Annotated in this window: 46 protein-coding genes, 3 tRNA genes and 1 other RNA gene; 44 read left to right on the forward strand and 6 right to left on the reverse strand. The window is 48.4% G+C overall.

Annotated features, from left to right (window positions below; translation table 11 throughout):
- Window positions 1-50: 50 nt before the first annotated feature.
- The 27 genes from HP552_RS03775 (at window position 51) to HP552_RS03905 (ending at window position 29322) form a co-directional block, all read left to right on the forward strand.
- Window positions 51-136: transfer RNA gene (locus HP552_RS03775), tRNA-Tyr, on the forward strand.
- A gap of 7 nt (window positions 137-143) precedes the next feature.
- Window positions 144-216, forward strand: a tRNA-Lys gene (locus HP552_RS03780).
- Between the two features lie 159 nt (window positions 217-375).
- Window positions 376-1569 carry a PucR family transcriptional regulator gene (locus tag HP552_RS03785; RefSeq protein WP_175394303.1) on the forward strand — a complete coding sequence of 398 codons (1194 nt, stop codon included), beginning with the start codon at window positions 376-378 and terminating at the stop codon, window positions 1567-1569.
- 103 nt (window positions 1570-1672) lie between these two features.
- Window positions 1673-2797, forward strand: coding sequence for an ABC transporter ATP-binding protein (locus HP552_RS03790; RefSeq protein WP_062326717.1), 1125 nt, complete (start codon window positions 1673-1675; stop codon window positions 2795-2797).
- Window positions 2798-3083: 286 nt separating this feature from the next.
- On the forward strand, window positions 3084-4022 hold the full coding sequence (gene hprK, locus HP552_RS03795; protein ID WP_175394304.1) for an HPr(Ser) kinase/phosphatase: 939 nt from the start codon (window positions 3084-3086) through the stop codon (window positions 4020-4022).
- A 143-nt stretch (window positions 4023-4165) separates the two neighbouring features.
- Complete coding sequence (lgt, locus tag HP552_RS03800) at window positions 4166-5203, forward strand: prolipoprotein diacylglyceryl transferase (protein ID WP_175394305.1); 1038 nt, start codon at window positions 4166-4168, stop codon at window positions 5201-5203.
- 6 nt (window positions 5204-5209) lie between these two features.
- On the forward strand, window positions 5210-5866 hold the full coding sequence (ppaX, locus tag HP552_RS03805; protein WP_175394306.1) for a pyrophosphatase PpaX: 657 nt from the start codon (window positions 5210-5212) through the stop codon (window positions 5864-5866).
- On the forward strand, window positions 5863-6396 hold the full coding sequence (locus HP552_RS03810; RefSeq protein WP_175394307.1) for an acyltransferase: 534 nt from the start codon (window positions 5863-5865) through the stop codon (window positions 6394-6396). The genes ppaX and HP552_RS03810 overlap by 4 nt, the downstream gene beginning before the upstream one ends.
- A 464-nt stretch (window positions 6397-6860) precedes the next feature.
- Window positions 6861-8087 carry an ATP phosphoribosyltransferase regulatory subunit gene (locus HP552_RS03815; RefSeq protein ID WP_246310746.1) on the forward strand — a complete coding sequence of 409 codons (1227 nt, stop codon included), beginning with the start codon at window positions 6861-6863 and terminating at the stop codon, window positions 8085-8087.
- Window position 8088: 1 nt separating this feature from the next.
- Window positions 8089-8748 (forward strand): ATP phosphoribosyltransferase, encoded by a 660-nt coding sequence (gene hisG, locus HP552_RS03820; RefSeq protein ID WP_175394308.1) that lies wholly within the window; start codon window positions 8089-8091, stop codon window positions 8746-8748.
- A 77-nt stretch (window positions 8749-8825) separates the two neighbouring features.
- Entirely contained in the window at window positions 8826-10130 is a 1305-nt protein-coding gene (hisD, locus tag HP552_RS03825; protein WP_175394309.1) for a histidinol dehydrogenase, read from the forward strand.
- Window positions 10123-10752, forward strand: a complete 630-nt coding sequence (gene hisB, locus HP552_RS03830) for an imidazoleglycerol-phosphate dehydratase HisB (protein ID WP_217506307.1) — start codon at window positions 10123-10125, stop codon at window positions 10750-10752. Before hisD ends, hisB begins: the two co-directional genes overlap by 8 nt.
- A 3-nt stretch (window positions 10753-10755) precedes the next feature.
- Window positions 10756-11382: an imidazole glycerol phosphate synthase subunit HisH gene (gene hisH / locus HP552_RS03835; RefSeq protein ID WP_175394310.1), complete on the forward strand. Its 627-nt coding sequence runs from the start codon at window positions 10756-10758 to the stop codon at window positions 11380-11382.
- Window positions 11383-11522: 140 nt separating this feature from the next.
- Window positions 11523-12257, forward strand: coding sequence for a 1-(5-phosphoribosyl)-5-[(5-phosphoribosylamino)methylideneamino]imidazole-4-carboxamide isomerase (gene hisA, locus HP552_RS03840; protein ID WP_175394311.1), 735 nt, complete (start codon window positions 11523-11525; stop codon window positions 12255-12257).
- A 27-nt stretch (window positions 12258-12284) separates the two neighbouring features.
- On the forward strand, window positions 12285-13046 hold the full coding sequence (gene hisF, locus HP552_RS03845; protein ID WP_175394312.1) for an imidazole glycerol phosphate synthase subunit HisF: 762 nt from the start codon (window positions 12285-12287) through the stop codon (window positions 13044-13046).
- Window positions 13039-13767, forward strand: a complete 729-nt coding sequence (gene hisIE, locus HP552_RS03850; protein ID WP_175394313.1) for a bifunctional phosphoribosyl-AMP cyclohydrolase/phosphoribosyl-ATP diphosphatase HisIE — start codon at window positions 13039-13041, stop codon at window positions 13765-13767. The genes hisF and hisIE overlap by 8 nt, the downstream gene beginning before the upstream one ends.
- An 11-nt stretch (window positions 13768-13778) precedes the next feature.
- Complete coding sequence (gene hisJ, locus HP552_RS03855) at window positions 13779-14603, forward strand: histidinol-phosphatase HisJ (protein WP_175394314.1); 825 nt, start codon at window positions 13779-13781, stop codon at window positions 14601-14603.
- An 82-nt stretch (window positions 14604-14685) separates the two neighbouring features.
- Window positions 14686-15633 carry a ribose-phosphate diphosphokinase gene (locus HP552_RS03860; protein WP_175394315.1) on the forward strand — a complete coding sequence of 316 codons (948 nt, stop codon included), beginning with the start codon at window positions 14686-14688 and terminating at the stop codon, window positions 15631-15633.
- Between the two features lie 258 nt (window positions 15634-15891).
- Window positions 15892-18141 carry a helix-turn-helix domain-containing protein gene (locus tag HP552_RS03865; protein ID WP_175394316.1) on the forward strand — a complete coding sequence of 750 codons (2250 nt, stop codon included), beginning with the start codon at window positions 15892-15894 and terminating at the stop codon, window positions 18139-18141.
- Window positions 18142-18597: 456 nt separating this feature from the next.
- Window positions 18598-20202 carry an extracellular solute-binding protein gene (locus HP552_RS03870; RefSeq protein WP_175394317.1) on the forward strand — a complete coding sequence of 535 codons (1605 nt, stop codon included), beginning with the start codon at window positions 18598-18600 and terminating at the stop codon, window positions 20200-20202.
- A 116-nt stretch (window positions 20203-20318) separates the two neighbouring features.
- On the forward strand, window positions 20319-21215 hold the full coding sequence (locus HP552_RS03875) for an ABC transporter permease (protein ID WP_175394318.1): 897 nt from the start codon (window positions 20319-20321) through the stop codon (window positions 21213-21215).
- A gap of 69 nt (window positions 21216-21284) precedes the next feature.
- Complete coding sequence (locus tag HP552_RS03880) at window positions 21285-22157, forward strand: carbohydrate ABC transporter permease (protein WP_175394319.1); 873 nt, start codon at window positions 21285-21287, stop codon at window positions 22155-22157.
- Between the two features lie 54 nt (window positions 22158-22211).
- Window positions 22212-23171, forward strand: coding sequence for a sugar phosphate isomerase/epimerase family protein (locus HP552_RS03885; RefSeq protein ID WP_175394320.1), 960 nt, complete (start codon window positions 22212-22214; stop codon window positions 23169-23171).
- A 98-nt stretch (window positions 23172-23269) separates the two neighbouring features.
- Window positions 23270-25027: a prenyltransferase/squalene oxidase repeat-containing protein gene (locus HP552_RS03890; RefSeq protein ID WP_175394340.1), complete on the forward strand. Its 1758-nt coding sequence runs from the start codon at window positions 23270-23272 to the stop codon at window positions 25025-25027.
- 199 nt (window positions 25028-25226) lie between these two features.
- Window positions 25227-26960 (forward strand): tetratricopeptide repeat protein, encoded by a 1734-nt coding sequence (locus HP552_RS03895; RefSeq protein WP_175394321.1) that lies wholly within the window; start codon window positions 25227-25229, stop codon window positions 26958-26960.
- Window positions 26961-27169: 209 nt separating this feature from the next.
- Window positions 27170-28129, forward strand: a complete 960-nt coding sequence (trxB, locus tag HP552_RS03900) for a thioredoxin-disulfide reductase (RefSeq protein WP_175394322.1) — start codon at window positions 27170-27172, stop codon at window positions 28127-28129.
- Window positions 28130-28386: 257 nt separating this feature from the next.
- Window positions 28387-29322, forward strand: a complete 936-nt coding sequence (locus HP552_RS03905) for an AI-2E family transporter (RefSeq protein WP_246310747.1) — start codon at window positions 28387-28389, stop codon at window positions 29320-29322.
- Window positions 29323-29486: 164 nt separating this feature from the next.
- On the opposite strand, the gene HP552_RS03910 is transcribed toward HP552_RS03905, so the two are convergent.
- The 4 genes from HP552_RS03910 to HP552_RS03925 are packed head-to-tail and all read right to left on the reverse strand — an operon-like array spanning window position 29487 to window position 32921.
- Complete coding sequence (locus HP552_RS03910) at window positions 29487-30089, reverse strand: response regulator transcription factor (RefSeq protein WP_175394323.1); 603 nt, start codon at window positions 30087-30089, stop codon at window positions 29487-29489.
- Between the two features lie 2 nt (window positions 30090-30091).
- Window positions 30092-31219 carry a sensor histidine kinase gene (locus tag HP552_RS03915; RefSeq protein ID WP_175394324.1) on the reverse strand — a complete coding sequence of 376 codons (1128 nt, stop codon included), beginning with the start codon at window positions 31217-31219 and terminating at the stop codon, window positions 30092-30094.
- A gap of 9 nt (window positions 31220-31228) precedes the next feature.
- On the reverse strand, window positions 31229-31966 hold the full coding sequence (locus HP552_RS03920; protein WP_175394325.1) for an ABC transporter permease: 738 nt from the start codon (window positions 31964-31966) through the stop codon (window positions 31229-31231).
- A gap of 1 nt (window position 31967) precedes the next feature.
- The gene (locus tag HP552_RS03925; RefSeq protein WP_175394326.1) at window positions 31968-32921 is read right to left on the reverse strand and encodes an ABC transporter ATP-binding protein; all 954 of its coding nucleotides are present in this window, start codon (window positions 32919-32921) and stop codon (window positions 31968-31970) included.
- Between the two features lie 361 nt (window positions 32922-33282).
- Between HP552_RS03925 and HP552_RS03930 the strand changes: the two genes are divergently transcribed.
- From HP552_RS03930 to HP552_RS03960, 7 genes are all read left to right on the forward strand, one after another.
- Entirely contained in the window at window positions 33283-34233 is a 951-nt protein-coding gene (locus HP552_RS03930) for an ROK family glucokinase (protein ID WP_095293009.1), read from the forward strand.
- A 51-nt stretch (window positions 34234-34284) separates the two neighbouring features.
- On the forward strand, window positions 34285-35184 hold the full coding sequence (gene rapZ, locus HP552_RS03935) for an RNase adapter RapZ (protein WP_175394327.1): 900 nt from the start codon (window positions 34285-34287) through the stop codon (window positions 35182-35184).
- A gap of 13 nt (window positions 35185-35197) precedes the next feature.
- Complete coding sequence (gene mgfK, locus HP552_RS03940) at window positions 35198-36184, forward strand: gluconeogenesis morphogenetic factor MgfK (RefSeq protein WP_175394328.1); 987 nt, start codon at window positions 35198-35200, stop codon at window positions 36182-36184.
- 6 nt (window positions 36185-36190) lie between these two features.
- A complete protein-coding gene (gene whiA, locus HP552_RS03945) occupies window positions 36191-37129 on the forward strand; it encodes a DNA-binding protein WhiA (RefSeq protein ID WP_095293015.1) in 939 nt (312 codons plus the stop codon).
- A 138-nt stretch (window positions 37130-37267) separates the two neighbouring features.
- Entirely contained in the window at window positions 37268-37537 is a 270-nt protein-coding gene (locus HP552_RS03950) for an HPr family phosphocarrier protein (RefSeq protein ID WP_056695263.1), read from the forward strand.
- A gap of 148 nt (window positions 37538-37685) precedes the next feature.
- On the forward strand, window positions 37686-38441 hold the full coding sequence (locus tag HP552_RS03955; protein ID WP_175394329.1) for an SIMPL domain-containing protein: 756 nt from the start codon (window positions 37686-37688) through the stop codon (window positions 38439-38441).
- A gap of 308 nt (window positions 38442-38749) precedes the next feature.
- Entirely contained in the window at window positions 38750-39847 is a 1098-nt protein-coding gene (locus tag HP552_RS03960) for a PdaC/SigV domain-containing protein (RefSeq protein ID WP_175394330.1), read from the forward strand.
- 186 nt (window positions 39848-40033) lie between these two features.
- On the opposite strand, the gene clpP is transcribed toward HP552_RS03960, so the two are convergent.
- Both clpP and HP552_RS03970 read right to left on the reverse strand, forming a co-directional pair.
- Window positions 40034-40630: an ATP-dependent Clp endopeptidase proteolytic subunit ClpP gene (gene clpP, locus HP552_RS03965; RefSeq protein WP_072735760.1), complete on the reverse strand. Its 597-nt coding sequence runs from the start codon at window positions 40628-40630 to the stop codon at window positions 40034-40036.
- Window positions 40631-40806: 176 nt separating this feature from the next.
- Window positions 40807-40881, reverse strand: a tRNA-Arg gene (locus tag HP552_RS03970).
- 440 nt (window positions 40882-41321) lie between these two features.
- Between HP552_RS03970 and HP552_RS03975 the strand changes: the two genes are divergently transcribed.
- The 10 genes from HP552_RS03975 to ssrA all read left to right on the forward strand — a co-directional run bounded on the left by HP552_RS03975 (window position 41322) and on the right by ssrA (window position 53985).
- Window positions 41322-42347 (forward strand): sugar-binding transcriptional regulator, encoded by a 1026-nt coding sequence (locus HP552_RS03975; RefSeq protein WP_175394332.1) that lies wholly within the window; start codon window positions 41322-41324, stop codon window positions 42345-42347.
- A 105-nt stretch (window positions 42348-42452) separates the two neighbouring features.
- Window positions 42453-43460: a type I glyceraldehyde-3-phosphate dehydrogenase gene (gene gap / locus HP552_RS03980; RefSeq protein WP_175394333.1), complete on the forward strand. Its 1008-nt coding sequence runs from the start codon at window positions 42453-42455 to the stop codon at window positions 43458-43460.
- A 149-nt stretch (window positions 43461-43609) separates the two neighbouring features.
- On the forward strand, window positions 43610-44791 hold the full coding sequence (locus HP552_RS03985) for a phosphoglycerate kinase (protein ID WP_175394334.1): 1182 nt from the start codon (window positions 43610-43612) through the stop codon (window positions 44789-44791).
- A 33-nt stretch (window positions 44792-44824) separates the two neighbouring features.
- Window positions 44825-45577, forward strand: coding sequence for a triose-phosphate isomerase (gene tpiA / locus HP552_RS03990; RefSeq protein WP_175394335.1), 753 nt, complete (start codon window positions 44825-44827; stop codon window positions 45575-45577).
- Window positions 45577-47121 (forward strand): 2,3-bisphosphoglycerate-independent phosphoglycerate mutase, encoded by a 1545-nt coding sequence (gpmI, locus tag HP552_RS03995; protein ID WP_175394336.1) that lies wholly within the window; start codon window positions 45577-45579, stop codon window positions 47119-47121. Before tpiA ends, gpmI begins: the two co-directional genes overlap by 1 nt.
- 242 nt (window positions 47122-47363) lie before the next feature.
- Window positions 47364-48650: a phosphopyruvate hydratase gene (gene eno, locus HP552_RS04000; RefSeq protein WP_175394337.1), complete on the forward strand. Its 1287-nt coding sequence runs from the start codon at window positions 47364-47366 to the stop codon at window positions 48648-48650.
- Window positions 48651-48867: 217 nt separating this feature from the next.
- Window positions 48868-49101 (forward strand): preprotein translocase subunit SecG, encoded by a 234-nt coding sequence (gene secG, locus HP552_RS04005; protein ID WP_095362032.1) that lies wholly within the window; start codon window positions 48868-48870, stop codon window positions 49099-49101.
- A 536-nt stretch (window positions 49102-49637) separates the two neighbouring features.
- A complete protein-coding gene (gene rnr / locus HP552_RS04010) occupies window positions 49638-52379 on the forward strand; it encodes a ribonuclease R (RefSeq protein ID WP_175394338.1) in 2742 nt (913 codons plus the stop codon).
- Window positions 52380-52557: 178 nt separating this feature from the next.
- Window positions 52558-53040: an SsrA-binding protein SmpB gene (gene smpB / locus HP552_RS04015; protein ID WP_175394339.1), complete on the forward strand. Its 483-nt coding sequence runs from the start codon at window positions 52558-52560 to the stop codon at window positions 53038-53040.
- Window positions 53041-53622: 582 nt separating this feature from the next.
- Window positions 53623-53985: a transfer-messenger RNA gene (ssrA, locus tag HP552_RS04020) on the forward strand.
- Window positions 53986-54112 lie beyond the last annotated feature (127 nt).

Below are 54112 nucleotides of genomic sequence, written 5' to 3' on the forward strand. Positions count from 1 at the left end.
AAATCCTCGTGTCGGCGGTTCGATTCCGTCCCGAGCCACCTTTTAATCCTGGAGGATTAGCGAAGTGGCCAAACGCATCAGACTGTAAATCTGCTCCCGTACGGGTTCGGTGGTTCGAATCCATCATCCTCCACCAGTTTTATGAGTCATTAGCTCAGTTGGTAGAGCACCTGACTTTTAATCAGGGTGTCGAAGGTTCGAGCCCTTCATGACTCATCTTGTTAGAGAAGAGTGATTAATCATTAACGTGATTAATCACTCTTTTTTTGTATATATCCATTATGCCGTTGAGGACAGGTCAATGTGGATCAAAAGCGATATCGTGTAAGATATGATAAAATAGTAGAAAAAAAGCAGAGTGGTGGCGTTCATTATATGAAGCTCATACTTGGTCTTAAAGAACAAATTGAATCCATTATCGGCACGTCCTTGGACGAATATGAAATCACGGTAGACGAGTGGAATCAATCCGCAATGCAGTTGACCGGTGAGGACCGTGCTCAAAGCAAGATGATTATGGTGGAAGATGCAGAGGAAGAACAACCTGATAAGGTGATAGGCTCAGGTATACTAGCAAATGTGAACAGCTTGAAAACAGAGGAACGCATCTATTTTAGAGTTAGGATAAACGAGAATGAAGGAACTGTAGTGTGCTGGGGATGTTCTGCAGGTTCCATAACAAATGAGACCAGGCGCTTAATCGAACTGCTGATTACTAACAGTGCAGACCGGATCATTGAAGAACAGCCTGTAGTTTATGAAAATAATAGGGAGCAGCAGCTTGCTGAACTGGGCCAGTGGCTACGGAAGAAGATTGAGCATCCTTCGCAGTCAGAGGACATTCCGGCGCAATTTTCAATAAGGGAAGAACTGCAATCTGAAAAGATCCCATTTTTGCTGCAATGTGAGACACCGGATGCCCATCGTATTCGTTCGAAGGAACTGAACAAGTTATTGGGAAGTTATTTCGGCGAGGAAATTTTGCTAATTCCTCTGGGAGAACAGGACTGGCTCTTTCTGAGTGACGAGGAAATTGTTACGGGTGAAGCCGAGGAGGATACACTTGAAGCAAGAAAAGAATTATTGAATGCGTTTTGTTTGGGGTTATACGAGCTGGTAGCGAGCGAATGGGCGGGTGTGTTCCATTTATCTGCATCCATGCCATGTATTCCGGAGCACCAACTATCGACGATTACAGCGTTGCTTCATGAGAGTATTCACTTGGGTAGGGCATTTCACGTAGCGCAGCATATCCATCTTCCATGGGATTTGCACCTGGAGCGTCTGGTGGAGAGTATTCCTGAGCAGCAGCGACTTCGTTTTATCAAGGAAACGGGTAAGGATACGACGATCTTTGATGATAGTGAGACACTTGCAACGCTGGAGACCTATTTTAGTTTGGATTGTAATGTCAGTGAGACAGCAAAACGCCTTTTCATCCATCGGAATACGCTCATTTACCGTCTGGATAAGATCAAACAGGAGATCGGCTATGATGTGAGAAGCTTCGAAAGTGCTGTTCTGGTGCGGCTTTTGCTCCTTATGTACAAAGTGACGAAAAAGCTCTGATATTTTTGTGCAGTTTGCGAATAGTCAAACATCACATGGATGGGTTAATATAAAACTACAAAATGTATTCGATTACAAAATGATTTCTGAGGAGGCAACAATCATGGCTGGTGTACGTTTAGAGCATATTTTCAAAAAATACCCGGGTTCTGATAAAGCAACAGTAGTTGATATTAACCTGGACATCAAAGATAAAGAATTCTTGGTACTGGTAGGTCCGTCCGGTTGTGGTAAATCAACAACACTGCGTATGATCGCAGGCCTTGAGGAAATTTCTGAAGGTAAACTCTATATCGGTGACCGTGTCGTTAATGATGTTGCTCCTAAAGACCGCGATATTGCGATGGTATTCCAATCCTATGCCTTGTATCCGCATATGAGCGTATACCAAAACATGGCGTTTGGTTTGAAATTGCGTAAAGTGAAAAAAGACGAGATCGACAAACGTGTACGTGAAGCAGCTAAAATCCTAGATATCGAACATTTGCTTGAGCGTAAACCTAAGGCGCTGTCCGGTGGTCAACGTCAGCGTGTCGCTCTGGGACGTGCGATTGTCCGTGATCCACAAGTCTTCTTGATGGATGAGCCGCTCTCCAACTTGGATGCTAAACTTCGTGGTCAGATGCGTGCAGAGATCACTAAGCTTGCAAAACGTTTGGAAACAACTGTTATCTACGTAACGCATGACCAGATCGAAGCCATGACCATGGGTGATCGGATCGTCGTTATGAAAGATGGTATCATTCAACAAGCAGCTTCTCCGGAAGAGCTGTATAACCACCCGGCTAACCTGTTCGTAGCAGGTTTCATCGGTTCCCCGACAATGAACTTTATCTCGGGTAAATTGGCTGAGCAAGGTACTAGCCTGCATTTCGTAGCTCCTGGTGTGGACGTTGAAATCCCGCAAGGTAAAGCACAAGTGCTGAAATCAAGAGGATACATTGGCAAAGAAGTCATTCTGGGTGTTCGTCCAGAAGATATTCACGAAGAGCCAGTATTCCTGGAAGCATCCCCGAACTCCGTATTCTCTACACACGTAGACGTAACAGAGAACTTGGGTCACGAAATGCTCCTCTACTTGAGCGGTGTAGGTAACGACACTACAATCGCACGTGTAGACGGACGTTCCAACACTCGTGATGGTTCCACAGTTAAAATGGCAATCGACATGAACAAAGTTCATATCTTTGACAAAGAGACTGAAGTGAACGTTCTCCTTCAAGACTAATCATACTGGGATTCCTCGGATCCGATGGAACATCAGTTAACGCAATCATACATTGTATTCAGAGCCCCTTCCGTTGTTGCTGGAAGGGGCTTTTTTGATTCATGAACGGCCGTGGTCCGCGATTGCAATCATCCCCGAATTCATTTAAGATTATTTGAAGGTCGGTTTTACTTCATAGAATCTGTAACCTGAAATGAACAAGATGTATGCGCTAATAATGGAATGGAATTGACGCAAAAGTGCTGATGTACATAGAGAGGCAGCGAATGCTGAAAGGAAGAGACAAATGGCGAAAAAAGTGAAAGTATCTGAATTGGTGCAGCAGTTCCAGCTTGAGGTTGTGTCCGGATCTCAAGGTTTGAAGAGAGTGATTACCGTAGACGATTTGAACCGCCCTGGCCTGGAAATGGCAGGTTATTTTGAATATCATCCCAAAGAACGGGTACAGCTGCTTGGAAGAACAGAGCTGGCCTTTTTTGCAATGTTGCCTGAAGAAGAGCGTCGTGACCGGATGCAGCGTCTATGCACGGAAGAAACGCCTTGTATCTTGGTAACTCGTGGACTGGAAGTACCACAGGAACTAATCGATATCAGTGAGGAGCAGAACCTGGCGGTGCTTCGCAGCAACATGGCTACGACGATCCTGTCCAGCCGGATTACCGGTTTCCTTGAGGGTAAACTGGCGCCAACGGCAACGATTCATGGTGTACTGTGTGATGTGAATGGAGTTGGTATGCTGATTACAGGCAGCAGCGGTATTGGTAAGAGTGAAACAGCACTTGAACTGGTGAAGCGTGGACACCGCCTGATTGCCGATGATGCAGTTGAAATCCGTCAAACATCAGACTTCCAGCTGCACGGAACGGCACCTGAGCTTATCCGCCACCTGCTTGAGATTCGGGGAGTCGGGATCATCAACGTGATGACATTGTTTGGTGCAGGGGCTGTGCGTAACAATAAGCGGATTACCCTGGTCGTTCGTCTCGAGGCTTGGCAGCAAGACAAGCAATATGATCGCCTCGGTCTGGATGAGGAAACAACACGAATTATCGATACGGACGTACCTCTGGTAACCATTCCTGTTCGTCCAGGACGAAACCTGGCTGTAATTATTGAAGTGGCAGCAATGAATTATCGTCTCAAGCAAATGGGCCTTAATGCTGCTCTGCAATTCACCAACAAGCTGACAGCAACAATCTCGGAAGATATGGAAGACATGGACTAAGGAAATCTGAAGTGTGAATCAAATGTACTCAAATGCTTTAAAACATGGTCAAGACTTGGCCTGCTCTACTTCTTACGGAAAATTGGAGCAGGTCCCATTTGGTCATGCATACAGATAAGCGAATTTTATAGGAGTGTGAATGAATGGACACATTATTACTGTTGAACCCCATTGCGTTCTCCATTGGAGCGTTAAAGGTTCACTGGTATGGGCTTATTCTCGGTACAGCGGCACTAGTAGGGCTGCTGCTTGTGATCCGGGAAGGGAAAAGGTACAACATTCCGCAGGAAGTGTTTATGGACATGGTCCTGCTCGGTGTACCTTCTGCCATTATCGGAGCCCGTATATATTACGTAGCATTCCGATGGGATGATTATAAGGATAATTTCTGGGATGTCTTTAAGATATGGAATGGCGGTATTGCCATATACGGTGCGCTGATTGGTGCAATCATCTGTGCAGTCATTTTCTTCCGTCGCAAAGGATACAATTTCTGGCGTATGGCTGATATTTGTGCGCCAGGACTCATCGTTGGACAAATGATTGGGCGCTGGGGGAACTTTGTAAACCAGGAAGCCTACGGCGGGCCTGTGGAAGAGTCCTTTTTGCGGGACAAACTGCATTTGCCTGACTTTATCGTAAACCAGATGAATGTGGAAGGTGTATTCCATCATCCAGCATTTTTATATGAATCGATGTGGAGTCTTGTTGGTTTGGTCTTGTTACTGGTGTTGCGCCGGCAGAAGTTTCTGCGTGCGGGTGAACTGTTTATGTCCTACTTTATTTGGTACTCCATCGGTCGTTTCTTCATTGAAGCATTGCGTACCGACAGTCTGGGCTTCCAGGCACCGCAGTGGCTTGCGTCGCTTGTCAACGGATTATGGTCTCCAATGACAGCAATGGGTTTCGAACAGGGCTATCTGGATCCAGCTTACGGTAACGTGAGAATATCACAATTGCTTGCCATTGGCATCATTATCGCAGCTATCATATTTATTGTAGTGAGAAGAATGACAGGCCGAGCTGATGTACGTTATAGCGATCCCATTGTATCGTCCAAGGTTCCTTCCGAATCATCGGATGATATGCCGCAAGCAGGCCCGGTTGCCAACAAAGAGAGTAAGGTTAGCCCAAGTCTTTCTAAAGAGGAGACGAAGCAAGCTGAGGATAAAAAGGAGTAATGCAGCATGATCGAAACGGTATTATTTGATCTGGATGGAACCATTATTGATACAAATGAGCTGATAATCAGCTCTTTCCTGCATGTGATGGAAGGCTGGGAGCATTCTGCCCCATGGACACGTGAACAGATCATCCCGCATATGGGAGGAACACTGGAGCAGCAGATGCGTACCTTCTCCGGACAGGAGGAAGTTGCCGAGTATGTAAAAGGGTATCGTGCTTATAATGATATCCATCATGAAGCGATGGTAAGACCATTTCCGCATGTGAATGAGGTTCTTGAGGCTTTGCATCAAGCCGGAATTGTGATGGGAGTGGTAACAACCAAGATCCGTCCATCCACGCTTAAGGTGCTGGAACGTTTTGACCTGATGAAATATATGAAATCGATTGTCACGGTAACCGATGTAACGCATCCGAAACCTCATGCTGAACCTGTGCTGAAAGCGATGGAGGAGCTGGGTGCAGATCCAGCGAAAACACTGATGGTTGGTGACAGCCCGGTTGATATCCAATCTGCCAAAAATGCAGGTGCACTCGCGGCAGGCGTTGCCTGGTCCCTTAAGGGAGAAGTGGTACTGAGCGAATATGGTCCGGATTACATGCTGCACGATATGAGGGACTTGCTTACGCTGATCCGTACGGAAACGGAACGTTCATGAGAAAAGTCACCCGCTATCCGGTAGAAGGCCATAATGCACTTTGGCATATCTATAAAACGGTAAGTCCGTGGAAGGGTGTTCGTAACTTTATCTGGATCCAGTTGTCAAGGTATTGCCCGATTCTATCGGTTAAAAACTGGATCTATCGCCATATGCTTGGCATGAAGGTGGGCAAACATACCGCCTTTGGATTAATGGTTATGGTGGATGTATTTTTCCCGGAGAAGATTACGGTAGGTGAGAACTCCGTCATTGGTTACAACACAACGATTCTGGCACATGAGTATCTTATTAAAGAGTACGGATTGGGTGAGGTCATTATCGGTGAAAATGTGCTGATTGGTGCCAACACGACAATCCTGCCAGGGGTGACTATTGGGGACGGTGCTGTGGTTGCTGCAGGGGCAGTCGTTCACAAGGATGTGGCACCGGGAGCATTTGTCGGTGGAAATCCGCTTCGTGAGCTATCCCGTACGGCCGCCTCCTCTGAAATGGAGATGCTTGTGAAAACGGATGAGCGTGTCCATTAGTGTAGCAGCGGACAACGGGTAGACCCATGAAGGGGAGCACAAATAGGATAGTACAAAATGCATTTTATACAGAGGCACAATAGAACTGTGCTGTTGGTGAAGAGAAGCTGCTGAAGGCAGCTTTTTTCGTATACAGATATCGGTAGGCATGGCTTGCAGCACAAGTTAAGCTGTCTGGCGCAGCAGGCTGGCAAGGGCATGGTATTGTTGACGATGTGGAGTCATTCATGTTATCATATCCCATATCCTTTAGTTTGTTAGCACTTTACCATATGAAAGTATTTGAAGATAGTATAAATTCAGCATCAATTAATGAATCAAGAAAGGCTGCCCGGCAGCAACCGCACAGAATCCCTTTATCAAGGGTAATAGAAGATAGAAATTGGGGATTTACGATACATAAATCCTGCCTGAAATAAGCCGTGTGCCACAACCAAACTACTGACTCGGGGTGAATGATACCAATGTCCAAACCAAAAGGCTTTGAAAAACCGACAGGTTTTCGTGACTATACACCGCTTGTGGTGAACAAGCTGAGAACGATTGAACGGAACGTACTGGAATGCATGGAACGCTGGGGTTATCGCCAGATTATGACGCCAACGATTGAATATTACGATACGGTGGGTGTGGCGAGTTCGACCTCGGATCGCAAATTGTTCAAATTGCTGAATAGCCGTGGAACAACGCTTGTACTGCGATCGGATCTGACGGCGCCCATTGCGCGAGTGGTATCTTCCCTTTTAAAAGATGAACAGCTCCCGCTGCGTCTGTCCTATCATGCGAATGTGTTTCGCTCCATTGAAGAAGAAGCAGGTCGTGAGGCTGAATTTTTCCAGACAGGCGTAGAGCTGGTGGGGGATGACTCTCCAGAGGCGGATGCCGAAGTGGTTGCGCTCGCGATTGCCTCGCTGCAGGCAGCGGGAGTGTCTTCTTTTAAAATAGCGATGGGTCATATGGGTTTCCTAAACGGTTTGCTGGAAGAAGTCATTCCAGGGCAGACGGTACAACAGGCCGCACTAAAAGAAGGTTTGCTTGGACGCGACTATGTTGGCTATCGTCAATCGATCGAGGAACTTAATCTGGAGCCAAAACTGAAAGAACAACTGGAAGCCATTCTGCGTTTGCGCGGTGGCAAAGAAGTATGTGCACATGCAGCAGAACTGAGCGCAAGCGTAGAAGCAGCGCAATCGATTGCTCATTTGTGTGCTGTGTTTGAGGTACTGGAAGCATACGGTGTATCCGAACACGTACTGATAGATCTGACGATGATCGGTGATTTCTCCTATTATACAGGCATGACATTTGAAGGTTATGCGGCAGAGCTTGGATCGCCGGTATGCAGTGGGGGGCGTTACGACAATCTGCTTCAGCAGTTCGGCCGTTCCCTTCCGGCAACGGGATTTGCATTGAAAACGAACCGGATTATTGATGGCGTACATGGCATTACGATGGAAGAGAACAAGCCTGTACTTATCCAGTACAACAAGGCACGCCGAGCTGAAGCTCTGGCGGAAGCGGCCCGATTGCGCAGCAGCGGACAAAGCGTGGTGACTCAACTTTTATCAGATCATGAAATAACAGAACCTACAACAGAGGTTTTTGCATCAACAGGGGCAAGCTCAGACCGTTCAGCAAGGGACGTCTACGAGCAGGTCATCACCTATCAAGCTGAACAAGGAGGACGCTGAGATGTCGGATATTTTGAAAGTAGCCATGCCCAAGGGCCGGATCTATAAAAAAGCTTCCAAGCTCTTTCGTGAAGCGGGTCTGGATATTCCCGTTGATGTGGACGACACGCGTAAACTGGTCATTGAAGTGCCGGAAGCCGGGATGGAGTTCATCATGGCGAAGCCTGTGGACGTGCCAACGTATGTGGAGTACGGTGTGGCGGATATCGGGATTGTGGGCAAAGATGTGCTGCTTGAGGAGAACCGGGACGTATACGAACTGCTCAATCTCGGTATCGCACAGTGCCGTATGTCGGTTATTGGATTGCCGGATTGGACCCCAGGTATTCAGCAGCGTGTGGCAACGAAATATCCGAGAATTGCATCTCAATATTTCCGCGAACAAGGGCAGCAGGTGGAAGTGATTAAGCTGAACGGATCGATCGAACTCGCCCCCCTGATTGGGCTGGCTGACCGGATTGTCGATTTGGTGGAGACGGGACAGACACTGCGCGAGAATGGATTGGTTGAGATGACGGGCATTCTGGATATCACGAGCCGCCTTATTGCGAACCGGGTGAGTTATCGGATGAAAAACGGACGGATTCAGGCATTATGTGATGCGCTACAGCAGGTCATTCCATCGCCCAATGAAATCTCAGCGGGAAACCTTCAGGGATAGTTCATCGGGCAAGAGGATTAGAGGAACCGATTACGACTTATAGATGACGGGAATACAGGGCCAGGGAGGTAGAGGGCATGAAAATTGTACCTGCACGGGAATTTGATCTGAAGCGTGAAGTGGAGTATGGTACACCTGAGCAAAACGAAACGGTCCGGCGCATCGTCAGCGACATTCGGCGCGAAGGGGATGGGGCGCTGCTGCGTTACACCGAGCAGCTGGACCGCACCAAACTGACGGCCGCGGGACTACGGGTGCCGCAGGAAGAACTGCAGGCGGCTTACGCTGCTGTAGAGCCTTCCTTCGTGACGGCGATTCGACAAGCCGCCGCTAACATTCGTGCGTTCCACGAGAAACAGAAACGCAACTCGTGGATGGATTGGCAGCCGGACGGCAGTCTGCTGGGCCAGGTGATCCGACCGCTGAAGCGGGTCGGCGTATATGTACCTGGCGGCAAAGCAGCGTATCCTTCGTCAGTGCTGATGAATGTGATTCCGGCACAGGTTGCAGGAGTGCCGGAAATTGTTATGGTGACGCCGCCGTCGACCAACGGTGGCGAAGGCATTAATCCGTACATTCTCGTGGCTGCTGCGGAAGCAGGCGTGAACGAGATGTATCGGGTTGGCGGCGCACAGGCGATCGCCGCCCTCGCTTACGGCACGGAAAGCATTGCACCGGTCGACAAGATCTGTGGACCGGGCAATATTTACGTGGCGCTCGCGAAGCGAGAGGTGTACGGCGCGGTCGATATCGACAGTATCGCCGGGCCGAGTGAAATCGTGGTACTCGCCGATGAAACGGCGAACCCGGTGTATGTCGCCGCGGACCTGTTGTCGCAGGCGGAACATGACGAGATGGCATCGGCCATTCTCGTCACGACCTCGGCCGTGCTGGCGGAAGCCGTGCAGGCCGAAGTGTCGCGCCAGCTTGAGGCGCTGCCGCGGAAGGCTATCGCTGCTGCATCCGTGGAGCAGTATGGCGCGATTATTGTGGTCGATTCCATTGATGAAGGAATCGACGTGGTGAACCGGCTTGCACCAGAGCATCTGGAGATTTTGGTGCAGGAGCCGATGGCTTACGCTGGCCGGATTGAAAATGCCGGCGCGATCTTCCTTGGCCCATACAGCTCGGAGCCGGTAGGAGATTATTTTGCCGGACCGAACCACATTATTCCGACCAACGGAACAGCCCGGTTCAGTTCTCCGGTGGATGTGGATGATTTTATTAAAAAATCGAGTTTAATCTACTATAGCAAGGAAGCCCTGCTCCATAACGGAGCGGCTATCATAGAACTGGCCCGCCATGAGGGGCTTGAAGGACACGCCCGTGCAATCGCTGTACGGTTAGAACAGGAAGGAAAGGCGGAATCGGACAATGGATAAGCAGAATAATGGTGTGAAACTTGAAAATAAAGGTGCTGTGCGCCAGGCAGAGGTTGATCGCAAGACGAACGAAACGAACATTCAATTGGCGTTTGCTGTGGACGGAACCGGACAATCGACCATTGAAACGGACGTTCCTTTCCTGAACCATATGCTGGATCTGTTCACGAAGCACGGACAGTTCGATCTGAACGTACAGGCACGTGGAGACATTGATATTGACGATCATCACACCGTAGAGGATATCGGGATCTGCCTGGGTCAGACCCTTCGTGAAGCATTGGGAGACAAACGGGGTATCAAACGGTATGCCAGCGTTTTTGTACCGATGGATGAGGCACTTGCTCAAGTTGTCATCGATGTAAGCAACAGACCTCACTTCGAGTATCGTGCGGAGTATCCATCCCAGCAAGTGGGCAGCTTCTCCACGGAACTGGTTCATGAATTCCTGTGGAAACTGGCATTGGAGGCGCGGATTACGCTGCATGTCATTGTACATTACGGGCAGAACACACATCACATGATTGAAGCAATCTTCAAGGCATTGGGACGTGCACTGGATGAAGCAACGATGATTGATCCGCGTGTAACAGGTGTGCCTTCCACGAAGGGAGTGCTGTAGACGATGGCGATTGCAATTGTCGATTACGGTATGGGGAACCTGCACAGCGTCGGCAAAGCGGTCGAACGTCTTGGCTATGAAGCGCTGGTGACCGGTGACCGGGAAGCAATTTTGGGTGCAGATGGTGTCATACTGCCCGGCGTCGGTGCATTTGGTGATGCAATGGTGCATTTGCGGGAGAATGGACTGGACGCTGTAGTGAAAGAAGCGGCAGCTGGACCGAAGCCACTGCTCGGCATCTGTCTGGGCATGCAGCTTCTCTTTAGCTCCAGTGAGGAGCATGGGGAGCATACGGGGCTGGATATTTTGCCAGGAAAAGTGGTGCGTTTCGCACCAGGAGAATTGAAGGTCCCTCACATGGGGTGGAATCGGCTAGAGTTTCTTCACCCGGAAAATCCACTTTTCAGTGGGCTTGAAGCCGGCCATGTTTATTTTGTCCATTCCTATCATGCACGTACTGAAGTGGAAAGTGATCTGCTTGCCGTCACGGATTACGGCCATCCGGTTACTGCCATTGTCGGCAGAGGAACCAATTTCGGCATGCAGTTTCACCCGGAAAAGAGCGGCGAACTTGGCATGAAGCTGCTGGGTAATTTTCTTGCCCTGACGGATAAGCCTGATCAGGGGTAAGTAGAGGTTTTCTGGACAGGGATCGGCCATAGTTGAACACAGGTACGGATAGGGCAGTCTTATCCAAACCGAAACCAGTAGTTAAGCAGCAATACTCATGTAGTTGTATAAACCATTAAGAACAAATCAGGAGGCCTTGTATGTCATCTTTTATCATATATCCGGCAATTGATATCCGGGACGGCAAGTGTGTAAGACTGGTGCAGGGAGATTACAATCAGGAGACGGTATATAATGATGACCCGGTGCAAGTTGCCCTTTCTTGGGAGAAGCAAGGCGGTACATATGTTCATCTGGTCGATCTGGATGGTGCAAAAGCGGGTCACCCCGTAAATGACGAGCTGATCGGGCGCATTGCATCCGCAGTGAACGTGCCTGTTCAGGTAGGCGGGGGACTACGTACGGTAGCTGATGTAGAACGCTTGCTGGGTCTTGGGGTCAGCCGACTTATTATCGGAACGGCGGCGATTGAAGATCGAGCGTTTACCGAAGAGGTATTGGGACGTTACGGAGACAAAGTGGCGATCGGTATTGATGCCCGAAACGGTTATGTGGCTACTCGCGGATGGCTGGAAACTTCAGAGGTGCAGGCTGAAGTACTGGCGGAGGAACTCGCTGCATTTGGTGCCGAGACGTTTATCTTCACCGATATTTCCCGTGATGGCATGATGCAGGGACCGAATGTGGAAGCCATTGTTTCTCTGGCCAAGGCGAGCGGACGTAACGTTATTGCTTCCGGAGGTGTAAGTGTTATGGATGATCTGCTTCGTCTGAGCCGCCATGCGGATGATGGGATCGGAGGAGCAATCGTTGGTAAGGCGCTATATACCGGCAGCATTGATCTGTCCGAAGCGGTGCGCGCAGTTAACAAGTAAAGGAATCGGGTAGAGAGGAAGAGGCGTATGCTGGCAAAAAGAATTATCCCCTGTCTGGACGTGAAGGACGGCCGGGTTGTTAAAGGCGTTAACTTCGTGAATCTCCGCGATGCGGGTGATCCGGTTGAGCTGGCGGCACTGTATGACCGTGAGGGTGCAGACGAACTGGTATTTCTCGATATTTCGGCTTCCGTGGAAGGTCGCGAAACGATGGAGGAAGTGGTGCGGCAGACCGCTGGCGAGATCGCCATTCCCTTTACTGTAGGTGGTGGCATCTCCAAAGTCGAAGACATGAAGCGCATTCTACGTGCGGGTGCGGACAAAATTGCAGTCAACACGGCTGCGGTGCTAAACCCTCAGCTGATTGCCGATGGGGCTCGCCGCTTCGGTTCCCAGTGTATCGTGGTGGCGGTAGACGCCAAGTACAATGAAGCCTGGGGTGAGTGGGAGGTCTACACTCATGGGGGACGGAAACCTTCAGGAATCAAGGCTTTGGAATGGGTGAAACAGGCAGAAGCCCTGGGAGCAGGTGAAATTTTGCTGACCAGCATGGATGCGGACGGAACCAAAGATGGATTCGATCTGAAGCTGACTGCGGCTGTATCCGAATCGGTGCGTATTCCTGTTATTGCTTCAGGCGGCGCGGGCAAGGAATCCCATTTCTACGATGTGTTTACGGCGGGCAAAGCAGATGCCGGACTCGCGGCAACGATATTTCATTATAAAGAAATCGCCGTTCCGGCGTTAAAACAACATTTGAGAGAACAAGGGGTGGAGATCCGTGAGTAATGTAAGTAACGAGATCAGGGAGCGCTTATCCCTGGAGCAGGTTGTAGAGCACATTCGCTGGAGTGACGGGCTGGTACCTGCGATTGTGCAGGATGCCGAGACACGCCAAGTATTGATGATGGCTTACATGAATCGGGAGTCGCTAAAATTGTCCCTGGAGTCCGGAGAAACCTGGTTCTGGTCACGTTCACGTCAGGAACTGTGGCACAAAGGTGCTACCTCGGGAAATGTTCAGACAATTACTTCACTGAAATATGATTGTGATGGTGACACGCTGCTTGTGGAGGTTAAACCAAACGGGCCTGCCTGTCATACGGGAGAGGTAACTTGTTTCCACAATGAAATCGTGGGACTGCCTCAGAAATCTGTAGAACATGACGGAAAAGAAGCAAATGCAAACTCTGCAGGTTCACAAGCGGAAGGTCGCTTCGATGTGCTCGCTGAACTTGAATCCGTCATTGCTGAACGTGAACGTGAACGTCCGGAGGGCGCGTATACAACATACCTTTTTGACAAGGGCGTTGATAAAATACTGAAAAAAATCGGTGAAGAAGCGTCCGAGACCATCATCGCTGCCAAAAATAAAGATAATGACGAGCTTCGTCTGGAGGTCAGTGACCTGATGTATCACTTGCTCGTTCTGCTGCAAGAGCGCAAGCTGCCGCTGGACGACATTATGGCCGAGCTGAGCCGCCGTCATGAACGGCCTCGCCGCGATTAGGGGGTACTCCAGTGCGCATAGATTATCACACACACCATGAGCGCTGTGGTCATGCCGTGGGCAAGCTGGAGGCGTATGTGCAGCGAGGCGTGGAGATTGGACTGTCCCAGATTGGGCTGTCTGATCACATGCCTTTACTGCATGTAGACCCTGCCAGTTATTATCCCGAAATGGCGATGCCTATGGACGAGCTGCCTCGTTATGTGGAGGAGTGTTTCTCCCTGAAAGAGCGGTATCGCGGACAGATTGATGTACGTGTTGGTCTGGAGGGGGATTACATTGAAGGCTGGGAGAATGAAATCCGGTCAATCATTGAGCGTTATCCATGGGACTATGTCATCGGTTCAGTTCATTTTCTCGGGGAATGGGATATTACCGACTTCCGCCAGACCCATCACTGGGAAGGCAAAGATGTTCTGGAAGTATACCGTCAATATTATGATGCCGTAGGTAAAGCAGCTGCAACGGGCATGTATGATATTATGGGTCACACAGACGTCATCAAGCGTTTTGGTTTCGCTCCCTCACCGGAGCAGACGGAAGAGCGTATAGCACTGGAAGATGCAGCTTTGCAATCCATAGCGAAGAGCGGCTGCGCCATGGAGCTTAATGCGTCCGGATTATCGAAGCCATGCGCTGAGATGTTCCCTGGCCGCCGGATGCTCACGAAGGCCATTAAGCTGGGGATTCCTCTCACGCTTGGCTCCGATGCACATGATCCGCTGAAACTGGGTGAACATTTGCCTGAAGCCGAAAAACTCCTACATGAGCTGGGCTGTACGGAGGTTGCTGTTTTTGAAAGCCGCCGTCGCTCGTTCGTTCCTTTAAATGTATAAGACAGTGGGGTATAATGAGGTTAGGAAATAACCTTGTACAATAAGGGATTATATAGGGACATTAACCCTCGGGAGGGGCATTATGCAACAGTCGTTACGTATTTTTTCCGGTTCATCGAACCCCAAGCTGGCAGAGCAGGTATGTGATAAGCTGGGTGTACAGTTGGGCAAGATCAAGCTGTCCCGGTTCAAGAGCGGAGAAATATACGTTCATTACGAAGAAACCATCCGTAACTGCGATGTGTTTCTGGTACAGTCACTGTCTCATCCAATTAATGAGCTGTTTGTTGAGCTGCTCGTTATGATTGATGCGGCCAAAAGGGCTTCCGCCCGCACAGTAAACATTATTGTTCCCTATTACGGATATGCCCGTCAGGAGCGTAAGTCTGCACCGCGTGAGCCGATCTCGGCCAAGATGGTGGCGGATGTTTTAACCACAGCCGGCGCCAACCGGGTAGTGACGATCGATCTGCATGCGGCAGCGATTCAGGGCTTCTTCAATATTCCTGTCGATCATATGACATCGCTTGATCTGATTAGTGAATACCTGCTCAGCAAAGGTATCGAAAATCCGGTAGTTGTATCCCCGGATGCAGGACGGGCTTCCATGGCGGAGAAGCTGGCGAATCGATTGGATTCCCCTTTTGCCATTATGATCAAAAAGCGTCCGAGCCACAACGAATCCATCATTACACATGTGATTGGAGATGTAGAAGGACGGACACCGATTATCATTGAAGATTTGATTGATACCGGAACAACGATTTTGAATGTTGTTGAAGGGTTAAAGGAACGCGGTTCCAAAAATGTATATGTATGTGCAACACACGGTCTATTCTCAGATGGTGCACTGAGCAAGCTTAATCATCCATCCATTGCCGAGGTTGTTGTCACAGATTCCATTGCGCTGCCGGATGACCATCCAGAATGCTTCAAAGTGCTGCCTGTTGCCCCGATGCTGGCACGAGCGGTTCGCATTATTGTGGATGGCGGTTCCATGGCTACACTGTTTAAGGATTCGGGCATCTAAGTATGTTCATCCAGATTGGCTGGTCCGTGTTTGAGTAGTTAGCTGCTCAGCACGGTTTTTTTGTTTTTGTACCTGAATCCATTGCTGCTGTAATTCCTTACTTGGCTGTTCTGAAGCTTGTGCTATAATAACATCAAATTGTATCTATCGGAGTTATCGAGAGTGCGCCAACCCCAGAGGGATGACAGCATATAATGTGATGAACAGTAGAACCACGGCTGATGTATATTGGCATGGTGGAGTGAGGAGTGGGGTCTATTGTCCCGTACTTGGTATTATCGGTTACTATTTTCGTACTTTCCTATTTTTTTCCTTACCGTGGCCATACTCATTTTTATCGCTTTTGTTTTCATTAATGACATCTCCAGGGAGGAAACGAGAAAGGCAGACCGTATCTCCTCCAGTTATCTGGCGGACAGCCTGGACCGCACTATTCGCGATATTGAACTGTCGGTAACAGAGGCGGTACAGAGTGAACAGGCCTATAAGCTTTATTTCAATAATCAAGGACAGCCAAGCAAGGATACAGTGTATACCATTGCTCAGAGTTTGCGGGAACTAACGAATTCCTCCTCGTGGATTCAATCCATATATTTATATGACAAGAAAAATGATAGCGCTTTAACGTCAAGCGGATCAAGGGAAATAGATAGCTTTGCAGATCGGGAATGGATCAATCAAATTAGGTCTGGCTCTCTCACGCCAGGTTGGCAGCCCATCAGGGTATACGATGTTGAATCGGTTCAGCGTACCCCTATCCGTGTACTCACGGTTAACAAGGACATGCCCCTGCCTTTTGGCACCGATGGTGTGCTCGTTATTAATATCAAAATGAGCAGTATTGAGCAGAGTATCGACAGCATGGTCAATGGACAGCTTTCCTTCATGGCCGTCCTGGATCAAAAGGGTGAGACTGTATATAATGCGCATTCAGACAGTGATGGTGCTGAGGGAGGAAAACAATTAAATACTCTTTACCTCGAAAGACTTGGATGGACGCTCCATAGTGGCATTAAGGAGGGGAATCTGTTTGGCTGGGTATCGGTAATTTCCTACGTGTGGGTGTTCATCGCAGCCCTTACCGTCGTCTGCGCCATCATTTATATTGTCTATATTACACGTCGCAACTATAAACCCATTCAGATCATCATGAACCGAATTGAGGCCCATCAGATTAGGGCTTTGGAGCAATCAGGCTCACATATTGATGAAATGAAGTTGATTGATGGTGTGCTGGAAAACCTGATCAACCACATGATGGATTATGACGAGAAAAGCAGGGAAAATGCGCTGCTGCAGCGCAGCAAGCTGTTCAACGATCTGCTGCAAGGCGAGCATTTGGATCGTGCCACAGAACGATTGAAGGAGCTTTCCCCGTTAACAGACGTTGATCAATCATCACGTTTTACTGTTGTATTGGGTGAAATCAATCGTTATGAGAAGGGGTTCCAGGAACGATATACGCGAGGCGAGCAAAATACGTTAAAATTCGCACTCATGAACGTTCTGCAGGAACTTACACGCAATACAGGGATGCAGTGCTGGATGGAGTGGATGAGTGCGGATCGTATTGCAATACTTTTTCAGTCCACAACGCATAGTGAAGATATGACAAAACAGATTCGTGCAGTAGCGGAAGAATTCAGGTCCTGGGTAGAACAAAATCTCCGCATCTCCCTCAGCTTCGGGATCGGGCCGATTGCTGAGGGAATGAGGGCGATCCGGGAATCGTATACAGCTGCCGAAGCCGTAATGCAGCGCAAGCTTCTGATGAATGGGGATGTGGTTCTTGCCGGGTCTGGTGATACATCTCAGCAATTGCTGGAGACCTACACGTATTTGCAGATGATAGCCGACTTTGTGAAGCGATTTCGAATGTCGAGCGGCCAGTGGCGGGACCAACTGGAGGAGATTTTCACGGCGTTTGAGCGTAACATGCTGCCTGATGACGACATACTCTCCTTAATTGAGGCCATGCTGCAGATGCTTCGCCGCGAAGTGGCGATGATGTCGGAGGAATTACAGGAGAAATTATCAGAAGATAACATGAACAAGTGGTTAAAGTCGATGGAAGAGGCCGAGACCCTGGAGGATGTTAAAACCATCCTGTTCGATGACCTGACCGATCTGTTCAGAACCTATGTATCTGTAACCGAAACGAAGAGTTATAGGGCACTGGTCAATGAGATGAAAACGTATATTGAAGAACAATTTGCGAATCCGGATCTTTCGCTGAAGCATCTGAGCGACCGATTCCAGATTTCGGGAAAACATGCCAGTTATTTGTTCAAAACCGAGTTTAACATGAAGTTTGTAGACTTCGTAACCGAGCTGCGGATGAAGGAAGTCGAGCGGCTTCTTATCAATACCGATCTTTCACTACAGGACATTGCCTTAAAGGTCGGATATGCTAATGGAATTACGCTTGGCCGTGTATTCAAGCGGGTGGCAGGTATTACGCCAGGGGATTATCGCCGATTAAAGCGGGAGCATCCAGCGGACGAATGATGAAGTGAAAGAGATAAACAGAGATAGAGTTTATTACATCAGGATATGCACAGGGTGGAATTCGTGCAGGCGCTCTCCGCCAGGAGAGCGTCATGCAGGGAATCCGCCCTTTTGCTGTTAAAACGAACCTAATTCTGACCGAAGCTTATTACTTTGGCGGAAGAATCCTAATTATTCCTGTTTGTTGCACGATTACGAATATAGGCAGTGTGTGAAAATGGTTTATTGTGGTCCGAATGCAGGTGAGTTGGGCTGGGTCATTGCCAAATAACGATGGCTGCTCGCATTGGACAAGGGAGCCATGAAAATAGTCAGTGTACGAAAATCGTCACTAGGGATAAACCATTATCCTTATGTAAGCGTTTACGAAACGAGTTTGTTGCCAATGTCAGGAGAGGTATGGAATACTCTGGGCAGGATTTAACCATTCACACAAGGGCAAAGGAGATGACACAAATGACAGGAAAAACAACCAAAGGGAGTCTAAAGAAATGGGTAGGACTAGCGCTTACGATGGTAATGGGAGTTTCCTTGCTGGCCGGCTGTTCATCCGCATCGGAACAAGGCGGGGCAGACGGCAATGCTTCAGGCAATGGCGAGCGTGTCACCTTGAAAGTGGAAGTGTTTGATCGTGGTAACAGTCCTTCACCTTACACCATTACGAACAACTACTTATCAAAACTGGTGCAGGAGAAATTCGGTGACCCGAACAATATTGATGTACAATTCGTACCGATTCAGCGCTCGGAAGAAGTGACAAAGCTGAATGTTCTCATGGCCAGTAATACCGATGTTCCCGATATTGTTTTTGTATATGATTCAAGTGTTTTCTATCGCTATGCCCAGCAGGGAGGTCTGACGGATGTCGGCGAACTGCTGGATCAATACGGACCGAACCTCAAAAAATTTCTGGGCGAGGATACATTGAAATTTGGCCAACTGGAAGGCCAGCAATTCGCTATCCCGGGCAAACGTGCGATTACAGGCCGATACAGCTCGTACATTCGTCAGGATTGGTTGGATAAACTGGGATTGCCGCTACCTACGACGACGGATGAACTATATACAACCTTAAAAGCGTTTAAAGAGAAGGACCCTGGCCAACTTGGCAGCAAAAACATTCCAATGGGCATGGCACTGGCTCCAGCACAATTTGAAACCCTGATTTACTCTTTTATCAAGCCGGTTAGTGGCGATCTGACATATGCTCAGCGCTTTGAGCTGCCTCTGCACGAGGGCTTCAAAGATGCCATGAAGTTCTTGAATAAGCTGTACAACGAAGGTTTAATCAGCAAAGACTTCAGTCTGGATGAAGACAAAACCCAACTGGCCAAGGACGTGCAGAACGGTAACATCGGCTACTGGTCTGAAGACGTCGATGCCATCTTCTATGCGGATGGAACCCTGGACAACCTGCGCAAAAATGTGGAGGGCAGCAACCTGGTTCCGGTCGATGCATATACCAACCCCAATGTAGACAACAAACATATTAAATCCCGTTATGGATCTAACGGCATGTACATTATGATTCCGAAGAGCAGCAAGCGTGCTGTGGAAGCCGTTAAATATTTGGATTGGATGGCCTCTGACAATAATCTGGTGGATATCCTCAATGGTGTGGAAGGCGAGAACTACGAACTGGTTGACGGCATTCCGGTTGTCAAAGAGGATGCTTCGCAGGAAGCCAAGGATCGTCTTTTCAATGCAGGGGATACAGCTATTATCTCGAACGGCAAAAATGTTGGCGACCAGGCCATGAATGAAAAAGCTTGGGTCATGGGATTCCCGCAGAACAATCAGGAAATGTTGAAGCAGTCCATTGATATCGCCAATACGGACACGGTAGGACCGATCATTTTCGATAAGCCAATTGAGGCAGAAATGAAATACGGCACGGCACTCAAAGATAAACTCAATGTCATTATTGTCAAAACAGCGATGGCGAAGCCGGAAGAATTTGAAGCGGTTTATGAACGGGAAATGAGTGATTACATGTCACTTGGCGGCGAAGAGCTGAAGAAAGAACTTGAGCAGGCGGTTCAGGAGCTTGCTGCCAAATAAGTACCTTTACAACAACAAGTGATACAACGTACTGAAGTTACCGCATAATTTCTGAAGGGACGTGTGCCGTCAACTTAGGCGGCACTGCGTGTCCTCGCGGATTGGAGGAGATAGACATGACCCCATACTTGAAGAGGTACTGGCAATTGTACGCATTGATTTCTCTACCCCTAATTTACTTCGTGATCTTTCGCTATGGACCGATGTACGGTGTACAGATCGCCTTTAAGGATTTCAACCTGTTTCAGGGCATTGGCGGCAGTGAATGGATCGGTTTTGATGCTTTTCGCGAGGTATTCGCGATGCGGGATTTCTACACCACCCTGCGCAATACCTTTATGCTCAATTTCCTTGATCTGATCGTATCGTTTCCTGCTCCAATCATTTTGGCAATCATGCTTTATGAAATTCGGTTTAAATGGTTCAAAAAATTGTCGCAGACCATTCTGTACATTCCTCATTTCATTTCATGGGTGATTATCGGGGGAATCGTATACCAGCTGTTCGGTAACCAATCAGGTATGGTGAACGGTGTGCTGGAGAGCATGGGGCTAAACCCCATTCCATTTTTGACGGAGAAAAATCCATGGCTTGTAACCTACCTGTTTACCGGGGTTTGGCAAAGCGCTGGGTGGGGAACCATCCTGTATCTTGCTGCGCTGACCGGCGTGAACAAGGAACTGTTTGAAGCAGCTGAGATTGATGGAGCAACGCGTCTCAAAAAGATCTGGCATATTACCTTGCCAAGCATCAAGCCCACGATTGTAACCTTGCTTATTCTTAATCTGGGGCACATGGTCACGATTGGATTTGATCGCCCTTATATTATCGGGAACACAGCGGTGCGTGAATATTCAGATGTACTCAGCACCTTCGTATACCGGATGGGTCTGGAATCCGGACAGTACACATTGGCAACCGTGGTCGGACTGTTCCAGGCGGTTGTAGGTCTTATTTTTGTGCTAGGCTCCAACTTTATTTCGAAAAAGGTTACGGGTGAAGGGATTTTGTAGAGGAAGAGAACGTACAAAGGACAAAAACCTGCTTTTTCTGTAGACCATCAGTAAAGGAGTTGTGCGCATATGAGTGAACGCACCTCAAATCGGATTTTTGATATCGTTAATGTCTCCTTTATAACCTTGTTTGTCGTGTTCTGTCTGGCTCCTTTCCTGCACACGATTGCGATATCATTCAGCTCCAACCGTGCAATTACATCTGGAGAAGTGACCTTATTTCCTAAGGAGTTCAATTGGGATGCATACGTCAAAGTGTTTTCCGACCATTCCATGCTCTATTCCCTTGGTTACACTACACTATTGACGATTGCGACTACGGTGCTATGCATGGTGTTTACCATTGCTGCCGCATACCCGCTGACCAAGAAAAAGATGAAGGGCCGCAAGCTCTTTATGTACGTGATCATCATTACGATGTTCTTCAGCGGAGGCATCATTCCAGAGTATTTGCTGATTCGTGATCTGCACTTGCTGAATTCGGTATGGGCACTGATTTTGCCGGGACTGGTCAGTCCGTTTAACCTGATTATCCTGATCTCCTTCTTCAATGGCATTCCAGAGAGTCTGGAGGAGTCGGCAGAGATTGATGGCAGCTCGCACATTCATACATTGTTTAAAATCATACTTCCACTCTCGATGCCGGTGATGGCTACCTTGTCTCTCTTCTATGCGGTGGGTCGCTGGAATGGATTCCAGGATTCCCTAATGTATATTAACGATCCGCAGCTGTATCCACTGCAGCTCAAGCTGTTCCAAATGGTGCAGAACAATATGGTGAGCGAACTGACACAGATGGAGGGTGCCAACCGTGCGCCACTCACACCGGAAAGCCTTAAGGCTGCGACGGTTATATTTGCTACAGTACCGATCCTGCTCGTCTATCCATGGCTGCAGAAATATTTTGTCAGTGGTGCCATGCTTGGAGCAGTAAAAGGGTGATTCGAAGCCAATTAAACTTATATGTTGCAACAGTGGAAGGAGGAGTGGGCTCGTATGCAGCAAAAAGACAAGGGTGAATATTCGTTTTCGACATGCTGGAACATTAAGCGTCATCAGGTGGGAGAAGCCATGATCCGGGAAATTGCCGAGCTTGGCTTCCGCCGTGTTGAACTTAACTACAATGTAACAAAGGAAATGCTAAGGTCCATTGAGCCGATGATTGAGCGCGGGGAGATTGGCATTTCCAGTGTTCACAATACATTTCCTCATGTCGCAGATCCGGATTATGGTACAGACTCGGAGTTGCTCGGATTTGAGGATGAAACCAAACGTCAAAAGGCCATTCAGCTGCTTGTCGGTTCGGCAGAGTATGCCCACCGTTATGGTGCAGAAGCGGTTGTTGTACACCCCGGTGAGGTCCCCATCCCTGAGGAGATCAGCAAGGAGCTTGGACAGCTGTATAACGACGAGGGGAGAGATTCTTCAAAGTATCGCAGGAAATGGGAGGAATTCATGGAACGGCGGCAGGAACTCAGCTCCGGCTACGTGCAGCAGATCATCCACAGTCTGGATGAAGTATGCAATCAGGCTGCTGCTAAAGGTCTGAATGTCCAATTCGGTATCGAGACCCGCTCCAGACCTCAGCAGATTCCTACGCTGGCTGAAGCCAAGACCATTATTGAGGCTCTTCATGGAGCTCCGGTCGGCATCTGGTATGATACCGGGCATGCCATCATGATGGATCGCTTGGGTCTCTATGACAGCGTTGGTGAAATGCAAGGGCTGATGGATGAGATTGTAGGCGTTCATATTCATGAGACACTTGGCCTTTCGGACCACTGGTGTCCGTATGTACACAGTAAGGACATGAGTTTCTACGATGCCTACCTGCCCATGATCCGCCGAGCAAGGGTCAAGGTGTATGAATTGAAATCGGCCTGCACACCAGAAGAAATTCACCAGAGTCATGAACTGCTGATGAAGAAGATGGATGGGGCAAGGGAGGGAATATGATGATGGAAACAGACCGCGCGCAGGATGAGTGTGCTGCGGCTGTTTCTTTGGCGATCCAGCCCAGACACGCGCAAATACTCAGTTTGGAGGGGAAGCACATGTACAAACAACTGGTGGATAGCAATGACAAGGTGGTGGAAAGAGGCCTGTCTCGGCAGGTGCTGGATCCGAATAGCCGGTACTACGGGGGAACAATAGATCCATATACAGGTATCGCCTGGGTCAATCATACGACCGGAACACCTACGGATATGTGTTACTGGGGGGCAGCGCTTGCCAATCCAGACTCTATCTATTATCGGAATGAAGAGTTGTTAGACCGTCTTCTTTTGGCAACGGAGTTTGTGCTCCGTAATCAGCACGAAGATGGCTCCATATCACCGGGCTGGACCAACTATCACTCTCCTCCGGACACGGCATTTGTCGTTGTGGGATATGCCCAGCTGTACCAGCTGCTTCAGCACCAGGCGTGGGAGAAACTGCAGCCTGTGCTGGACAACATGCGGCTGTTCCTGGAGCGAACCGTACCAGTCATGCTAACGGGAGGGTGCCATACGCCGAACCATCGCTGGGTGTTATGTGCGGCTCTCGGATTCCTGCATCAGCTGTTTGGCCTGGAGGAAGCTGTGAAGCGTGCAGAGCAGTGGCTGGTAGAAGGAATGGATATTACCCCGGACGGGGAGTGGACTGAACGGAGCAATGGAATCTATAACGCGGTTAGCGACATCATGTTAATCCATGCGGCTCGCTTGTTGAATCGACCTGAACTTCTTGAGCCGGTTAGACTCAATTTGCGCATGATGGTATATCTCGTACATCCTACAGGCGAGATTGTTACGGATTACTCGGGTCGTCAGGATTTGGGCAGTTTTCATGATCTGTCTCCTTATTACCTGCCTTATGCCATTCTTGCCCGGGTGGACAATGATCCGCTCTTTGCCCGCATGGCGAATTGGGCGGGTAATTCATTGACAGACCCCGGTGTCTGTTCAGTGAATGCGCTCATCCGGTTATTGCTGGAGCCGGAGTTGCAGCAGGCATGCGAGGTGGAGGATGAACTGCCTGAGAAATATGAGATCATGCTGAACGAACACTTTACGCGAGCCGGCTACTTACAGCAGATGGCTTCGGCAGGCCATCATGGACACATCTCTCATAGCCGGATGCATACAGACTTTGGCGCACCTGTTGCACGTATCCGCTCTCAAAATACAAGTGTGACGATTATGACGGAAGTACCTTCCTTTTTTGCTCTTAGACATGGTGCGGTGCGTCTGCTGGCTGTTCAGCTCGCTTCCTATTTCAATCCAGGTTATGTGCCGATGCAGCAGATGGACCGATTGTCCGCAGGCGAAGGATACCGTCTGACGGGTGAGCAGAAGAAGGGGTATTATGCTCCAATTCCCGCAAGTGAGCTGCCTGAGACAGTGGGGACTGCTACCAGTCCGTGGTATGTATTGCCTCACCAGAACAGAGAACTCACCCATGAACAGACATTCCGTACGAAGGCGGAGGTTGTACAGACAGAGAAGGGGTGGAAGCTGGAACTGTCAGGCGCCGAGCCAGAGGAGATCATGATGCAGTTGTCCTTCGTATTCGGAGATGAGGGGGAGCTGTCTTCGGGCGAACTGCTGGAGACAGATGGAGGCCATTATTTGTGGAAGGGTGGCATGCTCCGTTATTCCTGTGGAGAGGACTGGATTGAGCTGACCGGAGGCGAGATGGGCCATCTGGCTGCAACGGTGCGCGAAGCGAAGCTGCCGGATAAGTGCAAGGTTGTACTGGTCAACTTCATGACACCGTTTCGAAAGACGATAAATATTACACTTTCACCGACGATGGCCATGAAGTTATGAATCGGGTGTATCACCATTTTTCGAAGAAATAGTCCATATTACATAAAAGATGCCATTTCATCCGAAAATGATGCCGGAATGGCATCTTTTTTTGTGCAATTTTTGCATAAAGCTCTTGAAACTACATGTTGAGAAGACCGCCTCCAGATGTGGTATACTGGAGAGTATGAATGAAAGCAAAGAGGAGGTGCCTTGGAAGATGAAGGGCAAGCTAGTGCGGGCAGAGGGACACCTTGCCAATATTATACCGATTCACTTGGATGCTTCTTTCTTTTTCGAGAGAGCTGTCCGCTCGCTGGACCGTAATCATGTTGACAAGGCATTAAAATATTTTCGTAAAGCTGTTGAATATGAACCGGAGAACCCGGTGAATCATTGCAATATGGCGGGTATATTATCTGAGAAGGGAGATTACGAGGCTTCCAATGCCGTTCTGGCGCATGTGCTGGATGTGGTAGATCCGTCGATGACGGAATGTTATTTCTATATGGCGAACAATTATGCGAATATGGATCGGTTTGAGGAAGCGGAGAAGGCACTTGTTACGTATTTGGAGGAGGACCCTCAGGGGCAGTTCATGACGGAAGCCGAAGAAATGATGGAACTTCTGTATTATGAGCTGGATCGGCCGGCCAAACTGAACCGGATCAAATCCCGCAAAGGTGTGGTTGAGCATGATCAGGCGAGAGAACTCCTTGAAGAAGGGAAATTCGCACAGGCGGCCGAGCTTCTGGAGGGCATGTCACCTGATTATCCTGACTATTTGGCAGCCCGGAACAATCTTGCCCTTGCCTACTACTATATGGGGCTGTTCCCCAAGGCGAGAGAGACGATTGCGGAGGTGTTAGAGCAGGAGCCGGGGAATTTGCATGCCCTGTGTAATCTTGCGATCTTTCACCAGAATGAGAATCGGGCCGATCAAGTGCTGCTTTTAATTAAAAAACTGCGTGTCATCATGCCTTTCCAGCAGGAGCAAGTGTATAAGCTGGCCACCACGATGGGGATTCTTGGTCAGCACGATTCGGCCTATGTCCATTTCCGCCGACTGCTAAAGGATGAAGAGACGGCAGCCGATCCGGCACTAGCTCATTATGCGGCTGTGGCAGCTTATAATACGGAGCGCTACGATGTTGCTGAGCGCTTGTGGCGCCATGTGTCCAAGCTTGATCCGGGGTCAGAGGTGTCCAAGTTCTATCTGTCCGGTCTTGATGCGGTTCGGCAAGGGGAACTGGAGCCAGAGAAGCTTAGCTATCACTACCATCTGCCTTTTGACGAGCAGTTCAGACAATGGGAGAACTATGGCAGTGGCATACCGGAAGAGATGAAAAATGACCCGCTCATCCGTTCATCGTTCTTTTGGGCGCTGCGCCATGGAGATCGTGCGACCAAGCTTCAGGTCATTCATGCTCTGGCGATGATCGGCGATTATGAAGTGCAGCAGGCACTGCAATCTTTTATCCAGGAGCCTGAAGAAGATCAGGATCTGATCGCTGCTGCTGAGGCCGTTTTGAACGGACTTCATATGCAAGAGCAGGATCAGCGCAAGTCCCATGATCAGCAACCGGTAGCTGGAGCGGCTGTAAAACCATTTCAGAAGGTCCAGTCAAGCACAGAACAAGCCAAGTCTGAAACCACTTCGCATTGGCAAGCTGTTGTGGAACGTGCTCTGCAGATGACTGAAGCAAAAGCGGAGCTGCAGCAGGAGATGGAGCGGATCTGGACGGACTATGTATCCAGGGTGCATCCTGAAGTGCCGGGTACCAAACAAATTGAAGGCTGGGCTGCGGGACTGGAATATTTGGCTGCCAAAATTCACAGTCGTCCCGTTACCTATCAAAGCATAGCGGAACGATACGGCATATCGGCTTCAACCGTTAGCAAATATGCACGGCAAATTGTCCGGGTATGTGGAAGCATCCCGCCAACAGTATAGTTTATTCTGGAATGACACGTACCATGTTCCTAGTTGCCCGTATAGATTAGTGATACCATGCGCTTAGAGACAGTTTGAGAAAGATCGGAATTTCATGAAGGATACAATTGCCTGAAAAACGGGTAAACTTAACGAATAGGCTTCGTCATATCACTCTAGAAGTTTTCCAGTCAACATACTCTCAACCTTATCAAGGAGGCTGTATCTATATGTCTAAATACAGAACCATTGTGATCGGAACCGGACCTGCAGGTTTGACAGCAGCAATATACCTGGCTCGTGCCAACCTGAACCCGTTGGTTATCGAAGGTCTTCAACCTGGAGGCCAGCTGACAACAACCACGGAGGTTGAAAACTTTCCAGGTTTCCCGCAGGGCATTATGGGTCCGGAATTAATGGACAACATGCGGAAGCAAGCGGAGCGTTTTGGAGCGGAATTCAAGAATGGCTGGGTGGAGGAAGTGGACTTCAGCAAGCCGCCATTTAAGGTGAAAGTCGGAGGCATTGGTGAACTTGAGGCTGAATCGATTATTATCTCTACCGGTGCTTCTGCCCGTTATCTCGGTATTCCGGGAGAGCAGGAGAATGTTGGTCGCGGGGTAAGTACATGCGCAACATGTGATGGGTTCTTTTTCCGCGGTAAGAAGATCATCGTAGTGGGTGGTGGCGATTCCGCGATGGAGGAAGCGAGCTTCCTGACCCGTTTTGCAACAGATGTTACGCTGGTTCACCGCCGGGACGAATTGCGGGCATCGAAGATCATGCAGGATCGGGCGCGCAGCAATGAGAAGGTGAAATGGGCTCTGAACCGGACACCGCTCGAGGTTGTGCCTGAAGCACTTGGAGTCAAAGGACTGAAGGTGCGCAATAACGAGACAGGCCAGGAGGAACTGCTGGAAGCGGACGGTGTATTTGTTGCCATCGGTCACACACCTAACACCGGGTTCCTAGGCAATCAGATTGCTCTGGATGATCACGGATACATCGTGGTGAAACCGGGAACGACCGAAACCAACATTCCGGGTGTATTCGCCTGTGGTGACGTTCAGGATACGAAATATCGCCAAGCCATTACTGCTGCAGGGTCTGGTTGTATGGCAGCAATGGATTGCGAGAAGTTCCTTGAGGGCAGCATTGTCCATGATTGGAGCGAAACACTGGATAAGTAAGCATGACCATGGCACTGTGATGCATAAACTGTAAATAAGAGACATCGGGAAGTCTCATCAAGTGAGAGAAGCCGGGAGGCTTCTCTTTTTTTGAAACCAAGTGGGCATGAGATCGTATACATAATGGGCATATTAGCTGCGAGGTGAAGATTTTGGGGGAAATGATAAAAGAGTGGTTACAGAGTGCAACAGTCAGACGCTTTTTGATTCTGCTGTTGTTTTGTTTGGTCCTATTCAGCATGGGGAGTATGCTGCATATGATCCTGCTGCTATTTCTGGTGACGTATGTCATGAATCGATTGCAGCAGTTTATTACGGGCAAATTAAATCGGCTATTTCCGATTAATTATAAAGTCGTCGTCATACTGCTCTATCTGATCGTGATTGCAGCCATCGTGCTGGGCATATCGAGATATTCACCAAGAATCGTCAATCAGGTTATCCAGTTAACCAATGAGATCATGACATTCTTCGATACCGCCGAGGGGGATAATCTGGCAGCCAAAGTAGCCAGCTTCCTTCAATCTTATGACATCAAAAACTATGCAAATGATGCGCTGAAATATATTTTTGCTCTGAGTAAGTGGTTGGAATTTATTCTGCTGGTCATCATTCTCAGTTTGTTCTTCCTGCTGCAGAAGCAGGAGATCGTCAAATTCACATCCAAGTTTAAAACAAGCAAGATTGGCTGGTTCTACAATGAAGTAGCATACCTCGGGGACAAATTCGTATCGTCTTTCGGTAAAGTCATTGAAGCTCAGCTGCTGATCGCCGTATTCAATACAGCCTTGACCATTCTGGGCCTATGGATACTCGGATTCCCTTATTTGTTCGCTCTGACGATTCTCGTCTTCCTGCTCAGTCTTGTACCGGTAGCGGGAGTCATTATTTCACTGGTGCCACTATGCCTGATCGGCTACCAGATGGGCGGAATACAGCTGAGCATTATCGTCATCGTCATGATTGTCATCATTCATGCACTGGAAACGTACTTCCTTAATCCAAAACTGATGGCACACAAAACCAAGCTGCCGATGTTCTACACGTTTATCGTGCTGATCCTGTCACAGCATTTCCTGGGGATCTGGGGATTGATTATCGGTATTCCGATTTTTGTCTTCCTGCTCGATATTCTGGACGTGAACAAAATGGAGAAGACCGAAGAACCCGTACGTGTGGAAACCAAGCTATAAACGATTAAGGCAACAACACATGATTTAATGGCTTTATAGCGTGAAAAAAGATAAAACGCCTCCCTTGATGGGAAGGCGTTTTTTGCTGTACATGGACCAGAGGCCGCATTTACGTGTTTGTAGTTCATTCATAGATTGCGTCTCCAGATGATGCAGATCGGATCTTACAGCCAGCCTTTCTCCTCAGCCATACTGACAGCTTCCATCCGATTTTTGGCTCCAAGCTTATTGAAGGCTTCGGACAGATAATTGCGCACCGTACCGTACGAGAGATGGAGCGAGGTGGCAATATGATTCGCGTTCATGCCGGTGGCTGCGAGCTTGAGCACTTCTTTCTCCCGTTCGGTTAACGGATTCATCTCCTTGGCCGCACCAAAGACCAGTTCAGGGGAGACTTCCCGTCCACCCTTCATGACACGGCGAATGGCTTCCGCCAAACGATCACTTGGCTCATCTTTAAGCAGATAACCCTGCACACCGGCTTGGATTGCTCGTTCCAGAAAGCCAGGACGGGCAAATGTGGTAAGGATGATAATGCGGCATCTGAGGCCGAGCTGCTGTATGCGTTCTGCGACCTCCAGACCTGTCATCACAGGCATTTCAATATCCATCAGGCACAGGTCAGGCTGAAGAGAAGATATCTGCTGTAATGCCTCCTCCCCGTTTCCTGCTTCACCAATGACTTCAAAATCATCTTCAAGATCGAGCAAGGAAGCGAGGGCGCCGCGCAGCATGCGTTGGTCTTCGGCAATCATTATACGAATCATTGTTACACTCCTCCTTGGGGTTCACTGACAATGAGCGGGAAGGAAAAGACAAGATGGGTTCCTCCTGAATCAGAGGAAATCCGGAGGGAGCCGTCGATTAGTCCCAGGCGTTCAGACATGCCTTTCAGCCCGTTGCCGTAACGCTTGTCCGACGTCATGCCTTGGCCGTTATCCCTTACCGATATTTGTACCCCGTCATGTGTTCGCACCAGCTGAATAACACTCTGAGTGGCGCTGCTATGTTTTACAACATTCGTTACCGCTTCAAGCAGGCAGAGACTGGCCATATTCTGGGTCAGGTCCGGGACATCACCATAAGACCCCAGGTCGCCTGTCAGTTGAAGCTCAATGTCAGCACTCTTCAGCATTTCATGGGCATCGGCCAGCGCTTCAGCTAAGCTGATCGCCCGCATGTCCGAGACGAGCTGCCTTACTTCGCGCAGCGCTGCTCGAGAGGTACGTTCGATCTCACGCGCTTCCTGTATGGCTCGTTCCGGATTCTTCGCAATTAATTTGGTGACGAGTTCGCTCTTGAGCGTGATCAATGAGAGTGTGTGTCCCATCGTATCATGCAGATCCCGGGCGATGCGCATGCGTTCTTCGCGTTTGATCAGCTCCTTGATATGTTGGTTGGCCTCGTCGAGCTTGGCTTCCAGCTGCTGGCGGTCCAGCATGGTTTTTATTCCATAAGGGGACACAAGCATAATCAGATAAAACGGGGCAAAGAACAGGAGCTGTTCCGCTGTAAAATGCCCTATGTTAACTGCAATGGGAATCGTCTGAATGATGGCGAAAAACAGCAGAAACATTCGGAATATGTGCCTCTCGGTATACCACCCGATAAAGTTCGCTGTGAAAAATCCAAGAAAGAACATGTTCGGATCGATCAAGAGGCTCAGGACCAGTACAGCAACCATCTGCAGACCGAGCCAATAGGAAAAGACCGCCGTTCCGGACGTCATATACAGCTGTCGGTAGGTCAGGATAAATACAACAAATACCGTGACACCAATGTACTGCTCAAGCCCACGAGCGTTCCACAGGTAATAAATCGGCATGGCAAGATAGATCATCCAGATATATGGATAAATACCGTATCGCTTAGGAAATATCTCAAAACGCTGAAGCATATGTGAAGACTACGCCTCCTTTTGTTTACTGCGGATATATGTGGATAGTAACATAAATGCCCCCAGATATGCTGCCAAAAGAAGAATATCACGCAGCTCAGGAACACCTCCTATGATGATGACCCATGCACCATTCCCGTAACTGTGGGAAGGGAGCCAGGTGCCAATCTGTGCAAGCCAGCTTGGCATGACATCGAGCGGCATCCACATCCCTCCGAGCAAGGCGAGCGAAAGATAAAGGGCGTTGCTCAGCCCGCTAGCGGTATCCACCCGGCGGAAGGTGCCAATGCACGTACCGAGTGCAAGAAAGGGCAGAGAGCCGGCCAAGATCCACAGAGCAGAGTCAATCCATTGGGATGCTGTTAGGGAGACGCCGTTGATCAGATAACCCGATGCAAAAATGATGATAATGGAGCATAGATGTATAGCTGTCTGACCAATCATTTTGCCGCCAAAGTAAATGGAGTCGGGGAGCGGAGTGACTCGCAGATAGGTGACCCAGCCGTGCACTCTTTCCTGAACAAGGCGGATGCCGAGGGTCATGATGGATGAACCCATAACACTGAAGCAGGTCATGGACATCAGGTAGTGTGCGTTCCACTCCTTCGCATCTACTGCATTTGTGGTAAAGATGCGGGTATAGAGCACGTAAAAGACCACAGGCATCAGCAATGACCAGAATACAAAGTAAACATTGCGGGCCATGCGAAGCATTTCGACACGGGATTGGGCAAGCAGCATGGACATATTAGTGTTCCTCCTTCATGGTTTCAAGCAAGGTTGCGTAGGCATCGTCCAGTTGTCCGGTTTCAATACGGAATTCCCGAACAGGGAGTTGACGCGTAATGATGAGACGAATCAGCGAGTCCGTATTTTCTGTATGGAGAACACAGCGATTTTTGCGGTATTCCATTCGATCCACCCCAGGCAGCTCTTCAATCTGTGCAAGGATGCCAGAACGTAAGTCCTTGTTGGGTTCGGATCCAGCTTCAGACAGATCATCCGAGAATGAAAAGGATAGCGTCCGTTTCGCAATTCCACCCTTGATGCTATCCGGCGTCCCATCTGCAACAATGGAACCACCGTTGAACAAAATGATTCGATCCGCAGCTTCATCGGCCTCCTGGAGGTAGTGTGTCGTAAAGAGTACCGTCTTGCCCTGCTCTGCAAGCTGACGAATCTGCGCCCAGAAATATCTTCGGGTCTCGGAATCCAGTCCGACCGTTGGTTCATCGAAAAACAGGACATCCGGATCACCCGCCATGGCAAGGGCAAAGTTCAGACTGCGCTTCTGTCCTCCGGAAAGCTTCTCTGCTCTCTTGTTCAAATCAGCAGGTTCCAGACCCGTCAATGCTTCGATCTGGTCTGCATCAAGTGGGGCAGGGTAATAGCTGCGCACCAAGCGGATCATCTCCCGTACAGTAAGACCATCCATAACACTCACATCCTGAAGCATGACACCGATTCGCTCGCGAACCTGTTTATGGTCTGGGGGCATTCCCAGAACAGTCACTTTGCCCGAAGAGGGTCTGGACAGACCGAGCATCATTTTTATGGTTGTTGTTTTGCCTGCACCGTTTGGGCCGAGGATGGCAACAATGGAACCGCGGTCAATCTTCAGAGAGATGTTGTTAACGGCCAGCTTGCTGCCGAACTGCTTGTTAACCTGTTCAAGCTGTATAATTGTTGAATTCAAGTTCATATGTATTCACGTCCCTTGTCTGTTCTCTAAGATAATTTCATCTTACCGAACGAACTGCGACGGGATTAGTAAGAGTTGTCATGACTTTCAGGTGACAACTGTCATCTTTTACGCATGGAACGAGTGATCATGAAATATCATGAGTTGAGGCTTCCCTTTCTACCAGGGAAGCTTGGAAGCCTGCGTTTTACTAGAAGACAGGAGAGGTTGTATACGGATTCATGATGTTGATGTGATACGGTTCACAATCGCGGCGAAGCGTTCTGTATCAATGGTCTTATCGTCTTGACCCAGGCGTATCCTTCAATTATAGTTGGTACGTAGGATTAACTATTTTAGATAGATAAAGGTGGCTTGCGGCATGTCTGAGAAAATCTACGTTGGGGTCGATCTCGGCGGAACAGCAATCAAGGTCGGTATATGCAATGAACAAGGTCAGCTTATGCATACGTATGAAGGACCGACAGAAGTGGATAAGGGCGTAGACACGGTCATCGCCAACATCGAGAAGTACGTCCGTCATATCGTTGCCGAATCGCCGTATAGCTGGGAACAGCTTGAAGGTGTAGGGGCTGGGGTGGCCGGGTTCACGAATGTACGCGAGGGAATTATCGTTCTCGCTCCTAACATCGGATTTCGGAATGTAGCCATTCGTTCCATACTGGAAGAACGTCTGGGCAAGCCCGTCAAAATAGATAACGATGCTAACGTTGCTGCGCTGGGTGAAGCTTGGGCTGGTGCCGGTAAGGGCGTGGACAACTGTGTATGCTACACGCTGGGCACAGGTGTTGGCGGAGGTTTGATACTGAATGGCAAGATATATCAGGGATTCTCGGGTATGGCCGGAGAACTTGGTCATGTCAGCGTTGTACCTGATCTGGAAGCCATCCAGTGTGGTTGTGGTAAAATGGGATGTGTCGAAACGGTATCATCTGCAACGGGCATTATCCGTATGGCAAAAGATGCGGTAGAACGCGGAGATCATACGTCACTGGCTCTCGTGGACAAAATTGCAGCCAAGGAAGTATTCGATGCAGCCAAAGCTGGCGATGAAGTTGCCCTGCGCATCGTGAATCGTGCGGCATTTTATCTGGGTAAATCAATGGCAGCTGTCGCTGCAGTCATGAATCCGGAAATGTTCATTATCGGGGGCGGTGTATCCAAAGCCGGTAATATTCTGTTTGATGAGGTACGTGCTGTATTTGCGAAGCTGACACCAGAACCGCTGCAGGAGGGTGTTCAGATTCTGGAAGCCACTCTTGGTAACGATGCAGGAATTGTTGGCGCGGCAGGACTTCTCTTGCGTTCTTAGTAACCTCGGAACCATATGATTAGGCAGCAATATGATAAGGAGGGGACATTTATGCTTGAAGGTGAAGTTTCACCGGGCACAGGCGCCACGCTCATTATCATTACGGGCATGTCCGGAGCAGGCAAAACGATTGCGGTACAGAGCCTGGAAGATCTCGGCTTTTTCTGCGTGGATAATCTGCCGCCGGTGTTGATTCCGAAATTTGCAGAACTGATTGAACAATCGAACGGCAAAATTGGTAAGGTAGCCCTCGTGATTGACCTGCGGGGACGGGAGTTCTTTACGGCTTTGTCCGAGTCTTTGAACTATATAAAAGATCATTTTACCATTCATTGCGAAATTTTATTCCTGGATGCGACCGATTCTGTCCTTGTGCAGCGCTACAAGGAGAGCAGACGCAGACATCCACTGGCTCCTGAGGGCATGCCGCTTGACGGCATCCGTCTGGAGCGCAAGATGCTGGAGGAACTCAAGAATTCGGCCACCCAGGTATTGAACACAAGTACGATGAAGCCGGCACAACTGAAAGAGCGGATTATCTCCCGTTTTTCTCATTTGGAAAGTCATATGCTGTCGGTGAATATCACTTCATTCGGATTTAAATATGGTATTCCGATTGATGCAGATCTGGTGTTTGATGTTCGTTTCCTGCCTAATCCGCATTATATTGATCATTTACGCCCGAATACGGGGCAAAATAGTGAAGTATATGAATATGTCATGAAATGGCCCGAAACGCAGGCATTTTTGACCAAACTGCTGGATATGCTGCACTTCCTGATTCCGCAATACCGGAAGGAAGGCAAAAGTCAGGTTATTATTGGGATTGGATGTACCGGAGGCAAGCATCGTTCTGTAGCCATATCAGAATATTTGGGCAAAATGCTGGGAAGCAGCGAAACTGAAGCTGTTACCGTGAGCCATCGCGACGCTGACCGTGATCGTCATTGAAGAGGGTGAAGGGATGAAAGAAGCCGGACCACGAAGAGAACGTCCGAGAATTGTTGTAATGGGCGGCGGAACCGGGTTATCCGTGATGCTGCGCGGTTTGAAAGAGAAGCCGCTGGACATCACGGCCATCGTCACGGTTGCAGATGACGGTGGAAGTTCAGGCATCCTGCGCAGTGAACTGCAAATGCCGCCTCCGGGCGACATCCGTAACGTGCTTACGGCGCTGGCTGATGTAGAGCCATTGCTTTCGGATATGCTGAATTATCGCTTTAATACAGGCGCGGGGCTTGCAGGCCACAGCCTGGGCAATCTCATTTTGGCTGCAATGACGGATATTTCAGGCGACTTCGTAACCGCAGTGCGGGAACTTAGCCGCGTGTTTGCCGTTCGCGGTGAGGTATTACCGGCAGCTGGGCAGGCGGTTGTGCTGCATGCGGAGATGGAGGATGGATCGATCATTACAGGCGAGTCCAAAATCCCTGAAGCAGGCGGGCGCATCAAACGCGTTTTCCTTGAACCGGATCACGTGGAGCCGTTGCCAGAGGCCGTGGAAGCCATTCGTCAGGCAGATGCGATCCTGATTGGGCCAGGAAGCTTATATACGAGCATTCTGCCCAATTTGCTGGTACCCAAACTGGCGGAGGCTGTTGTTGAGGCAGAGGCTGTGAAGATGTTTATTTGTAATGTGATGACACAGCCAGGAGAGACGGATAACTACACGGTAAGTGATCACCTCAAAGCGGTTCACGAGCATGTAGGGCACCAGCTCTTCGACTATGTTATCGTTAATAATGGCGATATTCCGCTGCAAGTGCAGAATAAGTATGCGGAAAAAGGAGCCAAACCGGTTGTTCTGGATATGGATGTTCTCAAGAGCTCCGGCTATCAGGTGGTTGCGGATACACTTGTTTTATTTAAAACCTATCTGCGTCATGATGCCGACAAGCTAAGTCACCACATCTACCAGCTGGTACAAAATTGGATGTTACGGAAGAGGTGAAGTCCCATGTCGTTTGCAGCACAGACCAAAAAAGAATTAACCATGATTGAGAGCGAACCGTGCTGCGAAAAGGCGGAACTTTCAGCCCTCATCCGTATGCTTGGTGCGGTGCAGTTATCGAATAAAAAAGTCATCTTGGATATTTCGACGGAGAATGCCGCGATCGCAAGACGGGCATACTCTCTGCTTAAAAAGCATTTTCAAGTGCATACGGAATTGCTAGTCCGCAAAAAAATGCGGCTGAAAAAGAACAATGTATATATTGTTCGTATTCCGTCCATGGTACAGGAGATATTAAAGGATCTGTACATCGTATCGGAAGGCTTTTTGTTTACTCCAGGAATTAATCAGGAGCTGTTACGGAAAAACTGTTGTAAACGGGCATATCTTCGCGGTGCATTTATGGCGGGTGGCTCGGTCAACAATCCAGAAGGATCCTCATATCATCTGGAGATTGCATCCATGTATGAAGAGCACTGTCAGGCCCTCGTGGATCTGGCCAATGAATTTCATCTGAATGCCCGGTGTATAGAACGTAAAAAAGGATTCATCCTATACATTAAGGAAGGCGAGAAAATCATTGAATTGCTCAGCATCATTGGTGCACATCAGGCCCTGTTCAAGTTCGAGGATGTACGGATTATGCGGGATATGCGTAATTCCGTCAACCGGATCGTCAACTGCGAGACGGCCAATCTGAACAAGACGATCGGGGCTGCCGTGAGACAGATCGACAATATCAAGTTGCTGCAGAAGGAAGTGGGATTGGAGTCACTGCCGGAGAAGCTGCGTGAAGTGGCTGAGGTTAGGCTGGCCCATCCTGACATTAATCTGAAGGAAGTTGGCGAGCTACTGAAGGGTACCGTCAGCAAATCCGGTGTTAACCATCGGCTGCGCAAGATTGACGAACTGGCCGAAAAAGTGCGAAATGAACGTCACGGTTAACGGATTTTACACAGGGGTAAATAATTCAGAAGAGATCTGGTTTTTTTTCTTCTAGTGTCCTGTACGGGTTAATGGTATAATGTTATAAATATAATTGTGTATTTAATGTCTAGATTTCATAATAGGGGGTAAGTTTCCATGACAAAGCACCCGGTAGTTGTCCGTTTGAAAACGGGTCTCCATGCCAGACCTGCGGCACTGTTCGTTCAAGAAGCGAATAAGTACTCATCTGAAGTGTTCGTCGAGAAGGACGACAAAAAAGTTAATGCAAAAAGTATCATGGGGATCATGAGCCTTGCAATCAGTACTGGTACGGAAATCCACATTAGTGCTGAAGGCGCGGACGCCGAACAGGCTGTAAACGCTTTAGTAAGTCTGGTGAGCAAGGAAGAACTTGAAAACCAATAAGATATGATTACCATTACATGAAGAAGTCCCGCAAGGGGCTTTTTTGCGTTTCCGGGATAGTCAAGTGCAACATTTTGGAAGAAGCCTCGTCTGTTAAGGTATCAAACCGCTTTGAATTTGAGATGTTAGACATAAGGAGGCTAAAGTGATGGGTAAACAATGGATGAAGCCGCTTGGTGCGGTGTTGGTTGCAGGGACATTGCTTGTTGGTGGGACAGCATGGGTGGCACCGGGAAATTATGCTTACGCTGCCGAAGTGCAAGGGGTACAGCAGAACGTGATTCATGTGGTAGGTAAAGGTGAAATTCAGGTGAAACCCGATATTGCTTATCTATCGATCGGTGTGAATAGTACTGCGGAGACTGCTGCTTCTGCTCAAAAAGCAAACGCCGCCAAAATTCAAAAGGTGTCCAACCTGCTGAAAAATACGTGGAAAATCAGTGCGGACGATATTCAGACCAGTCAGTTCTATGTGCAGCCAAACTACACGTATAACGATAAGGAAGGTCAAAAAATTAAAGGATATACCGCTCACCATACGCTGACCATAACGTATCGCGAGATGGACAAGATCGGTGAATTGCTGGATGCCGCTTCGGGGGCAGGGGCCAACAATATTGAAAATGTACGCTTTACGGTAGAAAATCCGGAAAACTTCGAAGCACAAGTGATCGAGAAAGCGGTAGCCAATGCAGATGTGAAAGCAGGCGCGATTGCCAAAGCTGTTAAGCGTCAATTGGGTGCTGTCCTGTCCGTGAGCCAAGGCGATGCCAATGTGCCTGTGTTCTATGCAACGGAAAGTTTAATGGCCAAGGACGTGGCAGAGTCTGCTGCCGGTACAGAAATTGAAACAGGTCAGGTGAAAGTCAGCACAACGCTGAACATCACGTATGAAATGAAATAAAGCATAAATCAATTCATGCAAAGGCTTTGTCCGGCGGACAGGGTCTTTTTTTATGATAAGTGGAGCTTTGAAGAAGTAAGACATTAGTTGGCTCACTCTATCGGGTAATAGCTGCAGATTGATGTCTCTTTTGTATAATTGTTCGTGACAAAACCTTTACCAATTGGATCAGGATCGAACAACATTGTAACTGGTGCTGTAAACCTTTACTGAATTGGGTTAATTATAATAGAGAGGTGAGCGTATGAGATATGCGATCAGAATACATACGCTATGAACCCTAGGCGAATTCGAGAGGAGTTTTATATATGACATCATGGAAAAAGTGGACAAGTGCATTGCTCGCAGCAGGAATTATTGTAGGTAGTGGAGCGGTATGGCAGGATAACTCCGTGCAGGCAGCCTCGGTAACATCCAAAGTAACGGCACCTACAGACGTGACATTGAAGTCAGCAGGCAAAACCCTTACACAAAAAGGGCTTCTGCTAGGTGGATCAACGTGGGTATCCCTCACAGCTGTTAAGGATGTGGCTGGTGGGACATTAACATATAACGCAAAAACAAAAGAGTACTCACTGACTGCAGCGAACAACACGATGAAAATTAGTCTGGCTGATGGCGAGCCGACATTAAGAGTAAATAATTATTATCCCAATGTTGAAGCGAAGTTGATCAAGGGACGCTTGTACATTCCTTTTTCCGCTATGAGAGATTATTTGGGAGTTCAAGGCAGTTGGAATGGTAAAACCAAAACACTTGCACTCAGCAAAGTGGAACAAAACAGCGTGAAAGTAAAAGCAGCGACAGTTAAAGTCAGCATCAAAAATGCTGAAGTGGATATTCAGTACCCGCAGGTAAGTGGACTTGCCAGTGATGAAGCCGAAGCGGCAATCAACAAAGTGTTGAAAGACGAAGTGGATACATTTGTGGCTGATTTCAAAAAGCAGACTGCAGAATACGGGTCCGCAACCGCAGACCGCCCATACGCTTTTGAAAGCACTTATGTGGTGACGTATAACGAAAATGGTGTGCTGGGACTGGTTACTCAACGTTACGAGGATTATGCCGGAGCACATGGTATGACGACAAGAACAGGTCACACCTTTGCGCTGGATACTGGTAAAGAACTGAGCCTGGATGATGTACTGCAAAACAACAAGGCGATGCGCGAGACGCTTGGCAAAAAAGTAGGCGAACAACTCAAGGCTCGTGGTGGCTACCTCGAAGGCTATAACGGATTGAACAAAGATCAGGACTTCTATGTAACGCCAACAGGCGTGGTGGTATTCTTCCAATTGTATGAGTACACCGCTTATGCAGAAGGTTTCCCGGAGTTCCCGTTTACGTACAAAGAGCTGCTTCCTAAAGGTGCTGAGCCGTTTAGTGGTGTGACATCAGAGAAATAATCTCAGACTAGCTCTTTTGTAGACCTTATATGGCCTAATATGAGTTAAGGATCAACGGAATTATCTTTATAAAATAAAAAGAGCGCCCCTCGTCATGTTCTTGACAAGGGGCGCTTCTTCGTATGTTCAGGTCAATCAGGTCATGCTGATTGTCTGTCCATGTCTTCCGTAAATGTCCGCTTCAGCTTAGATGCCTTGGGAGCCTACGTTTTCGATAACTTTATCAATGATACCGTAATCGGCAGCTTCAGCAGCACTCATAAAGTAGTCACGGTCTGTATCTTTCTCAATGCGCTCCAGTGGTTGGCCTGAGCGCTCAGCAATGATGCGGTTCAGGGTATCGCGCATTTTCAGGATGCGGCGGGCACGGATTTCGATATCCGAAGCCTGACCTTGAGCACCGCCCAGCGGCTGGTGAATCATGATCTCACTGTTTGGCAGGGCAAAACGTTTACCCTTTGCACCAGCGTTCAACAGGAATGCACCCATGGAAGCTGCCATACCTACACAGATGGTAGATACATCAGGTTTGATAAATTGCATTGTATCGTAAATGGCCATACCGGCTGTAATCGATCCGCCTGGGCTGTTGATGTATAGATGAATGTCTTTCTCCGGATCTTCCGCAGCGAGGAACAACATCTGTGCCATGATGGCATTCGCAACAACGTCATTTACATCGCTGCCCAGGAAGATGATACGATCCTTCAGCAATCTGGAATAGATGTCATAGGCGCGCTCACCGCGGTTGCTCTGTTCAACGACCATAGGAATATAACTCACGTGAAAAACCTCCTCGGAAATGTTCATGGAATAGTGTATCTATTTAAACTGTTACCGTATTACCCACATCATAAACAATTTCAAACAAAAAGTCAAAGAAAGTCAAACTAACTTTGAAAAAAAAGAAACCTTTACGGTTCCATTGGTTAAAAGGGTTATGAACTGCTAATCAAGAATGGCGCGCCCGCCAAGAATCGAACTTGGATCTCAGGCTTCGGAGGCCTACGTCATATCCATTGGACCACGGGCGCACATTTATGTGACAGCAATAATGATTATAGCTCATGAGATACTGAATTGCAAGAGGATGATTACGCTCATGGTTTGGATTAGCCCGAATTTGATCATGATGAGGAAGAATGGATAAAGAGAGCATTTAAGTAAATGCTAAGAAAGGTTTTGGACAGGCTGCATGAAGCGTGTCCTTGAAGACTTCAGAAGCGATATATAGATGAGATTTTCGGTTTCCTTCTATATATGGTATGCATGAGGGCTGCCGCGTCGTGGAAGTTGGAGATTGTGAAAATAAGCGCGTACAATGGGCCCAAGTCGTTGTGAAATAAGGCTTTTGAAACACTTGCATGTCGCGTCAGTTTTAGGTAGAATAGACGTGGGACTTAAAAAGTTAACCCGGGACATTTTAGGGCCATGAAAGAAAGCTTGGAACGAGAAGCTTGCGGGAGTGGAAAGCATGCGAACGATTTTAGAAGTGCAAAAGCAGCTTCTGCCTGATCTCATGGATGTCTTGAAAAAGAGGTATACGATTCTGCACCAGATCATGTTATCGGATGTGATCGGGCGGAGAACGTTAGCCAATTCCATGCAGATGACCGAGCGGGTTCTGAGGGCTGAGACCGATTTGTTAAAGGCTCAGGGACTTATTGAAATTGACAGTGCAGGAATGAAGATCAGCGAGGCTGGGCATGATTTGCTGCAGCAGTTAGAGCCCGTGGCCAAAGAGCTGTTCGGATTATCCGAGCTGGAAGAACGCATCAAGCAAGCCTACGGTCTGCAAAAGGTAGTTGTCGTTCCCGGCGATTCGGACATTTCTCCATTTGCCAAACGGGAACTGGGTAAAGCCGGAGCGAAGGCTCTTGGTCAAGTGATGAATGATAACGACGTTGTTGCCGTTACTGGCGGTTCAACAACGGCAGAAGTAGCAGAGCAGCTGACTCCGCCAACATCGTTAAAAGGTGTCTGGTTCGTACCGGCACGCGGTGGATTGGGAGAAAGCCTCGAGATTCAGGCCAATACGATTGCGTCGACAATGGCAAAACGGGTAGGAGCGCAATACAAACTCCTGCATGTACCGGATTTGCTGAGTGATCATGCCTATGAATCGTTAATTCAGGACCCTAGTGTCCAGGAGATTCTTCAGCTGATCAGACAGTCACGAATCGTGATTCACGGGATCGGTGATGCCGTGGAGATGGCGCGAAGACGCAAACTTGCAACGGAGATCGTAGAAGAGCTTCAAGAGCAAGGTGCCGTATCTGAATCCTTCGGTTATTATTTTAACGATCAGGGTGAAGTGGTACATACCATGCTCACTCTGGGCATGCGACTTCAGGATATTGAACGGACCGATGTGGTGATCGGGATTGCGGGCGGCAAAAGCAAGGCGGCTGCCATTCATTCCGTACTGCGATTCGGGCAGGAGGATATTCTGATTATTGATGAGGCTGCTGCCGAAGTCATCGTAGCCGAAATGGAATAGGTTTTGTTTTACCACAACTCTTGTTGTCTTGACGGACTTCACCGTCTGTCTTGAATATATAAGCTTCATAAAAAAATTAAATCAAAACTTGGGAGGAACTTACTCATGATTAAAGTAGGTATTAACGGTTTTGGACGTATTGGTCGCTTGGCATTCCGCCGCATTCAAAATGTAGAGGGCATTGAAGTAGTAGCAATCAACGACTTGACTGACGCTAAAATGCTGGCTCATTTGCTTAAATATGATACAACTCAAGGTCGCTTCGATGGCGATGTTGAAGTACACGATGGCTTCTTCAAAGTGAACGGCAAAGAAGTTAAAGTACTCGCTAACCGTAACCCAGAAGAACTTCCTTGGGGCGACCTGGGCGTAGACATCGTTCTGGAATGTACTGGTTTCTTCACAACGAAAGAAGCAGCTGAGAAACACTTGAAAGGCGGAGCTAAGAAAGTTGTTATTTCCGCACCAGCTACTGGCGACATGAAAACCATCGTTTACAACGTAAACCATGAAATCCTCGACGGTACTGAAACTGTAATCTCCGGCGCATCTTGCACAACAAACTGCCTGGCACCAATGGCAAAAACACTGCAAGACAAATTCGGAATCGTTCAAGGTTTGATGACTACAATTCACGCTTACACTGGCGACCAAAACACATTGGATGCTCCACACCCTAAAGGTGACTTCCGTCGTGCTCGCGCAGCGGCTGAAAACATCATCCCTAACACAACTGGTGCTGCTAAAGCAATCGGTTTGGTTATCCCTGAACTGCAAGGTAAACTCGACGGTGCAGCTCAACGTGTACCAGTAGCTACTGGTTCCCTGACTGAGCTCGTAACTGTTCTTGGACAAAAAGTAACTGCTGAAGAAGTTAACGCAGCAATGAAAGAAGCTTCCGATCCACAAACTTTCGGATACACTGAAGATGAAATCGTATCTTCCGATATCCAAGGTATCACTTTCGGTTCCCTGTTTGATGCAACTCAAACTAAAGTTCTGACTGTGGGCGACCAACAACTGGTTAAAACTGTAGCTTGGTATGACAACGAAATGTCCTACACTGCTCAACTGGTTCGCACTTTGGAGCACTTTGCAAAAATGATCAAGTAATATCTGCAATAACATAGAGCGGAAACAGATGCTATTGTTTCCGCTCTTTATCTATCAACCTTTTGCAAATTTCTCAAAAACACCAGGACTGACAGGGGATTTGGGCCCTTGATTGGTCCACCAAATACATGGGTGCGGAGGAAATACAGATGAACAAAAAAAGTGTACGCGATATCGAATTGACAGGAAAACGGGCTTTTGTCCGTGTAGATTTCAATGTGCCGCTCGAAGATGGTAAAATTACAGATGACAAACGTATTCGTGCAACGCTTCCTACGATCAACTACTTGATCGAAAAAGGCGCTAAAGTCATTCTTGCAAGCCACATGGGCCGTCCTAACGGCGAAGTGGTTGAATCCTTGCGTTTGACTCCAGCAGCCGAGCGTTTGTCTGAATTGCTTGGTAAAACAGTTGTCAAAGCTGACGATTCCGTTGGTGACGCTGTTAAAGCTCAAGTTGCTGAACTGAACAACGGTGACGTATTGTTGCTTGAAAACGTTCGTTTCCACGCAGGCGAAGAGAAAAATGATCCGGAACTCGCAAAACAATTTGCGGAACTGGCTGACGTTTTCGTTAACGATGCATTCGGCGCAGCTCACAGAGCACACGCTTCCACAGAAGGCATTGCTCACTTGCTGCCAGCGGTATCCGGTCTCTTGATGGAAAAAGAACTTGAAGTGTTGGGTAAAGCGATCTCCAACCCTGAGCGTCCTTTCACAGCCATCATTGGCGGATCCAAAGTTAAGGACAAAATCGATGTTATCGACAACCTGCTGAACATTGCAGACAACGTAATCATCGGTGGCGGATTGTCCTACACATTCATGAAGGCTCAAGGTCACGAGGTAGGACAATCCTTGTTGGACGAGTCCAAACTGGATGTAGCTCTGGGCTTCATCGAAAAAGCGAAAAAACTGGGTAAAAACTTCTACCTGCCAGTAGATATCGTCATTTCGGATGACTTCAGTGCTAACGCAAACACCAAAATCGTTGAAGTTGGCGACATTCCTGCGGATTGGGAAGGTATCGACATCGGTCCTAAAACACGTGAGATTTATGCTGACGTCGTTAAAAACTCCAAACTCGTAGTATGGAACGGACCAATGGGCGTATTCGAAATTGAACCTTTCTCCCACGGTACTCGCGCAGTAGCTCAAGCTTGTGCTGAGACAGAAGCATACACCGTAATTGGTGGTGGTGACTCCGCAGCAGCAGCTGAGAAATTCAAGCTGGCTGACAAAATGGACCACATCTCTACAGGTGGCGGTGCATCGCTCGAGTTTATGGAAGGCAAAGTGCTTCCAGGCGTAGTTGCATTGAACGACAAGTAAGTTTTAAGCTATAGCATGAAGGAGTTGAAAACCATGAGAACACCGATTATCGCAGGTAACTGGAAAATGTTCAAAACGGTTTCCGAATCCAATGACTTCATTCAGGAAGTTAAAGGAAAAGCCGAAGTTGAAGGCGTGGAGACTGTAATCTGTGCACCGTTTACGAATCTGCCTACATTGGTAGAAGCTGTGAAAGGCACAAACATCAAAATTGGTGCTCAAAATCTTCACTTTGAAGACAACGGTGCATTCACTGGTGAAATCAGCGGCGTAATGCTGAAAGACCTGGGTGTGGATTATGTAATCATTGGTCACTCGGAGCGCCGTCAATATTTTGCGGAAACCGATGAGACTGTCAATAAAAAGTTGCATGCAGCATTCCGTCACGGATTGACTCCAATCTTTTGCCTTGGTGAGACGCTTGAAGAGCGCGAAGCGAACCAAACGAAAGACGTATGCAAAGTGCAAACAGAAGCTGCTTTTGCAGGTCTGTCTGCAGATCAAGCAGCACAAGTGGTTATCGCTTACGAACCAATCTGGGCGATTGGTACAGGTAAATCCTCCACATCTCAAGATGCGAATGAAGTTATTGCTTACATCCGCAGCCTGGTGAAGGATCTGTACGATGAGAAGGTTGCTGATGCAGTTCGTATTCAATACGGCGGCAGTGTTAAACCAGAGAACGTAACAGAATACCTCGGACAAAGCGACATCGACGGCGCTCTTGTTGGCGGTGCCAGCTTGCAGCCGGCTTCGTTCATCGCGCTTGTTGAGGGGGCGAAGTAATGACAGCTCCAAAACCTGTAGCACTGATCATCATGGATGGCTTCGGTCTTCGTAACACGGTGGAGGGCAACGCAGTAGCGCAAGCCAAAAAACCGAATTACGATCGCTTTATGAGCCAATTCCCACACACAACGCTCACTGCTTGCGGTGAAGCTGTAGGTTTGCCGGAAGGGCAAATGGGGAACTCCGAGGTAGGTCACCTGAACATTGGTGCTGGCCGGATCGTATACCAGGATTTGACCCGTATCTCCAAGTCGATTCGTGACGGTGAGTTTTTCGACAATGAAACACTTGTCAAAGCTGTACGCGAAGCGAAGCAAAACGGTAAAAAGCTTCACCTCTACGGTCTGTTGTCTGATGGCGGCGTACATAGTCACATCGACCACCTGTTTGCCATGCTGGATCTGGCCAAAAAAGAAGAAATGAATGATGTGTATATTCATGCCTTCCTGGATGGCCGTGACGTTATGCCAGACAGTGGTAAAGACTTCATGAAGAAGCTGATCGCCAAAATTGAGGAAGTCGGTGTAGGACAAATCGCAACGGTTCAAGGTCGCTATTACGCGATGGACCGTGACAAACGTTGGGAACGTGTTGAGAAATCATATCGTGCCATCGTTTATGGTGATGGACCAAAATATATCGATCCACTCAGAGCGGTTGAAGAATCGTATGAAAAATCCGTATTTGACGAATTCGTTGAGCCAACGGTTATCGTTAAAGCGGATGGTGAGCCGGTAGGTCTGGTGGAGAGCGGCGATTCCGTTATCTTCCTGAACTTCCGTCCTGACCGTGCGATTCAGCTGTCGCAAGTATTCACGAACAAGGATTTCCGTGGATTTGACCGCGGGCCGAAGTTCCCAGAAGGCTTGCACTTTGTGTGCCTGACACTGTTCAGTGAGACCGTTGAAGGTTATGTGGCTTACTCGCCTAAAAACCTCGACAATACACTGGGTGAAGTTCTGGTACAGAACAACAAAAAACAGCTGCGTATTGCTGAAACCGAGAAATACCCGCACGTTACCTTCTTCTTCAGCGGCGGACGTGATGTTGAGCTTCCGGGCGAAACGCGTGTGCTGATCAACTCGCCAAAAGTGGCAACATACGACCTGCAACCAGAGATGAGCGCTTATGAAGTGGCTGACGCATGTGTACGCGAGATTGAAGCGGACAAACATGATGCGATCATTCTGAACTTCGCCAACCCGGACATGGTTGGACACTCCGGCATGCTGGAGCCTACCATCAAGGCGGTTGAAGTGACGGATGAGTGCATGGGACGTGTTGTTGACGCAGTACTTGCCAAAGGCGGCGTTGTACTGATCACAGCGGACCATGGTAATGCGGATATGGTATTCGATGAGCAAGGACGCCCGTTCACTGCTCATACAACGAACCCGGTTCCATTTATCGTTACAGACTCTAACGTAACCTTGCGTGAAGGTGGAATCCTGGCCGATATCGCGCCAACGATTCTGGACCTGATGCAATTGCCTAAACCGGAAGAAATGACAGGTACATCTGTTATCGCTACCCGTAAATAAGTTACACAGCCACATATACAAAGTGGGAAGTTTGGAGTTTGCCCCCGAACGAAGGAAGCAGAAATTGTCTGAAGAAACGAAGTGTTCGCCTTTATCACATGATTTCAACTTATTAAAATAAGTTCAAAGAAATCAGGGGATAACAGCGATCGGAAGACGATTCTGCTGACGTAGTGGGCATAAGGGCAAGCACAAGTGGTCCCAAATTTAAATAAATTCAAATTAAAAGGAGATTATCACTCATGACTATTATTTCTGACGTGTACGCTCGCGAAGTCCTCGACTCCCGCGGTAACCCTACAGTAGAAGTTGAAGTATACCTGGAGTCCGGCGCAATCGGACGCGCAATCGTTCCATCCGGTGCATCCACTGGTGCCCACGAAGCTGTTGAGCTTCGCGATGGTGACAAATCCCGCTACTTGGGTAAAGGCGTTCTGCAAGCAGTTAAAAACGTAAACGAAACAATCGCTCCAGAAGTAATCGGTATGGACGCATTGGATCAACTGGGTATCGACAAAATGATGATCGCTTTGGATGGTACGCCAAACAAAGGTAAACTGGGTGCTAACGCAATCCTGGCTGTATCCATGGCTGTAGCTCGCGCAGCGGCTGACGCTCTGGACCTGCCACTCTATGTTTACCTGGGCGGATTCAATGCTAAAGCACTGCCAGTACCAATGATGAACATCATCAACGGTGGTGAGCATGCTGACAACAACATCGACGTTCAAGAGTTCATGGTTCTCCCGGTTGGAGCACCAACGTTCAAAGAAGCTCTTCGCGTAGGAGCAGAAATCTTCCACAACCTGAAATCCGTACTGAGCTCCAAAGGCTTGAACACAGCTGTAGGTGACGAAGGCGGCTTCGCACCGAACCTTAGTTCGAACGAAGAAGCAATCACGACAATCATCGAAGCGATTGAAAAAGCTGGTTACAAACCAGGCGTTGATGTATTCCTGGGTATGGACGTAGCTTCCACTGAGTTCTACAAAGATGGTAAATACACACTTGCTGGCGAAGGTAAATCTTACACTTCCGCTGAGTATGTTGACCTTCTGGCTTCATGGGTTGAGAAATACCCAATCATCACAATCGAAGACGGTATGTCCGAAGACGACTGGGATGGCTGGAAATTGCTCACAGAGAAATTGGGAGACAAAGTACAACTCGTTGGTGACGACCTGTTCGTAACGAACACAGAGCGTCTGGCTAAAGGTATCGAAGAAGGTATCGGTAACTCCATCCTGATCAAAGTGAACCAAATCGGTACACTCACTGAAACATTCGATGCAATCGAAATGGCTAAACGTGCAGGATACACAGCTGTAATCTCCCACCGTTCCGGTGAGTCCGAAGACAGCACAATCGCTGACATCGCTGTTGCGACTAATGCAGGACAAATCAAAACAGGTGCTCCTTCCCGTACAGACCGTATCGCGAAGTACAACCAATTGCTCCGCATCGAGGATCAACTGGGTGAACTGGCTCAATACAATGGTCTCAAAGGATTCTACAACCTCAAAAAATAAGTTGTCTTCTGACGACTCTAGGGCAAGCCGGGGAACCGGCTTGTTCTTTTTATTAGGCGCTAATCATTAATTCGCAATATTGGTAGCGAATTTGTGTGGATATTAATGGGTGATGTGAAGGTTGGCACTACTTGTATCACATTAATAGCTGTGGTACAATTAAAGTAACTGTTTTTATGGTGAGATGTTATGCCCACATGGGTAGGAGGTGGAAAGAATGGATATTGCTTTGAAATTGCTGCTCGTTGTCTTCTCGATCGGTCTAATCACTGTAGTATTGCTGCAGCACGGGAAAAGCGCTGGTTTGGCGGGTGCCATCTCCGGTGGTGCGGAACATCTTTTCGGTAAAACGAAAGCGCGCGGATTGGATCTTTTCCTGCAACGTGCAACCGTTGTACTGGGTGCAGGATTTATGATCTTGGCTATCGTTGTTACGGTTATTTCCAAGTAAGGAATGATGCTGTAGCGTTTCGGTAATTCAAGTTTATATGATTGAACGACCAAAGATGATAAACCTTCGTTTCGAGAAGAAACGGAGGTTTTTTAATAAATTGGCGTCAGACCAAAGTTTTCCACCCGCTTATTGCTCAACCTATTCAATCTTCCGTTTCATTCCTCTCCCTTATCGTTTTCCTTTCCGTTTACATCGTCCGATTATGTCTTATCTGATCTGCCTATCAGTACGCTCTGCTTCATTCGTTTTGATCTCAACAGATCTGAAGGGTTCTTAGAGGTTTGTAATTTAAGAATAAATGAAAACGTGTATCAAATAGGCAACGGTGATGTATGTTATGGAAGGCCGATGATGCAGGTATGGTTGAGGGTTGGTTTATTTTGCGGGGTACGGATGCGTTGGATTGAATTCGTGTATACTAGGGTATGAGATAGTGAGGGCTTGTGTTACATGGCATGAAATTGCAAGGAATTGATTACATAAAGACAGATACAAACCAGATTACACTTTTACGTTTCCCGAGGTGAATATTAATGATAACAGAACAACAATTGCTCGACTTCATGCGGGAAACCGCTTATAAACCGATGACTTATCAGGAGCTGGAACAGCACTTCGAGATTGAAGACGCCGCTGATTTCAAAGCTTTTTTGATTATGCTGAATACGCTGGAGGAATCCGGCAAAATCCTGTTGACCCGTAACAACCGCTACGGCATGCCAGAACGCATGGACCTGGTTCGCGGTCGGTTGCAGGCACATGCGAAGGGGTTTGCTTTTCTCATCCCCGAAGATAAAGAGCATCCGGATGTATACATCCATGCCAACGATATGAAGAGTGCAATGAACGGGGACACGGTCCTCGTGAAAGTGACATCCCAAGGTCCGTCTAATGGGCGTTTGGAGGGCGAGATTGTCCGCATTGTCACACGTGCAGTAACACAAGTGGTTGGTGTATTCCAAAGCCATGAAGTGTATGGATTCGTCATCCCCGATGATAAACGGATTAATCGTGATATCTTTATTCCGCGCACGAACTTTGCCGGGGCAGTGGATGGGCAAAAAGTCGTTGCAAAAATCGTGAGCTACCCAGAAGGTCGTGCTGCCGCGGAAGGTGAAATTATCGAGATTCTCGGACATAAGGATGATCCAGGTATCGATATCTTGTCCGTTATCCGCAAGCACCAGCTGCCTGAAGCATTCCCGGATGAAGTGGTTGAAGAGGCTGAACAAGCTCCGGAATCCATTACGGATGAAGAGATCGTACAACAGGGCCGCCGTGACTTGCGTGGTCTGAATATCGTAACCATTGATGGTGAAGACGCCAAGGATTTGGATGATGCCGTTAATGTGGAGAAGCTGCCAAACGGAAACTATCGCCTGGGTGTTCATATTGCTGATGTTGGCTATTATGTAGGCGAGAATTCCAAGCTGGATCAGGAAGCGTATAATCGCGGATGCAGTGTGTACTTGGTAGACCGTGTTATTCCGATGCTTCCACATCGTCTGTCAAACGGGATTTGCAGTTTGAACCCTCAGGTAGATCGCCTTACGCTGTCCTGTGAGATGGAGTTCAACGACCAGATGAAGGTTGTGAACCACGACATTTTCACGAGTGTGATCAAAACCAAAGAGCGGATGACATATTCCAACGTTCGTAAAATTCTCGAAGGCGAAGAGCCTGAATTGCTGGAGCGTTACAAGGATCTGGTGGATGACTTCCATCTGATGAAAGAGATTGCCTTAAAGCTTCGCGCAATGCGTATGCGCCGGGGTGCGGTTGACTTTGATTTTGAAGAATCCAAAATCATTGTGGACGAAGAAGGCAAACCGGTCGATATCGTAAAACGCGAGCGTTCGATTGCAGAGCAAATCATCGAGGAGTTCATGCTTGCGGCCAACGAAACGGTGGCAGAGCACTTCCACTGGCTGAAGGTTCCGTTTATCTATCGTGTGCATGAAGATCCCGATCAGGAGAAATTACAAAATTTCCTTGCCTTTGCAGCGAATTTTGGACACCACGTTAAAGGACGCGGTAACGCGATCCACCCACGTGCACTTCAATCCCTGCTTGAGGATATCAATGGAACGAAGGAACAAACGGTCATCAGTACGATGATGCTGCGTTCCATGAAGCAGGCGAAGTATGATGCCGAGATGTCGGGTCACTTCGGCCTCGCGGCAGAGTTCTACAGTCACTTTACGTCTCCGATCCGTCGTTATCCCGATCTTGTCATTCACCGTGTCATTCGGGAAGTGATTGAGAACAAGGGTGCATTGCCTGAAAATCGTCAGGAATACCTGGCAGCACGCATGTCTGACATTGCTCAGCAATCGTCTGAGCGTGAGCGTGTGGCTGTTGAAGCCGAGCGGGATACGGAAAAAATGAAGAAAGCCGAGTATATGCTCGACAAAGTTGGCGAAGAGTTCGAAGGCATGATCAGCAGTGTAACCAGCTTCGGTATGTTCATTGAACTGGAGAACACGGTTGAGGGCTTGATTCGCCTGAGTGCACTGACGGACGACTATTACCATTTTGACGATCAGCATATGGCTCTGATTGGTGAACGTACCTCGAAGGTGTTCCGCATCGGTGATGAGGTGAAAATTCGTGTTGCACGCGTAAGCATGGAGGAGTACACCATTGACTTCGAAATGGTCGACATGAAACCTCGCAGCGAACGACCAGGCGGCTTTGGTGGTAGCAACCGTGGCGGCAAGGGCGGTCGTCCTGCTGGCGGTGGTGGACGCAGTGGGGCCAAAGGTGGTGCTGGTGGATTCAGCGGTTCACGCGGCGGCAAAGGCAGCGGCAACCGCGGTGGAAGAGCACCGGAGGAGAGCAGCAAGGGTGGCCGCGGCAGCTTCAGCGGCAAGGGCGGTGGCAAACCGAAAGGTGAGCGTCGCGCTGGAGATACCAATGCTTCGACTGGTCGCGGAAAAGGTACTGGAGCGGTAAGCTTTGGTTTTGGCTCGGGTAAAGGTGGATACAGCTCGGGAACTTCCAGTCAGGATAGCGCTACTGGTGTCCAAGGAAATGAACTGAACAGCGCCGGTAACAGCCGTGGCGAGAGCAGCTTCAAATCCGGCAAAGGCGGAGGTAAAGGCAGCAAAGGCGGCGGCGGACGCAAGAAGACGTCACCTAGCGGTATCTTTATTGGCGAAGCAGCTACACCGGGAGGTGCGCAGGAAGGCGGAGCTCCGCGTCGTAAACGGAAAAAGAACAAAGGTGCATCGGCTAACGGAACAGCAGCTTTTGTACGGAAGAAGAAAAAGTAATACCGTTTCGCACAGCATAAAATTTGTGTAATGAGAAGGGGCGGCGTATGCCGCCTCTTTCTTGATTTTAACAGCGGTCCTTGCTACAATTAAGGTCTGGCATAGGGTACCTGGGCATCATCGGGTGCGCGGCTATAGAGCATGGTACCGTCTTATTTTACGGAGAAGGAGTGAGGACATGGGCAAGAATGATGGACAGAGTAAAGTGCTTGCACAGAATAAAAAGGCTTCCCATGACTACTTCATTGAAGATACGTATGAAGCGGGCATGGTGCTTACCGGAACGGAGATCAAATCTCTTCGCAACGGCCGTGCGAATATTGGAGATGCGTTTGCCACCATTCGTAACGGTGAAATTCACATTCATAATATGCATATTAGTCCTTTTGAACAAGGGAACCGACATAATCCACTTGATCCAACGCGTACGCGAAAACTGCTGCTGCATAAATCCCAGATTCACAAGCTGCTTGGGCTGTCGAAGCAGGAAGGGTACAGCATTGTGCCGCTGAAAATCTACGTGCGTAATGGATACGCGAAGCTGCTGCTTGGCCTGGGTAAAGGTAAGAAGCAGTACGACAAACGTGAATCTGCTGCGAAACGGGATGCACAACGCGATATTCAACGGGCAATGCGCGAGAAGCAGAAGGTCGCTCGTTAATTTGGAATTGCTTCGGTGTTGCAGGATGCTCTTATAAGTCAGCAGTACGTGAAGTAAACGTGGGAAGTAAGATGAGGATCTCAAGTTTGCCCATTTCGGGGAAAAGCTTGAGATTTTTATTTTTAGTGAGACAACTTGTGTTTCGGCATTCGGGATGAGAAAAAAATATAGGTGTGGATCGATAAGATGAAATTTGGATCGTAATCGCAGTGTGAATCAGCATTGCACTATATTCGGCTGCTCTCTGCGTAGTCAGTACAGTTCTTGGGTAAGATACAGTAGGTACAAGTAGTTCGCGACCTCAAGTTGGTTAACTTTACTTCGTCTGAGGGACGCGGTATAATATGTAGACGATTGAGCCTCATATGATGCATTGGTTAAACTTGCACAGATGCTCAGCCTGCTGGAATGACTTCCAGTAATCTATACTATATCTGCATTCGGTCCTGTGATATGATTATTCATGTAGCAGACAGGAATGCCGAGTTTGGAAGAGCGAGCATCTTTTTACCTTGGAGGAAAAAGATGTGCAGCACCTTTGCTCCGTATTCACGGATTAATCCTGGAGCCCTTCTTATATGAGGGGGCGTTTATGGATTCGACGGGGATAGTTCGAGCATGGGTAGCGGGTAGTGGGGACGCGTCCGCTTCATCAACGCTAAAGCCTATTAAACGGCAAACAACAAAACAACTACGCTTTCGCAGCCTAAGAAACTGTGTGCGTGCTTCTAACCTGCATCGCCCATGTGACAGGATTAGGGGCTAACAAGTAGTGGGATACGCTGTCACATCTCCGCCTGGGGTGTGCTGAAGAAGACAATCAGGCTGACCCAACGTATAGCCGGTTACGGGGCGATACTCGGGTGACATCAAAACTGTGACTACACCCGTAGAAGCTTATGTGTCGTTATCTTCGGACAGGGGTTCGACTCCCCTCGCCTCCAAGATGGTACTTAATGAAAAGTATCATGTTGAAGGCGTTTAGAGAAAATCTCCAAGAAAAAAAGAATCAGACGGTGAGCATATCAATGATGCCCCACTTGTCTGATTCTTTTTTTATTGTAATACGACG

Source organism: Paenibacillus xylanilyticus, from assembly GCF_013359935.1.
Taxonomy (GTDB): domain Bacteria; phylum Bacillota; class Bacilli; order Paenibacillales; family Paenibacillaceae; genus Paenibacillus; species Paenibacillus xylanilyticus.

Excerpts from the sequence above, each read along its gene's own strand:
- hisB (WP_217506307.1), top strand. The coding sequence starts at position 10,123 with ATGGATAAGCAGAATAATGGTGTGAAACTTGAAAATAAAGGTGCTGTG.
- trxB (WP_175394322.1), top strand. The coding sequence starts at position 27,170 with ATGTCTAAATACAGAACCATTGTGATCGGAACCGGACCTGCAGGTTTG.
- HP552_RS03915 (WP_175394324.1), bottom strand. The coding sequence starts at position 31,219 with ATGCTTCAGCGTTTTGAGATATTTCCTAAGCGATACGGTATTTATCCA.
- HP552_RS03955 (WP_175394329.1), top strand. The coding sequence starts at position 37,686 with ATGGGTAAACAATGGATGAAGCCGCTTGGTGCGGTGTTGGTTGCAGGG.
- mgfK (WP_175394328.1), top strand. The coding sequence starts at position 35,198 with ATGAAAGAAGCCGGACCACGAAGAGAACGTCCGAGAATTGTTGTAATG.
- hisF (WP_175394312.1), top strand. The coding sequence starts at position 12,285 with ATGCTGGCAAAAAGAATTATCCCCTGTCTGGACGTGAAGGACGGCCGG.
- HP552_RS03810 (WP_175394307.1), top strand. The coding sequence starts at position 5,863 with ATGAGAAAAGTCACCCGCTATCCGGTAGAAGGCCATAATGCACTTTGG.
- HP552_RS03920 (WP_175394325.1), bottom strand. The coding sequence starts at position 31,966 with ATGTCCATGCTGCTTGCCCAATCCCGTGTCGAAATGCTTCGCATGGCC.
- HP552_RS03860 (WP_175394315.1), top strand. The coding sequence starts at position 14,686 with ATGCAACAGTCGTTACGTATTTTTTCCGGTTCATCGAACCCCAAGCTG.
- HP552_RS03785 (WP_175394303.1), top strand. The coding sequence starts at position 376 with ATGAAGCTCATACTTGGTCTTAAAGAACAAATTGAATCCATTATCGGC.
- smpB (WP_175394339.1), top strand. The coding sequence starts at position 52,558 with ATGGGCAAGAATGATGGACAGAGTAAAGTGCTTGCACAGAATAAAAAG.
- HP552_RS03885 (WP_175394320.1), top strand. The coding sequence starts at position 22,212 with ATGCAGCAAAAAGACAAGGGTGAATATTCGTTTTCGACATGCTGGAAC.
- rnr (WP_175394338.1), top strand. The coding sequence starts at position 49,638 with ATGATAACAGAACAACAATTGCTCGACTTCATGCGGGAAACCGCTTAT.
- hisG (WP_175394308.1), top strand. The coding sequence starts at position 8,089 with ATGTCGGATATTTTGAAAGTAGCCATGCCCAAGGGCCGGATCTATAAA.
- HP552_RS03895 (WP_175394321.1), top strand. The coding sequence starts at position 25,227 with ATGAAGGGCAAGCTAGTGCGGGCAGAGGGACACCTTGCCAATATTATA.
- HP552_RS03985 (WP_175394334.1), top strand. The coding sequence starts at position 43,610 with ATGAACAAAAAAAGTGTACGCGATATCGAATTGACAGGAAAACGGGCT.
- HP552_RS03905 (WP_246310747.1), top strand. The coding sequence starts at position 28,387 with ATGATCCTGCTGCTATTTCTGGTGACGTATGTCATGAATCGATTGCAG.
- HP552_RS03930 (WP_095293009.1), top strand. The coding sequence starts at position 33,283 with ATGTCTGAGAAAATCTACGTTGGGGTCGATCTCGGCGGAACAGCAATC.
- hisH (WP_175394310.1), top strand. The coding sequence starts at position 10,756 with ATGGCGATTGCAATTGTCGATTACGGTATGGGGAACCTGCACAGCGTC.
- HP552_RS03815 (WP_246310746.1), top strand. The coding sequence starts at position 6,861 with ATGTCCAAACCAAAAGGCTTTGAAAAACCGACAGGTTTTCGTGACTAT.
- gap (WP_175394333.1), top strand. The coding sequence starts at position 42,453 with ATGATTAAAGTAGGTATTAACGGTTTTGGACGTATTGGTCGCTTGGCA.
- HP552_RS03950 (WP_056695263.1), top strand. The coding sequence starts at position 37,268 with ATGACAAAGCACCCGGTAGTTGTCCGTTTGAAAACGGGTCTCCATGCC.
- HP552_RS03960 (WP_175394330.1), top strand. The coding sequence starts at position 38,750 with ATGACATCATGGAAAAAGTGGACAAGTGCATTGCTCGCAGCAGGAATT.
- HP552_RS03875 (WP_175394318.1), top strand. The coding sequence starts at position 20,319 with ATGACCCCATACTTGAAGAGGTACTGGCAATTGTACGCATTGATTTCT.
- hisA (WP_175394311.1), top strand. The coding sequence starts at position 11,523 with ATGTCATCTTTTATCATATATCCGGCAATTGATATCCGGGACGGCAAG.
- ppaX (WP_175394306.1), top strand. The coding sequence starts at position 5,210 with ATGATCGAAACGGTATTATTTGATCTGGATGGAACCATTATTGATACA.
- lgt (WP_175394305.1), top strand. The coding sequence starts at position 4,166 with ATGGACACATTATTACTGTTGAACCCCATTGCGTTCTCCATTGGAGCG.
- HP552_RS03790 (WP_062326717.1), top strand. The coding sequence starts at position 1,673 with ATGGCTGGTGTACGTTTAGAGCATATTTTCAAAAAATACCCGGGTTCT.
- HP552_RS03890 (WP_175394340.1), top strand. The coding sequence starts at position 23,270 with ATGTACAAACAACTGGTGGATAGCAATGACAAGGTGGTGGAAAGAGGC.
- HP552_RS03880 (WP_175394319.1), top strand. The coding sequence starts at position 21,285 with ATGAGTGAACGCACCTCAAATCGGATTTTTGATATCGTTAATGTCTCC.
- secG (WP_095362032.1), top strand. The coding sequence starts at position 48,868 with ATGGATATTGCTTTGAAATTGCTGCTCGTTGTCTTCTCGATCGGTCTA.
- tpiA (WP_175394335.1), top strand. The coding sequence starts at position 44,825 with ATGAGAACACCGATTATCGCAGGTAACTGGAAAATGTTCAAAACGGTT.
- hprK (WP_175394304.1), top strand. The coding sequence starts at position 3,084 with ATGGCGAAAAAAGTGAAAGTATCTGAATTGGTGCAGCAGTTCCAGCTT.
- HP552_RS03870 (WP_175394317.1), top strand. The coding sequence starts at position 18,598 with ATGACAGGAAAAACAACCAAAGGGAGTCTAAAGAAATGGGTAGGACTA.
- HP552_RS03910 (WP_175394323.1), bottom strand. The coding sequence starts at position 30,089 with ATGATTCGTATAATGATTGCCGAAGACCAACGCATGCTGCGCGGCGCC.
- rapZ (WP_175394327.1), top strand. The coding sequence starts at position 34,285 with ATGCTTGAAGGTGAAGTTTCACCGGGCACAGGCGCCACGCTCATTATC.
- HP552_RS03925 (WP_175394326.1), bottom strand. The coding sequence starts at position 32,921 with ATGAACTTGAATTCAACAATTATACAGCTTGAACAGGTTAACAAGCAG.
- hisD (WP_175394309.1), top strand. The coding sequence starts at position 8,826 with ATGAAAATTGTACCTGCACGGGAATTTGATCTGAAGCGTGAAGTGGAG.
- eno (WP_175394337.1), top strand. The coding sequence starts at position 47,364 with ATGACTATTATTTCTGACGTGTACGCTCGCGAAGTCCTCGACTCCCGC.
- whiA (WP_095293015.1), top strand. The coding sequence starts at position 36,191 with ATGTCGTTTGCAGCACAGACCAAAAAAGAATTAACCATGATTGAGAGC.
- gpmI (WP_175394336.1), top strand. The coding sequence starts at position 45,577 with ATGACAGCTCCAAAACCTGTAGCACTGATCATCATGGATGGCTTCGGT.
- HP552_RS03975 (WP_175394332.1), top strand. The coding sequence starts at position 41,322 with ATGCGAACGATTTTAGAAGTGCAAAAGCAGCTTCTGCCTGATCTCATG.